Source organism: Holdemanella porci (assembly GCF_019052655.1).
Classification (GTDB): domain Bacteria; phylum Bacillota_I; class Bacilli_A; order Erysipelotrichales; family Erysipelotrichaceae; genus Holdemanella; species Holdemanella hominis.
Map to the genome: position 1 here is coordinate 1 of NZ_JAHQVB010000005.1, position 57,671 is coordinate 57,671.

The 57,671-nt window shown below is 34.0% G+C and carries 52 protein-coding genes and 3 pseudogenes (1 of these 55 running past the window's edge); 45 read left to right on the top strand and 10 right to left on the bottom strand.

What is annotated here, in order from left to right; genetic code table 11:
* The 10 genes and pseudogenes from KTQ83_RS01770 to KTQ83_RS01815 all read left to right on the top strand — a co-directional run.
* Positions 1-525 (top strand): annotated as a pseudogene (locus KTQ83_RS01770) (hypothetical protein); the annotation flags it as partial.
* Between the two features lie 250 nt (positions 526-775).
* Positions 776-1,738 carry a type I phosphomannose isomerase catalytic subunit gene (locus tag KTQ83_RS01775; RefSeq protein ID WP_186999015.1) on the top strand — a complete coding sequence of 321 codons (963 nt, stop codon included), beginning with the start codon at positions 776-778 and terminating at the stop codon, positions 1,736-1,738.
* 21 nt (positions 1,739-1,759) lie between these two features.
* Positions 1,760-2,746 (top strand): A/G-specific adenine glycosylase, encoded by a 987-nt coding sequence (locus KTQ83_RS01780; RefSeq protein ID WP_217255884.1) that lies wholly within the window; start codon positions 1,760-1,762, stop codon positions 2,744-2,746.
* Positions 2,734-3,210 carry an S-ribosylhomocysteine lyase gene (locus tag KTQ83_RS01785; RefSeq protein ID WP_117926241.1) on the top strand — a complete coding sequence of 159 codons (477 nt, stop codon included), beginning with the start codon at positions 2,734-2,736 and terminating at the stop codon, positions 3,208-3,210. The genes KTQ83_RS01780 and KTQ83_RS01785 overlap by 13 nt, the downstream gene beginning before the upstream one ends.
* Positions 3,211-3,308: 98 nt before the next feature.
* A complete protein-coding gene (gene secA, locus KTQ83_RS01790; RefSeq protein ID WP_117926239.1) occupies positions 3,309-5,705 on the top strand; it encodes a preprotein translocase subunit SecA in 2,397 nt (798 codons plus the stop codon).
* Positions 5,705-6,806 (top strand): peptide chain release factor 2 gene (prfB, locus tag KTQ83_RS01795; protein ID WP_186999018.1). Its coding sequence is split into 2 segments (ribosomal slippage): positions 5,705-5,776 and positions 5,778-6,806, totalling 1,101 coding nucleotides; the frame shifts between segments, so codons are not numbered across the junction. The genes secA and prfB overlap by 1 nt, the downstream gene beginning before the upstream one ends.
* 139 nt (positions 6,807-6,945) lie before the next feature.
* Positions 6,946-7,833, top strand: coding sequence for a hypothetical protein (locus KTQ83_RS01800; protein WP_186999019.1), 888 nt, complete (start codon positions 6,946-6,948; stop codon positions 7,831-7,833).
* Positions 7,834-7,842: 9 nt separating this feature from the next.
* A complete protein-coding gene (locus KTQ83_RS01805) occupies positions 7,843-8,493 on the top strand; it encodes a nitroreductase family protein (protein WP_186999032.1) in 651 nt (216 codons plus the stop codon).
* Between the two features lies 1 nt (position 8,494).
* Positions 8,495-8,782: a hypothetical protein gene (locus KTQ83_RS01810; RefSeq protein ID WP_217255885.1), complete on the top strand. Its 288-nt coding sequence runs from the start codon at positions 8,495-8,497 to the stop codon at positions 8,780-8,782.
* Positions 8,783-8,791: 9 nt separating this feature from the next.
* Complete coding sequence (locus KTQ83_RS01815) at positions 8,792-9,157, top strand: MmcQ/YjbR family DNA-binding protein (RefSeq protein WP_217255886.1); 366 nt, start codon at positions 8,792-8,794, stop codon at positions 9,155-9,157.
* 17 nt (positions 9,158-9,174) lie between these two features.
* Here KTQ83_RS01815 and KTQ83_RS01820 read toward each other — a convergent pair whose 3' ends face one another.
* On the bottom strand, positions 9,175-10,056 hold the full coding sequence (locus tag KTQ83_RS01820; protein WP_186999021.1) for a YitT family protein: 882 nt from the start codon (positions 10,054-10,056) through the stop codon (positions 9,175-9,177).
* 150 nt (positions 10,057-10,206) lie between these two features.
* Here KTQ83_RS01820 and KTQ83_RS01825 point away from each other — a divergent pair, with 150 nt between their 5' ends.
* The 7 genes from KTQ83_RS01825 (at position 10,207) to KTQ83_RS01855 (ending at position 18,386) form a co-directional block, all read left to right on the top strand.
* Entirely contained in the window at positions 10,207-12,114 is a 1,908-nt protein-coding gene (locus tag KTQ83_RS01825) for a BglG family transcription antiterminator (protein WP_288028123.1), read from the top strand.
* Positions 12,115-12,129: 15 nt separating this feature from the next.
* Positions 12,130-12,714, top strand: coding sequence for an RDD family protein (locus KTQ83_RS01830; protein ID WP_217255888.1), 585 nt, complete (start codon positions 12,130-12,132; stop codon positions 12,712-12,714).
* An 83-nt stretch (positions 12,715-12,797) separates the two neighbouring features.
* Positions 12,798-14,153, top strand: a complete 1,356-nt coding sequence (locus KTQ83_RS01835) for a PTS sugar transporter subunit IIC (RefSeq protein WP_186999024.1) — start codon at positions 12,798-12,800, stop codon at positions 14,151-14,153.
* A gap of 18 nt (positions 14,154-14,171) precedes the next feature.
* Positions 14,172-14,693 carry a GrdB-related putative oxidoreductase gene (locus KTQ83_RS01840; RefSeq protein WP_186999025.1) on the top strand — a complete coding sequence of 174 codons (522 nt, stop codon included), beginning with the start codon at positions 14,172-14,174 and terminating at the stop codon, positions 14,691-14,693.
* Between the two features lie 114 nt (positions 14,694-14,807).
* On the top strand, positions 14,808-15,830 hold the full coding sequence (locus KTQ83_RS01845; RefSeq protein WP_222620971.1) for a M42 family metallopeptidase: 1,023 nt from the start codon (positions 14,808-14,810) through the stop codon (positions 15,828-15,830).
* An 8-nt stretch (positions 15,831-15,838) separates the two neighbouring features.
* A complete protein-coding gene (locus tag KTQ83_RS01850) occupies positions 15,839-16,921 on the top strand; it encodes a M42 family metallopeptidase (protein ID WP_217255889.1) in 1,083 nt (360 codons plus the stop codon).
* A 4-nt stretch (positions 16,922-16,925) separates the two neighbouring features.
* Positions 16,926-18,386, top strand: coding sequence for a M81 family metallopeptidase (locus tag KTQ83_RS01855; protein ID WP_217255890.1), 1,461 nt, complete (start codon positions 16,926-16,928; stop codon positions 18,384-18,386).
* A 38-nt stretch (positions 18,387-18,424) separates the two neighbouring features.
* On the opposite strand, the gene KTQ83_RS01860 is transcribed toward KTQ83_RS01855, so the two are convergent.
* Both KTQ83_RS01860 and KTQ83_RS01865 read right to left on the bottom strand, forming a co-directional pair.
* The gene (locus KTQ83_RS01860; RefSeq protein WP_222620972.1) at positions 18,425-19,330 is read right to left on the bottom strand and encodes a dipeptidase; all 906 of its coding nucleotides are present in this window, start codon (positions 19,328-19,330) and stop codon (positions 18,425-18,427) included.
* Positions 19,327-21,039, bottom strand: coding sequence for a M3 family oligoendopeptidase (locus KTQ83_RS01865; protein ID WP_186999028.1), 1,713 nt, complete (start codon positions 21,037-21,039; stop codon positions 19,327-19,329). The genes KTQ83_RS01860 and KTQ83_RS01865 overlap by 4 nt, the downstream gene beginning before the upstream one ends.
* Positions 21,040-21,210: 171 nt before the next feature.
* On the opposite strand from KTQ83_RS01865, the gene KTQ83_RS01870 reads away from it, so the two are divergent.
* The 7 genes from KTQ83_RS01870 (at position 21,211) to KTQ83_RS01900 (ending at position 25,827) form a co-directional block, all read left to right on the top strand.
* On the top strand, positions 21,211-21,534 hold the full coding sequence (locus KTQ83_RS01870) for a PTS sugar transporter subunit IIA (protein ID WP_117925071.1): 324 nt from the start codon (positions 21,211-21,213) through the stop codon (positions 21,532-21,534).
* Positions 21,535-21,543: 9 nt separating this feature from the next.
* Entirely contained in the window at positions 21,544-21,867 is a 324-nt protein-coding gene (locus tag KTQ83_RS01875) for a PTS sugar transporter subunit IIB (RefSeq protein WP_117572409.1), read from the top strand.
* A gap of 53 nt (positions 21,868-21,920) precedes the next feature.
* Positions 21,921-22,880, top strand: a complete 960-nt coding sequence (locus KTQ83_RS01880; protein ID WP_117925073.1) for a glycosylasparaginase — start codon at positions 21,921-21,923, stop codon at positions 22,878-22,880.
* Between the two features lies 1 nt (position 22,881).
* Positions 22,882-24,003 carry a Sapep family Mn(2+)-dependent dipeptidase gene (locus KTQ83_RS01885; RefSeq protein ID WP_186999029.1) on the top strand — a complete coding sequence of 374 codons (1,122 nt, stop codon included), beginning with the start codon at positions 22,882-22,884 and terminating at the stop codon, positions 24,001-24,003.
* A complete protein-coding gene (locus tag KTQ83_RS01890) occupies positions 23,987-24,730 on the top strand; it encodes a copper homeostasis protein CutC (protein WP_217255891.1) in 744 nt (247 codons plus the stop codon). The genes KTQ83_RS01885 and KTQ83_RS01890 overlap by 17 nt, the downstream gene beginning before the upstream one ends.
* A 99-nt stretch (positions 24,731-24,829) precedes the next feature.
* The gene (locus KTQ83_RS01895; RefSeq protein ID WP_244975722.1) at positions 24,830-25,018 is read left to right on the top strand and encodes an ATP-binding protein; all 189 of its coding nucleotides are present in this window, start codon (positions 24,830-24,832) and stop codon (positions 25,016-25,018) included.
* A 320-nt stretch (positions 25,019-25,338) separates the two neighbouring features.
* Positions 25,339-25,827: a hypothetical protein gene (locus tag KTQ83_RS01900; RefSeq protein ID WP_186999030.1), complete on the top strand. Its 489-nt coding sequence runs from the start codon at positions 25,339-25,341 to the stop codon at positions 25,825-25,827.
* 173 nt (positions 25,828-26,000) lie between these two features.
* On the opposite strand, the gene KTQ83_RS01905 is transcribed toward KTQ83_RS01900, so the two are convergent.
* Positions 26,001-26,999: a hypothetical protein gene (locus tag KTQ83_RS01905; protein ID WP_217255892.1), complete on the bottom strand. Its 999-nt coding sequence runs from the start codon at positions 26,997-26,999 to the stop codon at positions 26,001-26,003.
* Between the two features lie 352 nt (positions 27,000-27,351).
* On the opposite strand from KTQ83_RS01905, the gene KTQ83_RS01910 reads away from it, so the two are divergent.
* The 4 genes from KTQ83_RS01910 to KTQ83_RS01925 all read left to right on the top strand — a co-directional run bounded on the left by KTQ83_RS01910 (position 27,352) and on the right by KTQ83_RS01925 (position 32,820).
* The gene (locus KTQ83_RS01910; protein WP_244975723.1) at positions 27,352-28,578 is read left to right on the top strand and encodes a DUF234 domain-containing protein; all 1,227 of its coding nucleotides are present in this window, start codon (positions 27,352-27,354) and stop codon (positions 28,576-28,578) included.
* A gap of 39 nt (positions 28,579-28,617) precedes the next feature.
* Complete coding sequence (pepF, locus tag KTQ83_RS01915; RefSeq protein ID WP_217255893.1) at positions 28,618-30,390, top strand: oligoendopeptidase F; 1,773 nt, start codon at positions 28,618-28,620, stop codon at positions 30,388-30,390.
* A gap of 124 nt (positions 30,391-30,514) precedes the next feature.
* Positions 30,515-31,588: a chorismate mutase gene (locus KTQ83_RS01920; RefSeq protein ID WP_117925079.1), complete on the top strand. Its 1,074-nt coding sequence runs from the start codon at positions 30,515-30,517 to the stop codon at positions 31,586-31,588.
* A 2-nt stretch (positions 31,589-31,590) separates the two neighbouring features.
* Positions 31,591-32,820 carry a pyridoxal phosphate-dependent aminotransferase gene (locus KTQ83_RS01925; RefSeq protein WP_117925081.1) on the top strand — a complete coding sequence of 410 codons (1,230 nt, stop codon included), beginning with the start codon at positions 31,591-31,593 and terminating at the stop codon, positions 32,818-32,820.
* On the opposite strand, the gene KTQ83_RS01930 is transcribed toward KTQ83_RS01925, so the two are convergent.
* Positions 32,817-33,233, bottom strand: coding sequence for a GNAT family N-acetyltransferase (locus KTQ83_RS01930; protein WP_117925083.1), 417 nt, complete (start codon positions 33,231-33,233; stop codon positions 32,817-32,819). The two genes, KTQ83_RS01925 and KTQ83_RS01930, sit on opposite strands and share 4 nt — an antisense overlap.
* Positions 33,234-33,326: 93 nt before the next feature.
* On the opposite strand from KTQ83_RS01930, the gene KTQ83_RS01935 reads away from it, so the two are divergent.
* The 6 genes and pseudogenes from KTQ83_RS01935 (at position 33,327) to KTQ83_RS01955 (ending at position 40,857) form a co-directional block, all read left to right on the top strand.
* On the top strand, positions 33,327-36,491 hold the full coding sequence (locus KTQ83_RS01935; protein WP_217255894.1) for a DEAD/DEAH box helicase: 3,165 nt from the start codon (positions 33,327-33,329) through the stop codon (positions 36,489-36,491).
* 90 nt (positions 36,492-36,581) lie between these two features.
* A complete protein-coding gene (gene malQ, locus KTQ83_RS01940; RefSeq protein ID WP_217255895.1) occupies positions 36,582-38,051 on the top strand; it encodes a 4-alpha-glucanotransferase in 1,470 nt (489 codons plus the stop codon).
* A 58-nt stretch (positions 38,052-38,109) separates the two neighbouring features.
* The gene (locus KTQ83_RS01945; RefSeq protein ID WP_217255896.1) at positions 38,110-38,685 is read left to right on the top strand and encodes a peptidylprolyl isomerase; all 576 of its coding nucleotides are present in this window, start codon (positions 38,110-38,112) and stop codon (positions 38,683-38,685) included.
* A gap of 81 nt (positions 38,686-38,766) precedes the next feature.
* Positions 38,767-39,705: pseudogene (locus KTQ83_RS01950) on the top strand (ABC transporter transmembrane domain-containing protein); the annotation flags it as partial.
* Between the two features lie 33 nt (positions 39,706-39,738).
* Positions 39,739-39,918: pseudogene (locus KTQ83_RS12180) on the top strand (nitrous oxide-stimulated promoter family protein); the annotation flags it as partial.
* A gap of 81 nt (positions 39,919-39,999) precedes the next feature.
* Complete coding sequence (locus KTQ83_RS01955; RefSeq protein WP_186998536.1) at positions 40,000-40,857, top strand: YitT family protein; 858 nt, start codon at positions 40,000-40,002, stop codon at positions 40,855-40,857.
* A 77-nt stretch (positions 40,858-40,934) separates the two neighbouring features.
* Here the strand turns inward: KTQ83_RS01955 and KTQ83_RS01960 are convergent, their stop codons facing one another.
* Positions 40,935-41,843 carry an FAD-dependent oxidoreductase gene (locus tag KTQ83_RS01960; RefSeq protein WP_217255897.1) on the bottom strand — a complete coding sequence of 303 codons (909 nt, stop codon included), beginning with the start codon at positions 41,841-41,843 and terminating at the stop codon, positions 40,935-40,937.
* A 44-nt stretch (positions 41,844-41,887) separates the two neighbouring features.
* On the bottom strand, positions 41,888-44,386 hold the full coding sequence (locus KTQ83_RS01965; RefSeq protein WP_217255898.1) for a translation factor GTPase family protein: 2,499 nt from the start codon (positions 44,384-44,386) through the stop codon (positions 41,888-41,890).
* Between the two features lie 64 nt (positions 44,387-44,450).
* On the opposite strand from KTQ83_RS01965, the gene KTQ83_RS01970 reads away from it, so the two are divergent.
* The 11 genes from KTQ83_RS01970 (at position 44,451) to KTQ83_RS02020 (ending at position 55,157) form a co-directional block, all read left to right on the top strand.
* Complete coding sequence (locus KTQ83_RS01970) at positions 44,451-45,068, top strand: flavodoxin family protein (RefSeq protein WP_217255899.1); 618 nt, start codon at positions 44,451-44,453, stop codon at positions 45,066-45,068.
* 11 nt (positions 45,069-45,079) lie between these two features.
* The gene (locus tag KTQ83_RS01975) at positions 45,080-45,670 is read left to right on the top strand and encodes a hypothetical protein (protein ID WP_186998532.1); all 591 of its coding nucleotides are present in this window, start codon (positions 45,080-45,082) and stop codon (positions 45,668-45,670) included.
* Between the two features lie 88 nt (positions 45,671-45,758).
* The gene (locus KTQ83_RS01980) at positions 45,759-46,370 is read left to right on the top strand and encodes a hypothetical protein (protein WP_186998531.1); all 612 of its coding nucleotides are present in this window, start codon (positions 45,759-45,761) and stop codon (positions 46,368-46,370) included.
* 127 nt (positions 46,371-46,497) lie between these two features.
* Positions 46,498-47,031 carry a cupin domain-containing protein gene (locus KTQ83_RS01985; protein ID WP_117925105.1) on the top strand — a complete coding sequence of 178 codons (534 nt, stop codon included), beginning with the start codon at positions 46,498-46,500 and terminating at the stop codon, positions 47,029-47,031.
* A gap of 20 nt (positions 47,032-47,051) precedes the next feature.
* Complete coding sequence (locus KTQ83_RS01990) at positions 47,052-48,635, top strand: ABC transporter ATP-binding protein (RefSeq protein WP_117571399.1); 1,584 nt, start codon at positions 47,052-47,054, stop codon at positions 48,633-48,635.
* Positions 48,636-48,638: 3 nt separating this feature from the next.
* On the top strand, positions 48,639-49,466 hold the full coding sequence (locus KTQ83_RS01995; protein WP_117925107.1) for an ABC transporter permease: 828 nt from the start codon (positions 48,639-48,641) through the stop codon (positions 49,464-49,466).
* Positions 49,467-49,468: 2 nt separating this feature from the next.
* The gene (locus KTQ83_RS02000; protein WP_217255900.1) at positions 49,469-51,355 is read left to right on the top strand and encodes an extracellular solute-binding protein; all 1,887 of its coding nucleotides are present in this window, start codon (positions 49,469-49,471) and stop codon (positions 51,353-51,355) included.
* 50 nt (positions 51,356-51,405) lie between these two features.
* Complete coding sequence (gene eutH / locus KTQ83_RS02005) at positions 51,406-52,431, top strand: ethanolamine utilization protein EutH (RefSeq protein ID WP_117925111.1); 1,026 nt, start codon at positions 51,406-51,408, stop codon at positions 52,429-52,431.
* Between the two features lie 2 nt (positions 52,432-52,433).
* Positions 52,434-53,450 (top strand): alpha-hydroxy-acid oxidizing protein, encoded by a 1,017-nt coding sequence (locus KTQ83_RS02010; RefSeq protein WP_244975724.1) that lies wholly within the window; start codon positions 52,434-52,436, stop codon positions 53,448-53,450.
* Between the two features lie 167 nt (positions 53,451-53,617).
* Positions 53,618-54,910 carry an ATP-binding protein gene (locus KTQ83_RS02015; protein ID WP_217255902.1) on the top strand — a complete coding sequence of 431 codons (1,293 nt, stop codon included), beginning with the start codon at positions 53,618-53,620 and terminating at the stop codon, positions 54,908-54,910.
* A 58-nt stretch (positions 54,911-54,968) separates the two neighbouring features.
* A complete protein-coding gene (locus KTQ83_RS02020) occupies positions 54,969-55,157 on the top strand; it encodes a hypothetical protein (RefSeq protein WP_217255903.1) in 189 nt (62 codons plus the stop codon).
* A gap of 18 nt (positions 55,158-55,175) precedes the next feature.
* On the opposite strand, the gene KTQ83_RS02025 is transcribed toward KTQ83_RS02020, so the two are convergent.
* The 3 genes from KTQ83_RS02025 to KTQ83_RS02035 all read right to left on the bottom strand — a co-directional run.
* Positions 55,176-55,529, bottom strand: a complete 354-nt coding sequence (locus tag KTQ83_RS02025; RefSeq protein ID WP_217255904.1) for a hypothetical protein — start codon at positions 55,527-55,529, stop codon at positions 55,176-55,178.
* 253 nt (positions 55,530-55,782) lie between these two features.
* Entirely contained in the window at positions 55,783-56,430 is a 648-nt protein-coding gene (locus KTQ83_RS02030) for a potassium channel family protein (protein WP_186998526.1), read from the bottom strand.
* Between the two features lie 12 nt (positions 56,431-56,442).
* Positions 56,443-57,671, bottom strand: partial view of a TrkH family potassium uptake protein gene (locus KTQ83_RS02035; protein WP_117924714.1) — the 3' portion only. It continues 109 nt past the right edge of the window; the window shows 1,229 of its 1,338 coding nt (coding positions 110-1,338); its start codon lies off the right edge, out of view — the gene reads right to left on this strand; the stop codon is at positions 56,443-56,445.

Below are 57,671 nucleotides of genomic sequence, written 5' to 3' on the forward strand. Positions count from 1 at the left end.
AAGCTATCAGAACTTGTAGAGGTGGATGAAAGGTTTACAGCTTGTTTCCATGACTACAAAATGAATCTGATTGAAATCACAGGAAATACTTCATATAATTTTAATGAAGAAGACGTGCACAATTTATTCTACATATGTCGAAGCATTTATGATCAGTCTATTTATGAAGGAACGAGTAATCATTTTGGACTTGTGAAAAGCACTGTGTTAAAAGTCGTCAAGACATTGACGGATGTAGAATGGTTGGATTTAGAAGAATTAGAGGAAAAGGAGGAGATTGAAATGTGTGAAGCTGAAAAGAGATGGCTGGAAGTAAAGTCAAAGGAATGGGAAGCTGAAGGAATAAAAAAAGGAATCGAACAAGGCATTGAACGAGGAATTGAACAAGGCATTGAACAAGGCATTGAGAAAAAAGAACTTGAAATGTATCAAACAATGGTAGACAAAGGATTCAGTATTTCAAGTATCGCATCCATCTTCTCAGTAAGTGAAGAGTCGATTGAAAGGCTATTGATGAAAGCTTAAGTGTAGTCGAAACGTGTAAGGAACAATTAATATTGAACAAATCTTTGAGATTATTGAAATGGATTTTAATAGATGGATGTGGATTTCGCATCCATCTTCTTGATAAGTTGAAAAATATAGATATATGCAGGATTGATACCATTTAGATAATGATATTTAGTCTTGATGTAGACGTTGTTTTAAGAAGTGTGGAGAAGTAGACATTATATGAATAACTAACTATAATAGAACTAGAAGTGAGGTACATAAAATGTCAATTATTAAACTAACTCCTGCATTTAAAGACTACCTGTGGGGTGGTACTAAACTAAAAGAAAACTATGGTAAAAAAACAGATATGGATCCAGTTGCGGAGAGCTGGGAATTATCTGTGCATCCAGATGGTCCAAGTATTGTTGCGAGTGGTGAATATCAAGGCTTATCTTTTCCTAAATATTTAGAGAAAAAAGGGAAGGGTGTTTTAGGAACAAAGGGAAACACATTTGAGTTTTTTCCAATCTTAATTAAATTTATTGATGCTAAACAACCATTATCAATTCAGGTTCATCCTGATAATGAATATGCGCTTCGTGTTGAGCATGAATATGGAAAAACAGAAATGTGGTATATCTTAGATTGTGAACCAGATTCGTTTTTATATTTTGGTGTAAATAAAGAAATTACTAAAGAAGAATTTGAACGTCGAATTCATGATAATACTTTATTAGATGTGTTAAAAGCGGTTCCAGTACATAAGGGAGATGTTTTCTTTATAAAATCGGGTACAATTCATGCGATTGGTGCAGGAATTCAGATTTGTGAGATCCAACAAAACTCAAATACAACATATCGTGTTTATGATTTTGGTCGTGTTGGAAAAGATGGTAAACCTCGTGAATTACATATTCAAAAGGCGATTGATGTTTCAAATCTAAGTCCGATTGAATCTGATTTTAAACCATGTGGTCCTGAAGAAAAGAATGGTGATTGTGATACTGCTCGTTTGGCAACTTGCGAATACTTTACTACATATGAGTCTACATTGAATGGTACAACAACGCTTTATGTTGATGATGAAAGTTTTGGTTCTATCTTGTTGATTGAGGGTAATGCGACAATTGAAAATGATGGTACAACTTTAGAAGTAAATAAAGGAGATTCTGTATTTATTGATGCGAATAGTGGTGATGTAAAAATCACAGGGAACTGCCAATGGATATATAGCAGGGTTTAATCCCCTGCCTATTTTTTAGTTATGAAAGAATTTCAAAAAGATTTAATAGACTGGTATATTAAAAATCATCGTCCTTTAGAATTTCGTTTAAAGAAAGAGCCTTATGAAATATGGATCAGTGAAATCATGGCCCAACAAACTCGTATTGAGGCTATGCTTCCATATTTTAAAAGGTGGATGCAGTTGTTACCGAATATTGAGAGTGTCGCAAAGTGTGATGATGAGAAGCTAAATAAGTTATGGCAAGGATTAGGTTATTATTCGCGGTGTAAAAATATAAAGAAATGTGCCATAGAATGTGTTGAAAAACACAATGGAAAATTACCTTGCACAAAAGAAGAATTATTAAAATTACCTGGAATTGGCCCATACACGGCAGGTGCCATAGCTTCCATTGCGTATGGACAAAGAGTAAGTGCAGTCGATGGGAATGTGATTCGTGTATTTTCTAGGTTGTATGATATTTATGAGGATGTTACCAAGACAAGTGTGAAGAAACAGATTGAAATGTTAGTAGATGAAAGTCTTCCTTCAAAAGAAGAGATTTCTTACTATAATCAAGCGTTGATGGAACTGGGAGCACTTATTTGTATTCCCAAAAGTCCAAGGTGTGATATTTGTCCAATCAAAAAATATTGCGAAGCTTCAGATCCTGCTTCTTTGCCTTATAAGCCAAAGAAAAGTGCACGTAAAATCGAGTATAAACATGTGTATGTTTGGATACATCAAAATAAGGTTCATGTTGTAAAAAGAGCGGATACCGGTTTGTTGGCAGGACTTTATGGCTTTGATGAAACGAAACCAGAACATATTATAGAAAGTATTGAATTAAAACCTTATATACATATTTTTTCACATGTGGAGTGGCATATGGATGCGACGTTGTGTATAGTAGATGGGGAAGATTCAAATTATAAAACAATTGAAGAAATAGAAGAGTATATCGCATTACCAAGTGCATTTATGCCGTTTATGAAACAAGTAGAGGAGTATTTATGGAAAAAGTAGAAATTGAAAGTTTTACTTTAGATCATACTAAAGTAAAAGCGCCTTATGTGCGTTTGATAAGTGAAGAAAAAGGACCTAACGGAGATATTGTATCAAATTTTGATGTTCGCTTATGTCAACCGAATCGACAAGAGATACCAACCGGAGTTATGCATACTTTAGAACATTTGTTCGCATTATATCTTCGCCCTAGAATTACTGGGTATTTAGATTGTTCACCATTTGGATGTCGTACAGGATTTCACCTTTTAGCATGGGGAAAACATTCAAGTAAAGATGTTGCGATTGCCGTAAAAGAAGCTTTAGAGCTAATCACAACTACAGAATGGGAAGATGTTCCGGGTACAGAAGAAAAAGAGTGTGGTAACTACAAAGATCATTCTTTATTTGGCGCTAAGGAATGGGCAAAAGAAATTTTAGAGAAGGGAATGAGTTGCGACCCGTTCGAAAGAAAAATTGTGTAAGAGAATGTGAAATTCTCTTTTTTTATTTGAGTTGCCCTATTTATCGTGTCGTTTCTATGTTAAAATATAGTATAGTCTTTAAAAGGAGAACTTATATTATGGCAGGAATTTTTGGAAAATTATTTTCAGAAGAACAACGTGAATTATCTGCATTAGAAAAGATTGCAGATCAAGTATTAAAATATGAACCAGAAATGCAGGCATTATCAGATGATGAGTTGCGTGCAAAAACGGATGAATATAGAAAAAGAATTGCGGATGGAGAAACGGTAGATGATCTTCTTCCTGAAGCGTTCGCAACAGCTAGAGAAGCTGCTTATCGTGTAATCAACGAAAAACCTTATAAAGTTCAGATTATGGGTTCGATTGCGATGCACAAAGGTGATATCTCAGAAATGAAGACTGGTGAAGGTAAAACTTTAACAGCTACAATGTGTGTATATTTGAATGCACTTGCAGGTCAAGGTGTTCATGTAATCACAGTCAATGAATATTTGGCTGGTCGTGATGCTGCCTGGATGGGTGAAATTTATCGTTTCTTAGGTTTAACTGTTGGTGTAAATACACGTGATTTAAAACCAAGAGAAAAACGTGATGCGTATGCATGTGATATTACATATACAACAAACTCAGAACTTGGATTTGATTACTTGCGTGACAACATGGTTACAGAAGTTGAAGACCGTGTAATGCGTGGACTTCACATGGCTGTAATCGATGAAGTTGACTCTGTATTAATTGATGAGAGTCGTACACCATTGATTATTTCAGGTGGTAAAAAACAAACCGCAAACTTATACATTCAGTCGGATCGTTTTGTGAAGACTTTAATAGCTCCAGAATATGAAACAGATAAGTTTACTCATGAAAAAACTTTGATTTCTGGAGATTATGATATAGATGAAAAGACACGTCAGATCATGTTGAGTGAAGATGGTGTTCATAAGGCGGAAAAATTCTTTAAGATCAAAAACCTTTACGATATTGAACACACTCAACTTGTTCACCACATTAACCAGGCTTTAAAGGCAAACTACATCATGATGCGTGAAGTTGAATATGTAGTTAGTGATGAAAAAGAAATTGTTATCGTTGATCAATTTACAGGTCGTATGATGCCAGGACGTGCATATTCAGATGGTTTACACCAAGCTATTGAAGCTAAAGAAGGGGTTCCAATCAAAGAAGAAACTTCGACTTTGGCGACAATCACATACCAGAACTTCTTCCGTCTATATGAAAAATTGGCTGGTATGACGGGTACCGCAAAAACTGAAGAAGAAGAATTCTTATCAACTTACAATATGAAAGTTGTTGTTATTCCTACAAACCGTCCAGTAGCTCGTAAGGATCTTCCTGATGAAATCTATGCACATAAAAAAGATAAATATGCTGCATTGGTACGTGAAGTAAAACGTTTGTATGAAACAGGACAACCAGTTCTAGTTGGTACGATTGCGGTAGAAACAAGTGAGGTTATTTCACAATTATTAAATAAGGAACATATTCCTCATGAAGTATTAAATGCGAAAAACCATGCTCGTGAAGCAGAAATCATCGCAAAGGCGGGTCGTCCAAAATCAGTTACAATTGCGACAAACATGGCTGGTCGTGGTACCGACATTAAATTAACAGAAGAATCACGTAAATTAGGTGGTTTAGCTGTATTGGGTAGTGAAAGACATGAATCTCGTCGTATTGATAACCAGTTGCGTGGACGTTCTGGTCGTCAAGGAGATCCTGGTTTCTCACGTTTCTATGTATCTTTAGAAGATTCATTGATGGTTCGTTTTGGTGGCGACAAGCTACAAAAGCTATTTGAAAAAATGGGTGATGAACAAATTGAATCAAAGGCAGTTACAAAATCAATCACAATGGCTCAAAAACGTGTTGAAGGATATAACTTCGATATGCGTAAACAATTGTTAGATTATGATGATGTATTACGTCGTCAACGTGAAATTATTTATGCACAGCGCAATCGTATTTTAGAAGCAGATGAAGTGCATGATATGGTTCGTGTTGTATTTGAAAAAACAATTGAACAAACTTTACAAGCTAATTTATCGGATCAAAAGAAACAAACAATCGATGTTGCAGGCGTTGTTAAATCCATTGAAATGATGGGTATGGCTGAAGATAAGGCGATTCGTGCAAATGAACTTGAAGGAAAGTCTTATGATGAAGTTAAAGAATATTGTGTAAATAAGATTTGGAATGAATATGAAGCTGAAATCAAAGATGTTAAGCGTCAATTCTTGCCTTTTGAAAAGACAGTTGTGTTACGTAATATTGACCGTAACTGGATCAACCATATTGATATGATGGATAAATTGCGTAGTGGTATCTATTTGCGTTCTTATGCACAAAATAACCCTCTACAACAATATGTACAAGAAGGATTCGATATGTTTGAAGAAATGAATCAAAGAATTGATCGTGAAATCACATTCTTTTTATTAAAGGTTCGTATTCGTAAGGAGCATGCAGCTTAATGGAACTATATGAATTGAAACAAGGAGTGAGTACTCACCTAGAGAAATTACATTCTTTAGGTGAGTCACTTTGACTTATCTAGTAAAAATAAACAAATTGAAGAATATGATAAACAAACTTTAGAACCAGATTTCTGGCAAGATCAAAAAAAAGCTCAACAAGTGATTCGTGCAAAAAACGCATTAAAAGATATTGTGGATTGTTATGAAGAATTAGATTTACAATTAACTTCACTAAATGATACGGCTGATGAATTAAAGTCTGAATTTGATGAAGAACTGATGATGATTGCCGAAGAAGAATATGCGGATATGGATAAGAAATTCGAGAATTTTGAAATCCAAGTCTTATTAAGTCATGAATATGATCAAAACAATGCCATTTTAGAAATTCACCCTGGAGCTGGTGGAACCGAGTCTTGTGACTGGGCAAGCATGTTGTATCGTATGTATACAAGATATGCAGAAAAACATGGCTTTAAAGTGAGTGTTCTAGATTATTTACCAGGGGATGAAGCTGGTATTAAAAGTGTAACTTTCCTTGTCGAAGGAGATAAGGCTTATGGCTATCTGAAATCCGAAAAGGGAGTACATCGTTTAGTTCGTATTTCGCCATTTGATTCAGGTGCTAGAAGACACACTTCTTTTGCGAGTTTAGATGTTATGCCTCAATTTAATGATGAAATTGAAATTGACATCAAACCAGAAGATTTGATTGTAGAAACAAAACGTGCTTCAGGTGCTGGAGGACAGCATATCAATAAAACGGATAGCGCGGTTCGTATGGTGCATAAGCCAACGGGTATTGTGGCTACATGTCAAAATGGACGTAGTCAGCATGAAAATAGAGAAGAATGTTTGCGTGTCTTAAAGTCTCGTTTATATCAATTAGAAATTGAAGAACAAGAAAAGAAGATTGCTCAAATTAAAGGTGTGCAGTCAGCCAATGAATGGGGAAGCCAGATTCGAAGCTATGTCATGCATCCATATAGCTTAGTTAAAGATGTTCGTACAGGTTATGAAACAAGCCAAGTTCAATCTGTATTAGATGGAGATCTTGATGAATTCATCTTTGCGTATTTAAAATCACAAATTCAATAAAATCCAATCGAAAGGTTGGATTTTTCTATATTCGCTCATAAAAGTGTAATTATTTTAAATTATTCGCTCATAAAAGTGTAATTATTTTAAATTATTCGCTCATAAAAGTGTAAAATACTCTTATCAAGAGGTTAAGAATATGAATGTATATTATCATTTACCGGGCTTATTTGAATTCTATGAATTTTATAAAAAGTTTTTGCCCCTATTTAAAAATAAATCAGAATATTTCTATGACTGGTGTAAGATTGGCTCTATTTATGGCTCACCATCTGATTGTATATGGTCTGGTGGACGCATCAGTTATGCAGATTGTGATCCAAAAAAAGTATTTGCTTTGATGAAAGAATACAATATATCTTCACGTCTTACATTTAGTAATTCTTTGATTGAAGAAAAACATTTATCCGATATAAAATGCAATGAATTATGTCGATTGTTGAATTTAGATTTAAACAATGGGATTATTATTCATTCAGATTTATTGATGAAATATTTGAAATCAAAATATCCAAATCTATATTTTGTATCTTCAACCACAAAAGTATTAACGGATTTTAATGATTTTGAAAAGGAAGTAGAAAATTCAGACTTTACGTATGTAGTCCCTGATTTTCGATTGAATAAACAATTAGAAAAGTTGAATTCACTATCTGAAGTATATAAACCAAAGGTAGAATTTTTATGTAACGAATGTTGCTGGTATGGATGTAAAGATCGTAAGGAATGTTATAAATCGGTTTCTAGACAAAATCTAGGTATTGATTGTATGGATCATGTATGTAAGGCCCCTTTTTCAAAGGAAGGGTATCGTTTTTCTAGAGTGATGGAAAATCCTGCATTTATTAGTTTAGAGGATATTTTAAATATCTATGTTCCTATGGGCTATTCAAATTTTAAAATCGAAGGAAGAGATTTAGGAAGTGCCCTATTATTAGAATTTATTCTTTACTATATGGTAAAACCACAATACCAAATTCATGTTCGTGAAGCAATGTATTTAGATGCAATGTTAGACTTATTTTAGGAGAAAATGATGATTGAAAAAAGACACACAGTACGGAAATATTTAGATAAACCATTAGATGTTGATTTAATAAGTTTATTAAATGCACGTATTGAACAAAACAATGAATTGTATGATTTGACATTGAAACTCGTGATGAACAACTCCGATGGTATTTCTAGTTTGGCTAGACTCATGTCGAATAATACGGTACAAAACTATATCATTCTTGCAGGTAAAGAATGTTCAAGTTTGGATGAGAAGATAGGCTATTGTGGCGCTGACTTAATTTTGTATGCCCAAAGCCTTGGGCTAAATACATGGTGGTGTGGAGGTATGTTTAATGGCAAGAATGCTCTTAAACATTTATATGATAAAGATGTTAGAGTCAATGGTGTCATTGCGATTGGATATGGAAAAACACAGGGTGTACCGCACAAATCAAAGACAGCTGATCAAATTAGCCATTACCAAGGAGTAGTTCCAGATTGGTTTAACGCGGGTATCAAAGCTTTATTATTGGCACCAAGTGCTTTAAATAGACAGCCGTATATAGTAAATGGTGTGGGAAATAAAGTGAGTTTTAAAGTGAAAAATGGACCTCTATCACAAATCGATTTAGGCATAGGAAAATATTTCTTTGAGCTTGGTGCAGGTAAATCAAATTTTGAATGGAGTTAATATGATACATATTGAGGATGAAATCTTTTTAAAGAAGAAATTTGATTTTGATAAGCTAAAAAGTTTTGACTTTTCAATAGTGGATAATAAATATATCTATACAGAAGACTTTATGGATTCAAATTTTAAAGCTATAATTGAAATATCGGATGTTTTAAAAGGTAAAGTCATTGATAATTTCAGTAATGAAGAATATATGCCGCTACGCATCGAATCCTATGATGGAGAGTATATCTGTAAAGTTCGTGAAGCATACAAATCCATATTAAAAAGAATTGCGGATGCATGATGTACAGATGTGTTTTTTGCGAGTGATCAAGCCAATCGCATTGCGAATTTGATTTATGAAAGGTATGGTGTAAAACCGGATTTTCCATGGAAGGATGACAATGGTGTTTTTCGTCATTTAGACAATAATAAGTGGTTTTCCCTTATTATGTATGTGAAGTGGAACGCTCTTTTAAAAGATGGAAATACCCGTATGGTAAACATTATGAATCTAAAAAGCGAAGAACACTATGATATTGATGGAATTTATCCGGCTTATCACATGAATCACAAGAGTTGGATATCTTTGGCTTTAGATGATACATTATCTGATTCATTAATTATGGAATTGGTTTCAAAAAGTTACAATTTAACAAGAAAGAAAAGGCGCAAATAATGCGTCTTTCATACTTTTTAGCCAATTGGCTGATGATAAAACTTGCCATAAAAATGATTCGTCTTATATGAGTTAATGATGACATTTGGCGCTACATTTAATACACAATCAATCACATCAGCTTCTTCATAGCTCGAAATAACTGTTTTACAAATATAGAATTTCTTATTACTGTAAGCCCCATACGCATCAATAACACTCATACCATGTTTGAAGTTTTCTGTATAAGCCTTTGTGATAATGTCTGGATTTTCGGTTGTGATTTCAACAGTAATCTGGGCATATCTGTGATAGAAACGAGAAATAGTTTGGGTTGAAATAAATTGGAAGATAATTGAATATCCCGCATGTACCCATCCAAAGAAAAGACCGAAAATAATTAAAATAATCGTATTAAAAATAAAGACATAATCCCACAAGCTTTTATGAATCTTATTAGAAATGTACAGGGCTATAAAGTCTGTACCGCCAGTAGATCCATCTGCCTTTAAAGCGAGTGTAATACCAATTCCATATAAGAATCCACCAAATAATACGTTTAGGACTAGATCATCAAAGAAGGGAGTAAAAGAGAAAATATTTAAAAAGAATGATACAAGTCCAAACTGTAGGCAACTCAAGAATACAAATCGTTTTGAAACAGATTTATAACATATTAATGCTGCCGGAATATTTAACATAAGAATTCCTAATGAAATAGAAAAATGGATGTTAAATAAATTACAGATTTTATGAATTAATATCGCAACTCCGGTAAATCCACTAGACAATAAATTGCACGGATTCATAAAGACTTGAATTACATATACTTGAATAAAAGCACTTAATATGGTCATGATAACTGAAAGTATTAAGTGTAGATTTTTGTTTTTTGAAAAATGTCGAATTTCTTTTGTCATGCGAATCACCATGGATAATTATATTGGAAAAGATTTTTAATTCTTTGAAGCTTCCTTCCTTGTACTAGGAAATTTCCTAATATTAGGAAAAAACGCATGTTAATAAAGAGGGAAAATCATATAAAATATAAATATGGGGGTGTACTAAAAGTGAATAAAAGACAAGAGAAAATTGTTCTATTGTTGAATGATACAAAGGCGTGGATGACAGGAAAAGAAATCTCTAAGCTTATGCAGGTATCGGATCGAACAATTCGTAGTGATATCGATGCGATCAATCGCTATTATGAACAGCCAATTATTGAATCCAACTTACGAAGTGGATATCATATTCGAGATGAAATTAATGTTACATTGCCTACAGCACAAAAATTTATAATACCTCAAACACCTCAAGAAAGATGTGTGTATATTATACGTGTGTTATTGTTTGAGAAAAAAGAATTAAACTTGATGGATCTACAAGATCAAGTGTTTATTAGTGGTTATTCAATTGATAATGACATCAAAAGAATTAAGAAAATATTAGAGAATTATAACGATTTAAAATTGATTCGCTCTAAAAATCACATTCATTTAGAGGGTAGCGAAGATGAAATGCGCAAACTCTATAAAGATTTACTTACGGAAGAGACGCAAGGAAATTTCTTGAACCTAAATAAGCTTTCGAGTATGTTTAAAGGTTTTGATTTATTAAAAGTCAAAGATATCATGGAAAATATTTTAAAAGAATATAATTATCGTATTCGTGAAATGGCAATTCCTATGTTGATGATACATATTGGTGTGGCGATTGAAAGGATGTTGCACCACAATTACATCAAAACAAGTCGTGGAACAGATCTTGAAAACACAAAAGAATATCAGATTGCCAAAGAATTCTTTAATCGTGTATCTAAAATTGTGCGTATTGATATCAATGAAAACGAAGTTGAATTATTAGCCTTATTATTGATGGGCAAAAATTCAATGAACCTTCAAAATGATTTGGTTTCTGCTTATAGTAAACATGGCTACAATGTGAATGAATTGGTTTCGCAAATTATCGAATCTATTAAATCAGACTATGATATAGACTTTTCAAAAGATGTAGATTTACGTTCTGGTATCGCACTACATTTGCAAGGGTTGGTTGAAAGAAAGAATAAAAATATTCATATCGATAATATGTATCTTCAAGAATTGAAGAAAAAGTACCCATTAGTTTTTGAATTGTCTATTCGTGTTGGTGAGATTTTAAATGAAGAATTAGAAATCGATATTTCTGAAAATGAGCTAGGCTTTTTGGCTCTTCATTTAGGTGCTGCCTATGAAAGAACGCATAATCATCAACATTATAAAGCCATTATGATTTATCCTGTGGATCAGGCTTTTGGTGATATTTTACTTAAGAAAGTGGATTTCTTATTTAACGAACGCATGGATGTGATTCAAAGTGTGAGTTATTTTGAAGAAAAGACAATAAAAGAATTAGATCCAGATTTGATTCTAACAACGTCACCACTACAACATAATTTAGATATTCCAACGGTTCAAATTTCTGTGTTTATCACAACAGAAGATGAGAGTCGTATTTTCCAAACGTTAAATGCGTTGGATAAAAAGAGATTTCAAAATGAGTTTAAAGCTCAAATCATTGATTTGATTGAACCTGAAACTTTCCATTTGAATTTAAAAACAGAAACACCAGAAGAAACAATTGAATATATGTGTGACCACTTGAAAAAACTTGGTTACAGTGATGATGCGTTTAAAAAATCAGTTCTTCAAAGAGAAAAAATGGCATCCACAAGTTTTGTGTATTCATTTGCGGTACCACACTCATTGAATATGGCAAGTTTTCGATCTTCGATTTCTGTTGCGTTTTTAGAAAAACCAATCAAATGGGGAGAATTTGAAGTGAAGATGGTTATGTTGCTGGCAATTAATGAAGTATACAAAGATACTTTGGTTATGTTCTTTGATTGGTTAAGCAGTATGATCAATAACGCAAATCATTTTGTGGCTTTATTAGAAAGTCAAAGCTATGAAGAATTTATATCAAAAATAATCGAATAGAAAGGTTGTGCAAATATGGATAAAACACATCGTTATGGAGTAAAACTGAAGAAAAGTTCAGTAAATAGTTTTTATAGAGGCGTTGCCTATCTGATTGATTGGTATGCGGCAACAATGTTTGCTGGAATCCCTATTGTCTTAATTGGAAGCATTGTAAATCATACAACTTCCGTATCGCAAGACTTATCTAAAATTCCGGCCCCATACAATATTTTGGTAGCTTTGTTGGCGATTGTATTCTATTTAGGATATTTTGTGATTCTTGAATTGTATGTATATAAAGGACAAACCTTTGGTAAACGCATTATGAAATTAAAGGTTGTGAAAAACGATGAATCGGATGTAGATTTTAAAACAATTTTAATGCGCGAAGGACTAGGAATCATGATCGTTGAAGGCTATATTGCGAATAGTTCAAGTTATTTGCGTCAATTGATTCAAATCGTTACAGGCATTCCAATTATGGATATGGCGGTATATGTATTTGGAATTATTAGTGCTGTTTCTATTCTAATGGGTATGGCAAGTCCATCAAGAAAAATGCTTCATGACCATATTGCGAATACACATATTATTAGTGTGGCAGATACGGAAAAGTAATTTCCTAGATGTAGGAAAACATTTAGTGAATTCATTATCAATAGCTGTGATAAAGTAAAGACAGCTAATAAAGGAGAGTGTTTATGGACAAGCTAGAAAAAATTTTAATGCCTATGGCAGATGTTCTAACTAAAAATCGAGTGTTAATCGCAATTCGTGATGGTTTCTTGATTTCTACACCATTATTAATTGTTGGTTCAGTCTTCTTGTTGATTGCAAACTTCCCAATTCCAGGATGGGATGCTGCAGTATCATCAGTACTTGGTGCAGGTTGGACAGACTGGTTCAAGGCGGTATCTCGTGCATCATTTAACTGTACAGGTTTATTAACTGCATTAGGTACAGGATATGCGATGGCAAGAGAATTTAAAGCAGACAAGATTCAAGGTGCTGCCGTTGCATTGGTTTCTTATTTTATTTTAATGCCAACAATTCACACAGCTGTTAGAGATTCAGGTGAAGTTGTTGAAGATGCTATTTTCGCAGGTTTAGATTTTGATTATATCGGACCAAACGGAATTTTCATGGCCTTGATTTGTGCGACTCTTGGAGTATGGTTATTTGCCTTCGCTTATAAAAAGGGATGGACAATTAAGATGCCTAAAGGTGTACCTCCTGCAGTTGCAGATTCATTCGCTGCATTAGTGCCAAGTGCTCTAGTTATGGGAGTTGCATTCTTAGTACGTATTGTTTTCTCATTCACAGAATTTGGATACTTCCAAGACTTCGTAGTAGCCATTCTACAAACACCATTGGAAGGTTTAGGAGATACATTAGGAGCTAACGCATTATATTCATTCATGTGTACTTTCTTCTGGTTCTTTGGTATCAACGGACCAGCTGTATGTAACTCAGTATTCTTCATTGGTAACGTATTAACTGCAAAACAATTAATCGCATTCGAAGCTGGTGAAGCATTACCATATATCTTCACAAACCCATTCAGTAACTTCTTCTGTAACTTCGGTGGTGGAGGATCTACTCTATCATTAGTAATCTTGATGGTTACAGTATGTAAATCTGAACGTATTAAACAATTAGGAAAATTATCTATTGTCCCAGGATTCTTTGGAATCAACGAACCAATTATCTTCGGTTTACCAGTTGTATTAAACCCAGTTATTGCGATTCCATTTATTTTAGTTCCAATGATGAACTTGATCCTATCATATTTCGCAACTTTATGGGGTATTATTCCACGAACAACAGGTGTAAACTTACCTTGGACAACTCCAATTGGATTCTCAGGATGGTTGGCTACAGGATCTTGGAGAGCAAGTGTATGGCAAATCTTCTTGTTGGTATTAGGATTGATGATTTATTATCCATTCATTAGAACATTAGATAAAAAATATTTAGCAGAAGAAGCTGCTGCTGCAAATGAGTCAAGCGAAGAAGACGATATCTCATTTGACGATTTAGATTTAGATAATCTATAAGATTAGGAGGATAACACAATGAAAGTTATGATGATTTTTGACCAGACACAAGCTGGTTTAGGAGGAAAAGAAAGTCCTGATTTACCTATGGGCGGAAAAGCAATGGGAATTGGTTCTTGTGAAATGTTTACTCGATTCTTGGATCAACAAGGAGGGAAAGTCATCGCTACTTTATATTGTGGAGACGGTACTTTTTTAGCCGAGCCAGAACTTAACGCAAAGAAGTTTGCGGCTATGGCAAAAAAATTTAATCCAGATGTAGTTATCTGTGGACCATGTTTCAACTATGCAAATTATGGTATCATGGCTGCTAAATCAGCTGAAGCAATTTCAGAACTAACAAATATTCCTGCTTTTGCGATCATGTCACAAGAGTGTGAAAAGGCTATTGAAACATACAAAGATAAAGTTACAATTTTAAAAATGCCTAAAAAAGGTGGAATCGGATTGAATGAATCATTAAGCGCTATGTGTGAATACGCTAAAATGTTAGTCGACAAAAAAGATACTGCTGAATTCTTAGAAAAACATGCTTATTAATAATGACCAGCTCGATTGAGTTGGTTTTCTTTATGTTCCTAACAATAGGAAACACATTTGGAATCTAGTGAAACAAAATAGGTCTATACTGCTTTATATAAGGAGGACATAATCATGTCAGAAACATTAAAAATACTTAATACTTTAACACAAACAATTTCAATTTCAGGAGATGAAAAAAATGTTGGCAAATGTATGGCACAATACTTAGAGCCATATTGTGATGAAATTGTATATGATAATTTAGGCTCTGTATTTGGCGTAAAGAAAAGTAAAAAGGAAAACGCAAAGCGCGTATTAGTAATTACACACATGGATGAATCAGGATTAATGATCACAAAAATTAATGATAATGGAAGTGCTGAATTTATTGAAATAGGTAAAATCAATAAACAATACTTACCAGGAAGTCGTTTGCGTGTAAAAACAAAAACAGGTGAAGTCAATGCCTTTGTGGTAGGTACAGAAAAAATGGTTATCGATTTTGGAACGTATTCAAAAGAAGAAACATTAGCACTTGGTGTATTTGTAGGAGATAGTGTCGTTGTAGACGGTCCATTTGTCAAAGTACAAAAACAATGTATTTCAAAAGCATTAGAATCAAGAGTTGGATGTTTAATGGCTGTTGAATTATTAAAAGCTGTTAGAGATAAAGAATTTGATTTTGATTTATATGTTGGAGCTTGCGTTATGGAAGAAGTAGGACAGCGAGGCGCTACAACAGCTACAGGACTAGTAAAACCTGATCTAGGTGTTGTACTTGGTTGTAAGATAGCTAAAACATTAGATGAAAAAGACCAAAGCGTAGGAGAGCTAGGAAAAGGCTTATTAGTATCTTTCTACGATAAAGGAATGATGCCAAACCGCGGTTTATTAGATGCATTAGTACAAATCTGTAAAGAGGAAGATATCGCATATCAGCACTACTATAGTATGGATCTAAATGAAGGGGCATGGGTACACAAATTGTTTGCTGGATGTCCAACACTCAATGTATCGATTGCGATTCAAAATGCATATAGCGCAATTGAAAGTATGGATCTAAATGATTATGACTGCGCAAAAAAAGCTTTAACTGTATTTGTTGAACATTTAAATGAAGAAAAGATTCAAGAATTTAAGGAATCAAATCGATAGGTGATACTATGGAACAAGCAATTGGTGATATTAATTTAGAAATGCTGAAAGAATTAAGTGAGGCTCATGGTATTAGTGGAAACGAAAAAGAAGTGAGTCGCATGATGAAAAAGTGGATGAGTCCCTATGCGGATGAAATCACATATGATAATTTAGGATCCATCATTGGACTTCAAAAAGGAGAAGAAGACCAGCCTACTTTTATGATTTGTGGACACATGGATGAAGTTGGTTTTCTAGTGCGCGAAATTGATGAACAAGGCTACATTCGTATGCTCCCAGTTGGAGGATGGTGGGGACATGTACTACCTAGTCAGACGCTTGTAGTGACAACACATGAAGGGAAAAGATATCAAGGTGTTGTAGGATCGAGTGCGCCTCATGGATTGAGTAAGGAAGTCAAAGAAAAAGTTATTCATCCCTTAGATTTATTTTTAGATTTGGGTGTCGCAAACCGTGCTGAAGTTGAAGAATTAGGAATTCAAATTGGCGATATGATTACGCCAGATACAGAATTTACAGTTATGAACAACCCAAACTATTTAATGGGAAAAGCCTGGGATGATCGTTTATGTGCAGCTATGGTTGTAGATGTAATGCGTCTTTTAAGTCAAGATAAGCATAAATGTAATTTATATGGTGTTGGTACGGTACAAGAAGAAGTTGGTTTAAGAGGAGCAAGAACAGCCGCAAATATGTTACATCCAGATGTTGCGATTGCCTTAGACGTAACAACAAGTATGGATACACCAATGGATAAAGGAATCAATGGCTTAGGAAAAGGTGTTGTATTAAGTTTAATGGATGCGGGAATTATTGCAAATAAAAATTTTATCGCAAAGATGGAAGAAATCTGTAAAGATTTAGATTTAGACATCAATTATGACATGATGACATGTGGTGGAACAGATGCCGATAATATTCATAAAGCACATGATGGTGTTGTCACAATGACATTATCTATTCCTACACGTTATATGCATTCTCATCGATTGATCATTCATCGTAAGGATTATTGGCAAACTGTATTATTAATGGCTGAATTTGCTCGTAGATTAGATAATGAATTGTTGCAGATTTTGAAAGGATAAAACAATGAAAGTATTAGTTGGAAGATTTAGTTCAGAATCCAATGAACACTCTAGATCTTTAATGAGTCTAGATAAATTTATTTTGAAATATGGAGAAGACTGTATCGACTCTATGTATTGTCGAGATATTTTTGAAAAAAATGGCATTGAATTGATTCCAAGTATTGGTGCGATTGGACATCCCCATGGACCTGTAACTTTACAGGCTTATGAATTTATTGTGGATAAGTTCAAACAAAGTGTGAAAGAACATCTACACGAAATTGATGGAATCTTCTTGTTTCTTCATGGTGCTAGTAAGGTGATTGGTTTACAAGGAGGTTCAGCAGAACATGCGATTCTACGCGAAATTCGTGCTATTGTTGGACCATATATGCCTATTGCCCTAGTTATGGATCCACACGGAAATTTATCGGAAGAATTAGTTTCAAATGTAAATCTATTAAGATGTTATAGACACTCACCACACATTGATACAAAGGAAACGTATCAATTTATGGCTAAAGATTTTATTGATCTATTAAATCATAGAGAAGATATTCATCCAATTTATTATCGTGTTCCCATTATTATTGGTGGAGAAAAAAGTGTATCTTTTGATGAACCCATGGTGTCTATCAACAATATGTTAGAAGAAGCTGAAAAGACAGGTCGCATTCGTTCAGCCTCTTTCCACATTGGTTATTTAAGACATGATGGACCAAACTTAGGATGTTCTGTTGTCGTATGTCCAAAGACAAAAAAAGACACAGAATTTGCGGATATGTGGGCAAGAAAAATTCGCGAATTTGCCTATTCAAAACGTCATGAATTCCACTATCATGGAAATGTAGCTTCTTTAGAAGATGCGATTAAACAAGTTGTTTATCGTGATCAAGGAACATGCTTTATTACCGATTCTGGAGATAATGTAGGATCTGGTGCGGATGGCTTTAATAATTATGTTTTAAGACAAATTATGAATTTAGATGATTTTAATCATAAGAAATACTTAGTTTCGGGAATCGTTGATTTTAATGCACATGCTTTCTTAATGAACAAAAAGGTTGGCGACAATGTCGAATTTGATTTGGGTATGGACTATGATGAACTATGTCAGAAAATCCATATTAAAGGTAGTGTTGTAGCCAAAGGCTTAGCTGAAGAAATGTATGTTGGTAAAGAAGATATTGGTACAGTAATTACTGTAAAGGTAGAAAACATGCCTGTGTATGTTGTGGTTGAAAATGATGCCATTCAATATTATGAGCCAGCCCAATATGTAACAAGCGGCCTAAATCTAGATGATTATGATGTCGTTGTTGTTAAACAAGGTTATATCTCAGCTGAATTTGATGCATATGCATCGTATTGTGTTATGGCACTAACGGATGGGCCTACAAATCAAGCGAGTGAAAAGCTTGTATTTAGACAAATTCATAGACCAATGTATCCATATGATGATCGTGAATTAGACGAAATTTAATGAAAAAAATAAATCCACCGCTCGGTGGATTTTATCTTTTATAAATAGTTTTGCATAAATGAATATGCATTGTTGAAACAAATCGCATTGATTTCTTCATCTGTGAATTCATTTTTCTTGAGTTTTAGTGCAATATTTTGGATTTCTGTGATGTCCTTCATACCAACCACATTACTATCTTCCATGCCAGGAATATAGTCCATAAAATCAAAACCTAATGCGATATGTTCAATACCAATCTTTTCTTTTAAGTATTCAAGGATTTCAATAAAGTCATCTAGTGTCGCATTTTCTTTCTTGTTCTTCACAAACCAACGAACCGGAATACCTCCAACTAGTCCTTGTTTATTTCTAATAATGTCTAGTTGTAAATCGCTCAAGTTACGGTAATGATTGTATAAAGCCTTCACATTACTGTGAGATGCGATGATGGGCTTTGTACTTGTTTTTGCGATATCATAGAAGTTCCATTCGCAACAATGACTTGTATCAATGGCTATGCCAATATGATTCATAGCTTGAATCGCTTCAACACCTAGATCTGTTAATGGTTTATTATTTGTTCTTGCACCACAAGCTAAGGCATTATCATCGTTCCAGCATAATGAACCAAGACGTACATTATGATTATATAACCATTGAATTTTATTTGTGACATCTTCTTTAATTCCACACATACCTTCAACAGCGATAAAGACTTGAATATCTTTATCGTTGTTAAATGAGAAATGTTTACTTGAATGAATACAATCATTGGCATATACGATACATTCTTGCATATCTTGCCATGATTCAGTGCCGCTAAAGCAGCAGACAATGGCAGAAAATTTCATGGTGCCTTCTTTAAAGCGAGGATAGTGAAATTCATCCAAACGATTCAACTGTTCTTTATGATCGAACAAATCATTTCCTATATCATCATGTAAATTCGCAAATGAGATCATGCGCTTAACTCCTTTAAGAAGTCTTGAATTTGATCGGCAATCGATTGTAGACTTTCTTGCCAGAACGATTCTTCTTCAATGTTGATATCTGCCATACTTGCGACATTTTCACAAGTATTTGTGGTTGTTGCAGCTAGTAGTTTTTCATATTTAGGAATAAATGATGTCCCTTCCTTTTTGAATTTTGCGTATAAACCACGAGAAAATAAAGCACCAAATGTATATGGGAAGTTATAGTACGCGATATCTGGAATGTAGTAATGTACCTTTGTAATCCAACGATAAGGATGTATCCAGTTCTTGTCTAAACCATCACCGAATGATTTATTTAGGGCTTCCTTCATTAGTTCACATAGTTGTTTGGCATTTAAGAAACCTTCTTCAATATGCTCAAATACAGATTTTTCAAATAAGAATCGCGCATAGATGTCCAATACGTTTTGACATAATGCCGATAATTGTGTATCAATGACTAATAATTTTTCTTTTTTAGGTAAAATGCTTGCCATATAGTTATACATTACATTTTCATTAAATGTACTTGCCGTTTCTGCCAGTGGCATACAATAATCACGGTTTAAAATAGCTTGTTCTTCAATCATTTCTCCATGGAAAGCATGACCTAACTCATGGGCAACTGTAATAATATCACTTAATGTATTGTTGTAGTTTGTGATAATACGACTTTCATGGATCCAACCCAGGTTTTCACAGAATGCGCCAGGTTGTTTACCTTCATAAGTTGGATAATCAATCCAATGTTCATTAAATGCAGTTTTTGTCATTTCATGTAAGTTTTCACCTACTTTTTCAAAAGCATCCAAAATATAGGATTCGCAATCTTCAATAGAGAAATTAAAGTCACATTCTTGTAAAGTGGCATAGATTTCATACCAAGGAAGACCATGATCATAACCTAGCATCTTGGCCTTTGTACGAAGGTATTTTCTAAATACAGGTAAATATTTTTGAATACTACTCATCATCGCATCTAATGTTTTGGATGACATTCTTGATTCAATCAACATTTTTTCTAAAGGATCTTTATAGCCAAGTAAGCGTGCTTCTATAAGTTGTTGTTTCTTAATGGCACTTACCGCAAAGGCAAGTGGTGTTTCAATTGGTTTATAGGCTTCAAGCTCGGCTAGGAAGGCATCTTTACGAACGTTGGAATCATTATCATGACACATATTCTTTACTTGTGTTAAGGGTAAGCTGTTCCCACGATAGTTGGCCTTGGCATTTCCAGTTAGTGCATAGTACATGTCTGAGAAAGCTTTTTTACTTGTTGGATATACTAAGTTTAATATTTCCTGCTGTTCTAAAGGCAATGTGTGTTTAGCATTGTTTAATTTTTCTTCAATGATAAATTTATAGGTTGAATAATAACTTGATTGCTTGATTTCTTTATCTTCTAAGATTTTTGTCCATAATTCATTCATTTGATTTGCGGCTACAGCACAAGCACTTAATACTTTGCTTGACCATAAAATAGCATCTTCATTGTTGGCTTCTACACTTAGTCTTAATGTTACATATAAACGAAGTCGATATTCTAAGTCTTTGATTTCTTCGAGTTGTTTAAAGGAAGTGTTTGTGGTCACGTTTTCTATTTTGTAGTTTACTAACTGGTCATAGTCCTTTAAAAAGATTGGATCATCATAACCAGTATATAATTTAGATAAATCCCATTTATAATTGTTTGTCATTTGTACACCTGTCTTTCTATATTAATTATAGGAAGTATAGGAATGGAATACTCAGAAAGGAATTTCCTAGATGTTAGGAATAATCGAATATTTCCTAATCGCTAGGAAGTTCGATTCATAGAAAAGAAAATTTGTATGATGTACAATACAATCAGAACAAGGAGGGTATCTATGGAAAACTTGGAAATGATAAGCTTTCAAATTATTTCTTGTGTAGGTACTGCAAAATCAAGCTATATTGAAGCAGCACGTAAGGCGCAGGAATACGAATTTGATAAGGCAGAAGAATTAATTAAAGAAGGAGATGCTATTTATATTAAAGGTCATGAAGCACATGCTTCTTTGATTCAACAAGAGGCAAGAGGAGAGTCTGTTGCGGTAAATATGTTGTTGATGCATGCAGAGGATCAATTGATGGCAGCTGAAAATTTTAAGGCTTTTGCCCAACAACAAATCGTGATTTTCAAGAAATTTCAAGATATTGAGAATAGGTAGGAGACGAATATGAAAAGAGTATACTTATTTTGTGATAATGGGATGTCAACAAGTATGATGGCACAACGTATGCAGGACGTGGCTGACAGTCACAACTTGCCAATTGAATGTAAGGCATTTTCATATAAAATCATTCAAGACATCATTGAAAAAAATACTTTAGATTGTATCTTGATTGGTCCACAAACTAAATTCTTATTTGATGAAATCAATAAAAAATACGGTGATAAAACACCAGTTATGGTTATTGATCCAACAGATTATGGTATGATGGATGCAGAAAAAGTATTAAAAAAAGCTATCGTGCAAATGAAAAAATTTAAAAACAAATAAGGTCGCTTTTTTAAAGCGATTTTATTTTTGAATCATATGTAGGAGGAAAATGTATGTACGGAATTATCGCAACATGGAGAATGGCTTTAGAAGGAATTTCAAAAGCAGATTCTATGTTAAAAAATAACGAAAGTGCAGCGGATTCGATTGAAGAAGCAATCAAAGCTGTAGAGGATTTTGAATACTATAAAAGTGTAGGATATGGAGGACTTCCAAATGAAGAAATGGAAGTGGAATTAGATGCTGCTTTTATGGATGGGGATACACTAGAATTTGGATGTGTTGGAGGCGTTAAAGATTTTGCCAACCCTGTTAGTATTGCACGTAGTCTAATGCACTATGATGCCAACAACTTCCTAATTGGTCAAGGTGCTGAAAAATATGCTTCAAGACATGGCTTTGAAAGAAAAACAATGCTTACAGATCGTGCCAAGATTCATTATCACAATCGTACAAAAGAAATCACAAATACGGAATTAAAACCATATTCAGGACATGACACAGTAGGTATGGTTTGTTTAGATACTGCAGGACATATGACAAGTGCTACAAGTACTTCTGGATTGTTCATGAAACATCCAGGACGTCTAGGCGATTCGCCTGTATGTGGTTCTGGATTCTATGTAGATTCTTTTGTTGGAGGAGCGAGTGCTACAGGGTTAGGGGAAGATGTTATGAAGGGCTGTGTTTCTTATGAAATTGTTCGCCTAATGAAAGAAGGCATGCATCCTCAACAAGCGTGTGAAAAGGCTGTACACGATTTTGATTTAGAATTAAAACGAAGAAGAGGGAAAGCTGGAGACATGTCTTTGATTGCGATGAATAATAAGGGGGAATGGGGTTGTGCTACAAATATTGAAGGTTTTAGTTTTGTAGTGGCAACTGAAAAACAAGTCCCAACAGTATATTTAGTAAATCATGATGAGGATGGAAAATGCACATTTGAAGTCGCAAGTAAAGAATGGATGGACAACTATATGGCTACGCGCACAGCTCCATTAGTAAGGAAATAAAATGGAAGAGGCATTATTAAAGAAAATCGATGAAATCAGCGAAGAGATGATTTCAGGAATCAAAAGAATTGTTCAAATCGATAGTGTACAAAGTGAAGCTAAGCCAGGTATGCCTTTTGGAGAAGGCGTAAATAAAGCTTTAGAAGAAGCATTGAAATTAGCTCGTGAATTAGGTTTTGAAACAGAAAACGTCGATCATATGGTGGGTATTGCCAAATATGGTCAAGGAGAAGACTATATTGGCATTATGGGACATTTAGATGTTGTACCTGTAGGAGAAGGATGGAATCATCCTCCGTTCTCAGCTTATGAAGATGAAAATGGCAGAATCTTTGCCCGCGGCATTTTAGATAATAAAGGGCCGACTTTATCTTGTTTATACGCATTATATGCCATAAAGGAATTGAAAATTCAGTTAAAGCGTCCTGTTTATATTTTGTTTGGAACCAATGAAGAAACGGGATTTGAAGATTTAACACATTTCCTTGAAGTCAGAAAACCACCTATTATGGGCTGGACACCCGATTGTAAATATCCGGTTGTATATGCGGAAAGAGGAAGAAGTACCTATCGTGTGAGTACGGCTGTTAAAAATAAAACTGTATTCAACCAATTTATTAATGAATATATTTTATCAGATAATGGATTTGGAAATAAATTGGGACTAAACATGGAGGATCCTGAATTTGGTAAAATGCAGATGAGCAATAAAAAGCTGGTGGATTTAGAAGGAAAACTTGGCTTTGACTTCTCTTTTAGCTATCCTGCAAGTATTAGTAATGATACAATAGAAGTGACAATCAAATCTAAATTAAGCAAAGGACTACAAGTAGAATGTATACATAATTATGATCCTGTTTATTTTGATAAAAATGGATTCTTATGTCAAACATTAAAGGCGACTTATGAAAAGGTAACAGGCATGGATGGGACGCCAGTTACAACTACGGGTGGAACTTATGCGAAGATCATGCCAAATATAGTTCCTTTTGGACCTAGTTTTCCTGGACAAAAGGGCATTGGGCACAATCCGAATGAATGGATGGATCGTAGTGATTTGATTTTAAATGCGAAAATATACGCATTAAGTATAGTGAGGTTGGCTAATGGAGAGAATGATTGAAGTATGTGCAGGTAGTTATCAAGATTGTATAGCTGCATATCAGGGTAGTGCAAAAAGGGTTGAATTAAATAGTGCGTTAAGTGTTGGTGGCTTAACGCCAAGTGTCGCGAGTCTAGTTCGTGTAAAAAAAGAAACAGACTTAACTGTAATTTGTATGGTACGTGTGCGTGCTGCTGGTTTCTGTTATGAAAAAGAAGATGTAGAAATTATGTTTGAAGATGCCAAGATTCTTTTGGATCATGGTGCTGATGGAATTGCGTTTGGTTTCTTAAATGAGGATGGCACAATTTGTGAAGAGGACACAAAAAGAATGATCGACTTAATTCATTCGTACAATAAGGAAGCTGTATTCCACAGAGCTTTTGATGTTACGCCAGATGCATTTGAAGCCATTGAAACATTGATTGATTTAGGGGCGGATCGCGTACTTACAAGTGGACAAAAAGCAAAAGCTATGGAAGGTATTGATTTAATTAAAGTATTGAATAATCAATATGGTGATAAGATTCAGATTCTTCCTGGCAGTGGAATGAATGCAGAAAACGCAAAAATGATGATGAATTATACAGGTGTATATCAGGTGCATTCGTCTTGTAAGAGCTATAAGGCAGATGCGACAACAACAAAAAATGGCGTTTCTTATAGTTACTTGGCTAGTCCACATGAAAATGACTATGATGTAGTGGATGTAGAGTTGGTAAAAAAATTAGTTGATAGTATAAAGTAAGGCGGTTTTCCCGTCTTTTCTTGTACAAAGTTGTAAGGAATGATATAACTTACTAAGTTATAACTAAGTAAGTCATAACTTAGTAAACGGAGATCTTATATGTTTGTTGGTAGAGAAAGTGAATTAATAAAATTAGAAAAAATGTATTCAACGAATGAATTTCAGTTTGCGGTAATCTATGGTCGTCGAAGAGTTGGAAAAACAACTTTGATTCGTGAATTTTTGAAAAATAAAGGGATTATTTCGGAATTGATGGATGACAATACATCCCATAGCAAAAGCCTCTAATTAAGTTCAGAACTATTGATTTTACCTAAGATGAATTGTTTTTGCATTTGTGATAATTATTTTTTATATCACAATTAAATAATGCTATAATCTAAAAAGGAAAGCACTACAACAATAGAGATAAGAGTAAAAATTCTTGCAATTATCACAATTTGTGGTATATTATAGGTGTATCGATAGATATGGAAACAAATGACCTTTACGGTGTGGTCCAAGTATCACCGTTTGAGACAAATGACCTTTACGGTGTGGTCCAAGTATCACCGTTTGGGAGGCTTCATAGCCTCCCTTTATTTATTCGGGGTGAGGTATTGTATTAAATGATTAAAAATGCAATGTATTTTGGAAAAAGAGATTTATATAATTTAATAAAACGAGTCGGTGGAGAATGGAACGATACAAAAGATAGACCAATTTTTTGTTGTATAGAATCCTTGGAACATAAAGGATTGTATTGGGCTATTCCAGTAGGTAATTATAACCATAGGGACGCTTCTGCTAAAAGAAGAATTAATAATTTTATTAATTTGCCACCAGAGAATATAGCTTCTTGCTATTATCATATAGGACAAACCACAATTAAAAGTATATTCTTTATATCTGATGTTATTCCAGTTATTGATAAGTATATAGAAAGAGGATATATAAATAACTATACTGCTTCCATTCATATTGTAAAAAATAAAACACTAATAAGCGAGTTAGAGAATAAATTAAAAAGGATTCTTGCATACGAAAACAGCAATCCTAATTTTTTTAGGCAACATATAACCGATGTTAAAAATGAATTATTAAAAGAGTTAATTTAACATGTTTATGTAGACTAAATATAATAATCCAAGAAATTTACAAAAACAAATAACAGATTTCACCCTAAAAGTGTTTAAAGGCTATCACTTTCTAAAAGTAAAAATCCCTATGACTTTTAAAGGTTGATTTATCCTTGGTATCTAGTTTTATATATTCAATTAATTAGGCAGGACTAATAATCCTGCTTTTTCTTGTTCTTAGAACCTTTAGGTCTTCCTTGTTTCCTTTTGGTTGTGGTAATCCCTTTAATGACATTGGTAAATTCTACTATAGAACCATAATTTTGAATATATACTTCTCTGAAGATGATATCTTGAACATTTGGTAGCGAACATATAGCTTTTACTTTTTGTCTTTTATGAGCACCTTTAACATATAAACTGTTTTCTTTAATAAGCTCGTTTAATCTTTTGGCGCCGAGATTGTTGAAAAAATGATATTTATTGAAGATATACATCGATGTTTCATCATTTCCCTCAAATTCAGATTTATCTTTATCATCTTTTGATAAATTAATAACTTTTCTTGCTTCTCTAATCATGTCTTGCGATTTCTTAATAGTTTTCTTAGATGGACGTCTTAAATTAAGCTCTTTATTTAAAATATCTTTTTCTTTGGGATTGTCTTTATATTTAAGGGTATGTCTAATCATTTCACATAAAATCTTGGTTGCATCTAAACGAGCAAAATTTTTAATTTTATGATTAGTTTTATAATTTTGAAGATACACAAAAGTGCCTATATAGTCTTGTAAATAATCACTGCTTACACCAGTAGTATTCTTAACTAAATATTTATCTAACATTGAATGAAAAGCATTAACTCCATTAATACCAAGTTTAAATTTATATCTAATAACATTAAATTCATCGAATGAAATAGGTTTCTTACTATTTTCAATATGTGGATAACGTTTTTCTTTATACATTTGGCGATTTATAGCTTCATCTTTCGCATATTCTTGCTTTGTAAGTTTATGGTATAAATTATCAGTATCAATATAACCACGAGCCTTTCTTTCAGCTCGATAAGTTGATGGTTCAACATAATGCGTGTATCCATTTTTATCACACCAATCCGAATAGACGCTAAACATATCCGTACAATCCGTACAAATATAAGAAACATCGCCAATGTAATTATTTATGCTTTCTAATTCATTAATATTCATTGGGCCTAAACATATGCATTTTGCCCATTACTAACATATTTGGACGAACTACAATGAGGACAGTTTAAAGTAATGTTATGTTCTTTAAAATTATTTTCTATGGATGCGGATATAACAGTATTCAATTGCTTAGGTAGTGACTTTCTTTTTCTTAGACCATCAATTATTTCTTGGTCTGTATATTTGCTGAAATCTGGCATTTACAGCGCCTCCTGTAATAAAAAATAAGCAACGAAATGAACTAAAACAATTCATCTTTGCTTATATTTTACTACATTATTGATTTTTGTCCTATAAACAAAGGATTATTTCATCACTCATATTCCGAAATAATCCAAATAAAGAGAGTTTATTGTACGTTTCGTTGGAAGGGACACAAAAAGAAAATTTAATTGGATTGTCACGAGTGGTTTCGAAGAATGATTCAATCGTATACGATTCATTTGAAAGCTTATTTAATGCGATTGATAAAATGTTAGAAACAAATCAAAAAATAGTTCTTGCGATTGATGAATATCCATATTTAGCCGAAAGCTATCCGCCTATTTCTTCTATTATTCAAAAGCATATTGATTTATGCTGGAAAGATAAAAATATGTTTTTAATTCTGTGTGGTTCAAGTATGAGTTTCATGGAAAATCAAGTGTTGGGATATAAAAGCCCACTATATGGTCGAAGAAGTGCACAATTTAAAATTACACCTTTCACATATTTAGAAACGCAAAAAATGCTTGTGAATTATGATAAAGAAAGTCAGGCAATCGCATATGGCATAACAGGAGGAATTCCTGAATATCTTTCAAAAATAGATACAAACAAATCTTTAGATGAGAATATATTAGATTTGTTTTTTGATGAAAATGGAACTTTTTTTGAAGAAGCAACTAATCTTTTAAAACAAGAAATGCGAAATCCCGCAAGCTATAATAGTATACTTGGCGCCATTGCTTCGGGGGCTAGTCGTTTAAATGAAATCGCAAATAAAGTGGGTCTAGATACGTCTGCTTGCAGTAGTTTATTGAAGTCTTTGATTGAATTAAACATAGTCGAAAAAATATATCCTGTTACTGAAAAAGAATCAAGTCGAAAAACAATATATGAAATAAAAGATACAATGTTTTTGTTTTGGTACAAATTTGTAAGACCAAATTATTCAAATATACAAATGGGTTTGGGCCATATTATATATGGTCAATACGTTAAACCAAAAATATCGGATTATATGGGGTATGTTTTTGAAAAAATGTGTACAGAATATATATATCAAGAACAAGTTTTCCTGACATTACCGTTTATTCCGGAAAAGATTGGCAAGTGGTGGGGGAATGACCCATTAAAAAAAGAAGAAGCAGAAATTGATATAGTAGCCATAAATTCAGATTCGTGCTTAATGTGTGAATGTAAGTGGAGAAATAAAGAATTAGATAGTCGAGTTTTAACTGTTTTAAATAGCCGAAAAGATATTTTTAAATATAAAAATAAGAGTTTAATGGCATTTTCTAATTCTGGCTTTACAGAAGATGCGATAGAATACGCAAAAAATAATGATATTCGATTAGTTTCGTTTGAAATGATGTAGATGTGCTACAATAGACGTATTAATGGAGGTTGTTTACTCATGAAGCGTAATGAACAAAAAATAGAAAACACTTGGAGAACAGAAGATATATTTAAAGATGAAGCAGCATTTCTAGCTTGTTTAGATACTTGTAAAGAATTAGGAAATGAGCTTTGTGCATGCGATGGAAAATTGGATGATGCATCCAACTTATTATCATTTTTAAAGGGATATGAAAAATTAACATGTCTATTAGATGATTGTTTAGGCTATTCTTCTTTGTTGTCAGATCAAGATACGGCAGATGCCCATCATCAAGAATTAAAAGGAAAAGCCAATGCATTAGCGGTTGAAGTTTTTACTAAGCTATCTTTTAGTGATGTACAAATCATGCAGATTGAAAATTTAGAGTCTTTTTATGCATCTGAACCCATCTTAGAAAGATATCGTGTATATCTAGAAGAAGTATGTCGTTTAAAAGAACACGTATTATCTCAAACAGAAGAAAAATTAATGGCATCCAGTTCATTGATGCAAGACACACCTTATTCGATTTTTGGAATGTTGAACAATGCGGATTTAAAATTTGAAGATGCGATCGATTCAAAAGGAAATAAACACACTTTAACTACAGGTACATTTATCCATATGTTAGAGCAGGAAGATGAAGTGCTAAGAGAGAGTGCATATCGTAATTTTTATGCAGGCTATGGTTCTATGATCCATACTTTAGCTGCTTGTTTAAATGGACAGACAAATCAGTTGAAATTTAATAGTACAGCACGTAAATATGCATCGAGTTTAGAATGCGCAGTCGATGCGAATAATGTTTCACCAAAAGTGTATGAACAATTGATTGAAACGATACATAAAAATATCCATGTTTTACATAAATATATGCGAGTTCGTAAAGAAGTTATGAAGAAAGATAAACTTCATATGTATGATCTATATGTACCTATGGTCAATGAATGTAACGTTCCTGTATCTTTTGAACAGGCCAAAGAAGATATCTTACATTCCGTTCAATTGTATGGAACAGAATATGCCAATGTTTATGAAAGAGGATTAAATTCGCGTTGGATCGATGTATATGAAAATGAAGGAAAGCGTTCAGGTGCCTATTCAAGTGGACAAAGAGTACATCCTTTTGTCTTGATGAACTTTGCAAATTCTTTAGATACAGAATTTACTTTAGCTCATGAAATGGGGCATGCGATGCATTCTTATATGTCTACAAAATATCAAGCTCCATTAGATCGTCATTATAAAATATTTGTAGCCGAAGTTGCCAGTACTTGTAATGAAGCTTTATTGATGGATTATTTGCGCAAACAAAACTCAGATCCTAAATTCCAGGCTTATTTGATTAATCACTTTATGGAACAATTTAGAACTACATTATTTAGACAGTGTATGTTTGCGGAATTTGAAAAGATCATCAATGAAAAAACAGCAAACAACGAAGTTTTGACAAGTGATACATTGAATCAAATCTATGCGGATTTAAATAAATTCTATTATGGAGAAGATGTGATTGTGGATGATGAAATTAGTATGGAATGGGCTCGTATTCCACATTTCTATATGAATTTCTATGTATACCAATATGCGACAGGATTTAGTGCAGCTATGGCTCTATCACAAAAATTGCTTCATGGAACACAAGCTGATATTGAAGCATACTTATCTTTCTTAAAGGGAGGATGTACAAAGTCTCCAGTCGAATTATTGCGTATGGCTGGGGTTGATATGGCAAGTCCAAAACCAATTGAAGATGCGATTGAATTATTTGATTCTTTAATTGATGAATTTGAGAGTATTATGAAGTAGAAAGTCGTTTGATTTTCTACTTTTAGTCATTTTAAAATTAGTAATAAATAAATGATAAAAAATGATACATTCATTTTCAGAAAATAGATGAAAATTATGGTATGATATTCATTGAGGTGAACCTATGAATAAGTTGGAACAAGCACGTACGCAAATAGATGCGATTGATCGTGAAATGGCTAAGCTATATGAAGCCAGGTTGGATGCCGTTAAAGATGTGATTGCGTATAAAATAGAAAATGATTTACCAATTCTAGATTCAGGTAGAGAGCAGGTTGTAATTGAAAAGAATCTGCAGTTTATTCAGAATCCGGGTTATAAAGAATATTATGAGTCTTTTATAAAGTTCATTATGAAAGAATCGAAGGCCTATCAAAGAACGTTGCAGTCGCATGATAAAGTTGGATATTGTGGAGTTGAAGGTGCCTTTGGGCATATGGTGAGCGAGAAGTTGTTTCCTTCCAATCCAAAAGTGGGCGTTTCTAGTTTTGAGGAAGTTTTTCAAATGGTTGTCCATTCAGACGTACAATATGGTGTGATTCCTTTTGAGAATACGAATTCTGGATTGGTTGGAGAAGTCTTAGATTTATTAATGGAATATCCAGTGTATATTCAGTCAATTTATGATCAAAAGATTGAACAATGTTTACTTGGAATTCCGGGCAGTACATTAAAAGATGTGGAGTGGGTCTATTCAAAGGATCAAGCACTTTCACAGTCTAAAGAATTTTTAAAGGAATTAAACGTACAAACGGTGGCCTATCCAAATACGGCGATGGCAGCTCAATATATTTCAGCACAACAGGATGTGCATAAAGCAGCTATTGGTGCTAAGGAAAATGCAGAGCTGTATGGCTTAAAGGTGTTGGCTACAAACATTCAAGAAAATGCGACTAACACAACGCGATTCTTAGTAATTGGATTAAAGCCACAAATGCAGGGCAATCGCTTTAGTATGGTTCTATCGGTTAAACATGAGAGTGGCGCTTTGGCAAAGATCATTGATTGTATTGCCAAGAATGGATTGAACATGGAAAGTATTCAGTCTAGACCGATGAAAAATAAACCTTTTGAGTATTTCTTCTTTGTCGAAATTGAAGGGGATATGTCAAAGGCAAATGATTGTATTCGAGAGGTACAGTCTGTATGTGAAAGTGTAAAAGTATTGGGAGCATATACTTTAAAGGAGGAAAAATAAGTATGAATTTTGTGAAGGAAAGTGTCAATCAAACACCAATCGTAGATACTGTATTCTCAATTGTTGCCAAGGCAAAAGAGGCTAAGGCTAAGGTGGGAAGTGAAAACGTTGTAGATGCGACAATTGGTTCTTTATATGATGAAGAGGGAACTTTGGTTGCCTTAGACAGTGTATTTAGTTCATTAAAAAACTTGGATAATAAAGTATTGGCAGCCTATGCAGCTAGTTTTACAGGAAATCCAGACTTTAGACAAAAAGTATATGACTGGGTATTAAATGGGAATTCACACTTAGAACATGAAGTTATCGCAACACCTGGAGGAACCGGTGCTGTTGGTATGACTTTACAAGAGTGTCTAGATGAGGGACAAACAGTTGTCTTGCCAGAAATCGCATGGGGATCTTATGCACTAATGGCGCAGATGCACAATTTGAATGTGGAAAAATATAGTTTATTTGAAGAAGATCACTTTAATTTAAACTCTTTTAAATCGGCATGTAAAAATGTGATGGAAAAACAAAATCGTTTAGTCATTGTGATCAACGATCCTTGTCACAATCCAACTGGTTATTCTTTAAGTGAAGACGAATGGAAAAAAGTCATTTCTTTCTTGAATGAATGTTCAAAAACACATGCCGTAGTATTGTTGAATGATATTGCGTATATTGATTTTTCTTCTAGACAAGAAAAGGCGAAAGAATATTTTGCACAGTTTGATCAAATTGAGAAAAACTTTGTCGTAATTGTCGCATTTAGTTTATCAAAATCAATGACGAGCTATGGACTTCGTTGTGGTGCTGCCATTGTGTTAGGACAAGAAAAAGAAGCAGTGCAACAAGTGAAGATCGTATTTGAAAAGGATGCGCGTGCGACTTGGTCAAATATCAACAATGGGGCTATGGCTACATTTGTAGATGTATTAGACAATCATAAAGATGCGTATGATAAAGAAAGATTGCACTATGTAAATTTATTAAAAGAACGTGGAGATATCTTTGTCAAAGAAGCGAAGGAAGTGGGATTAAAACATTATCCTTACAAAGAAGGATTCTTCGTAACTTTATCTATGGATAATGAAACACGTGACAAATTCCATGAGGCATTAATGGAAAACAACATTTTTACCGTCAAAGTAAATTTGGGTATTCGTGTTGCGATTTGTTCTTTATCGGTTGAAAAGACAAAGGGACTCGCAAAAAAGATGAAGGATATTTTGGATACAGTAGCTTAATACTGTATCTTTTTTTTCATCCACATATGTGGGACTCCTTCATCATCGTCAATTTGACCAAACTGAATATAGCCTTGTTTTTCGTAAAATGGGTGGATACGAACTTGTGCGTGTACCACAATTAAGTCTCCGTTTAATTTTTTGATTTCATTTTCGGCACTTTCAAGTAGTAAATTACCCATATGTTGATTTCGATATTCCTTTAATACAGCCACCCTTCCAATGGTATAGTGATCGTTTTCTTTGAAGAAACGACATGTTCCGATGGGTTTTCTTTCATCAAAGGCAACAATATGATGACTAATAGTGTCGATTTCATCAAATTCGTTTTCAAAGCCTTGTTCTTTCACGAATACTTCAATACGAATGTCTTTGGCTTCTTGTGGTAAGGTTGTATACGTTTTTGTGTTCATAATCATTCTTCTTTCTTTTCTCATACATTAACAACTCAAAAATAGAAAGTCAAATTTGTGGTATAATAAGGAGTAAGTTAGGTGGGAAGAAATATGCGCATTTATGAAGAATCTTTAAATCGTTTTATTAAAAATTCATGGATATATTATGAGGCAAATGATCCTTATTATGCAGGTAAGATTGAGCGTATCTCAATTGAAAGAGTGCATGATCGGATTTTATATTATGAAGTAAAGGCTATTATTCAAACGCGTTGGAATGAGGAAATTATTAATTTTAGAGTGAATGAATATGGTACGATATTAACTACAAATTGTACATGCTCACAAGAGACACATAAAGGGTGTGTGCATTTAGTAAGTGTAGTGCGTGCCATTAATGCGATCAATCCCCAGATTTTTCCGTTTTGTGTGGAGTATCAACAATATATTGAAGAAAAAAATCGGCAGGAAGAATTGGAAAGAAAGCGTCGAAGAATTCATAGCTTGAATCAGACGGCATTTGATTTTCTAAAAGAAAAACAAGAAGATAAAGTTAACAATTTCTTTAAGGAAAACGAGAATCGAATTCGTTTGACGTTGCATCCTACAAATTCATATTATTATGATCAGGCAGCGTTTAAATTAAAGATTCAAGTGAATCGTGCATATATAGTAAAGAATATTCAAACTTTAATGCTAGGCTTTTTTGAAAAGAAATTGGAATCTTTTGGGAAAAACACACAGATTTATTTAAATCCAGAAGATTTGGATGAGCCAAGTCAAAAGATTTATGCATTTTTGATGAAATATAGTTTTTCAAAAGATTGGCAAAAAGACGGGGAAATCTATTCGGAATGTCTGGATGATTTCTTTGATTTAAATGTATCTTTGCCTAATGACTATACCGAATTTAAAACGGATGAAAAAGATATAAAATTAGTTATAAAATTGGTTGAATATGATGATTGTTTCGAACTCAATGTAGATTTGGATGATAATTTTCTAATTGGTAATAAACATTTGTATGTAGTGGATTATAAAAATATTACGCGATACACATTGGATGCGGATGGCTTTTTAGCTTCACTTGCGTATAATGTTTCGCAAGAAGATGGTTGGTTGATTAAAAAAAGTGATTTTAGAGCTTTTTACTTACAATGCTTGCAGCCATATATGGATTATATTCAATTAGAAACGAATGTAGATGTAGAAAAATATGCGACTGTAATTGAGAATATTCGTGTGTATTCAGATCTTGAAAATGCGAATATGATTGTATGGGGAAACTATCTAGAAAATAATCAAAAAAAGAGTTTTTTCACAAATACAGATTCCAACCAAATTGCCAGTATAGAAGCAATTATTTCGCATTATGCGGTAAAGATTGAAGATAATAAGGCTGTATTTAAAGGTCGAAGCGATGCGTTATATAATTTTTTGGATCATGGAATTCCTTTGATTCAAAAACAAGCGAATGTGTATGTGTCTGAGGAATTGAAACGTTTAAAGAATCGTCACAGTATGAATTTAAGTGTAAAGGTCTATGTTCAAAATGATTTATTGAAGATGGAACTAGATAGTGATGTGAACGCAGATGAATTGTCACATATTTTAAATGCGTATCGAAAGAAGAAAAAGTTTTATCAGTTAAAGAATGGCGAAATGATTGATTTGGAAGATACAGGTTTAGAACAGTTGAATGAATTGGCTTTTACAATGAATTTAACGACTAAGGATTTCAAGAAAGAAATAATTGAAAAACCAGCATATCAGGCTTTCCATTTAATGGATGTGGATTCAGAATTGGATGTTCGTAATGATGATTCGGTTACAGAATATACAGATCGATTAATGAAAGTGAAAGAACAAACAATTCAATTGAAGGATGAGTATAAATCTTTATTGCGCACGTATCAGCAGCAGGGCATTCAATGGTTGTATGATTTGAAAAATATGAATTTAAATGGAATTCTTGCCGATGATATGGGACTTGGAAAAACTATTCAAGTATTGGTATTTTATGAACAGTTTGTTTCAAAGGATAAACCGAGTTTGATTGTATGTCCAAGTAGTCTAATGTATAACTGGATGTCAGAAATTGAAAAGTTTAAGATTGGTGTGGACGCTGTTTGTGTTACGGGAACGCAAGAAGTTCGTAAAGAGATTATTCAGGAAAATCACGAACTCTATATTACGACATATGATTATTTGCGTAGGGACGTTGAATTGTATATGCCTATGGAATTTGAATATATTGTTCTAGATGAGGCACAGTTTATTAAGAATCCTAAGACAAAGAATGCGCAAAGTGTAAAGGCTTTAAAAAGTAAACATCGTTTGGCATTAACAGGAACGCCAATTGAGAATAGTTTAAGTGAATTGTGGAGTATCTTTGATTTCTTGTTGCCAGGATATCTATATAGTTTGAATTATTTCACAAAGAATTTTGAGAAACCCATTCAGATGGGGGATGATGACAGACAGTCCAAACTTCAAAAGTTGGTGTCGCCATTTATTTTGCGCAGAACGAAAAAACAAGTGTTGAAGGATTTGCCGGATAAGGTTGAGAAAGATATGTGGTTAAACTTTAGTCCGGAGGAAAAGCAGTTGTATCTTGCAAATCTTGCCCAAGTCAATGAGCAGCTTCAGCAACAATTAGAATTGGAACAAGTGGATTCGATTTTGATCATCGCGATGATGACGCGTCTTCGTCAGATTTGTTGCGAACCAAGAATGTTATATGAAAACTGTAAGGGTGAGAGTACAAAGTTTACAATGTGTCTTGAATTGATTGAGACATTAAAAGAGAATGGTAAGAAAGTCTTGTTGTTTTCAAGTTTCACAAGTATTTTTGATTCCTTTATCGAAGAGTTTAAGCAGCGAGGCATCAAATACCATATGATTACAGGTGCAGTTGATAAGAAGAAGCGTAAAGAAGAAGTAGATGCTTTTCAGAGTGATGATTCGGATGTATTCTTAATTTCATTAAAGGCCGGTGGAACTGGGCTAAATCTGACTAAGGCACAAGCTGTGATTCATTATGATCCTTGGTGGAATGTGAGTGCGCAAAATCAAGCAACGGATCGTGCGTATCGTATTGGTCAGACAAAAAATGTGTTAGTGTATCAGTTGTTGATGAAGAACACAATAGAAGCGAAAATCTACGAGATGCAGAAGCGCAAAAAAGAGATGAGTGATATATTTGTCGAAAATTCAAATGGTGGCATTTCGACTTTATCCAAGGAAGAATTGAGAGATTTATTCTCTATGGAATAGGAACTATATAATTTTTTGAAATATATAGTTCTTTTTTATAAAAGTGTGTTAAAATAGAAGTAATGAAAGGGATTACAAAACGGTGATAAAATGAATAGAAGTGCAGGAATCTTATGTCCTGTTTTCTCTATCCCTGCAAATCAAGGGATTGGTGATTTAGGGCAAAAAACAATTCGAATGATAGATATTATTGCGGATGCAGGGTATACCATATGGCAAATCTTGCCTTTGCAGATGACAGGCCCCACTCATTCTCCATATCAGACATATTCTAGTTTTGCGGGAGATCCTATCTATATTAACTTGGATCGTTTGTGTGAAATGGGGTTGTTGACGCAAAGCTCAATTGTGAATTGTAATAAGTTTAAAGACTTTGTTGAATATGACAAGATTCGTGAATTCAAGGAATCTTATTTTCAAAAGGCCTTTAAAGTTTTTAAAAAGGAATTTGATTCATTTAAAGAAGATTTTGAAGCATTTAAGCGTGATGCATTTTGGCTAGAGGATTGGTCTGCCTACTCTTTATTTAAGAGTTTTTATAATGGGGCTCCATGGTTTGAGTGGGAAGATGAATATAAGAACTGGCCAGAAAATCGTGATATTGATTTGGATGATTATAAAGATGAGATTTTTTATATTGAGTTTTTACAGTTTGTTTTTTATAAACAATTGGATGAAATTCAAATGTATGCGCACGCAAGAAATCTTAAAATCATGGGAGATATGCCATTCTATGTAGATTTAGATAGTGCGGATGTATGGTGCAACCGTAAAGCTTTCTTATTGGATGAAGAAGGAAAACCAGAATATATTGCGGGTTGTCCACCAGATTATTTTAGTGAAACTGGACAACGTTGGGGAATGCCAATTTATGATTTTGATGCGCAGGAAAAAAATGGATATCTTTTCTGGTGTAATCGTATGAGTTGGATGAATCGTTGTTATGACATGGTGAGAATCGATCATTTTAGAGCGTTTGATACATATTGGAAGATACCAGCGTCTTGTCCAACAGCTATTGAAGGAAAATGGATCTTAGGTCCAGCTCATAAATTGATGGATGCGATTTTAAAGGCATGTCCAGATATTGTTTTAGTGGCTGAAGATTTAGGTTTGATTCGTCCTGAGGTTATTGAACTTGAGGAAGATTATGGAATTCCAGGAATGGATGTTTTATTGTTTAGAATGGAAGCTAAACAATTAAAGAAAAAGGCAAAGAAAAACTCTGTATTATATACAGGAACACATGATAATGCGACATGTAATGAAGATTATTATACGTATGATTCAAATAAGCGTATTAGTTTGCGTCGTTTCTTTAAAAATCAGGGATATTCAAGTCGTTCTTTTAATGAAATGCTTTGTCAATATGCTTTAGATACTGATGCAGATACAGTTATATTGCCGATTTGGGATATTTGTGGATTTAAAGAAGAGGCACGAATCAATACACCAGGAACAGTATCAAACAAAAACTGGACTTGGAAGTTAAAAGATTTTAAGACATTTCCAGATAAGGTAATGAAGACAAAAGAATGGATTGAAAAATCGAATCGCTAAGGGGCATGAACTTGCTCCTTTTCTTGTGTATTGTTAAAATAAGATGGAGGTGGAAACAATGAAAAAGTTAATAACGATTTTATGTTTGTTTGTTCTATGTATATCTTTGTTTGGATGTCAAAAAGAGACAAAGGATTATACCGCAAAGATTGAAGTGAAGGATTATGGAACAATTACGGTTAAGCTAGATGGGAAAACAGCGCCTATTACAGTGCAAAACTTTGTAGATCTTGCCAAATCTGGCTTTTATGATGGATTGACATTCCATCGAATTATTGAAGGATTCATGATTCAGGGTGGTGATCCAAACGGAAATGGTACAGGAGGATCCGACAAAACAATCAAGGGCGAATTCAAAGAGAATGGTGTAAAAAACAATATTAAACACAAGCGTGGTGTTATTTCTATGGCAAGAAGCTCAGATTATGATTCGGCGAGTTCACAATTCTTTATTATGCAAGAAGACAATGATTCATTAGATGGACAATATGCAGCTTTTGGACATGTTACTAAAGGAATGAAGATCGTAGATCAAATTTGTGAGGATGCAGATCCCATGGATGATAATGGTACAATTGCCGAAAGTAAGCAGCCTGTCATAAAAACAATTAAGGTATCTGAAATTAACGACTAGAGAAATCTAGTTGTTTTTTTTGTTTGATATTTATTGTTAGTCATTATAAACTCAATTTATTTAGACTAACTGAGGTGAATTATGATCAATAAAAAATTATTGTTTTCGGTAAAAGAAAGTATTCCGTATATTCAAAAGAATGTGTTATATCAATGGATAAGATTAATTTGTAACGTATGTTCTACGGCATGTTTATGCTTGATTATCGCAAAACATAGAAATATATTATGTATTGGAATCATTTTTATATGTTTAATACTTCGCTATATTGTAAATCAAAAGGCAATTGAGATGTCGTATTTATCGAGTCATATTGTCAAGGAAACGCTTCGCTCTCGTTTATATAAGAAGCTGTCTAAAATTGGAATTGAGTATACAAATAAGTGGAGTACAGCAGAAATTGTACAATTATCAAGTGAAGGTATTGAACAATTAGAAACCTATTTTGCGAATTATATTCCGCAATTCTTTTATTCTTTAATTGCACCAATAACTTTATTTATCATTATTTCATTTATGAATTTTAAAGCCGCTTTGGTTCTACTGGTTTGTGTTCCACTGATTCCTATGCATCAGTTAGGGTCATATTTTCATATTGCGATGAATGGTATGGCGGCAAGTGATAAGTTGTTTGCGATATTAGAAAAGGAAATAGAGGAGAAACAAAATGTAAAATTAGATTCATATTCAATTTCTGCTCACAATCTACACTTTGGATATACCGATAAGGAAGTTTTACAGGGTATACACTTTAAAGCATTTAAAGAAATGATTGGTTTTGTAGGTGAGAGTGGTAAGAGTACAATTGTCTCTTTATTGATGGGACAATATTCGAATTATAGGGGTGAACTGAAGCTATCAAATTATGAAATCAAGGATATTAATATCTATCCATATATGGCTTTGGTTTCTTTAGAAAGCTATTTGTTTAGTGGAACGCTTAAAGACAATTTGTCGGTGGCTAAAGATGCCTCTGAAAAAGAAATGAATAGCGTATTAGAAAAGGTGGGTATCCTTGATTTTGTACATGAACAAGGCGGACTTAATATGCACATTGAAAAGCGTCCTTTTATGGAAACAAAGACATTTTGTTCGCAATGTAAGGTACATTGTTACAAGAAGGATAAAAGAGAACAGATTCGTAAGGTCATGCGTTTTTCTGGTCCTAGAATGTTGGTGTATCATCCTATCATGGCGATTCGTCATTTGTACTACCAAATTACAGACAAATAGAAAAAATATGCATAAAAGTAAAAAATATTCTTTAAAAATATGCAAAAATGATATAATGCCTAGTGTTTAGAGGGTTTTAGAATGAGAGAAAATATTGAAAAGTATATTGAGTTAATTATAGGAAGTATTTTACTTTCGTTAGGAATTTATTTATTTGTGACACCTAATGGAATCAATTTTGGTGGTGCCATTGGTATTGCACAGATTATTGAGTATTTTATTGTGAAGATGATTCCAAGTCTTGGGCATATGAATTTGGTGGGAATCATTAACTTTATGATTAATATTCCTTTGTTTGTGATGGGATTTAAGATTATGAACAAAGAGTTTTGTATCAAGACGGTCATTAGTTTGGTGGTGCAAACCATTACTCTATCTATTTTGCCAAAGCAATCTTTTGTGATTATGCCAGATATGCTTTCAAATTGTATTTTTGGAGCCTTAATGTGTGGTATTGGAGTTGGACTTGCTTTACAGAGTAGTGGATGTTGCGGTGGTATGGATATTGCCGGTGTATGTTTATCTAAGACAAAACCAGGCTTTTCGGTAGGTAAGCTTTCAATTATTATCAACTCAATTTTATTTACAATTTGTGCCTTTATTTTTGATTTGCAGACATCACTTTACTCCATTATCTTTGTGGCAATTCTTTACTTTATTAGTGATCGCATCCATTATCAGAATATCAACATGACTGTATTGATTTTCACAAAGAAAGAGAATATGAAAAATGTGATCATGGAAAGAACCGGCCGTGGAGTAACGTATTGGATGGGGAAAGGTGCGTATACAGATACAGACCAATATATTTTATTTTGTGCTGTCAATAAGTATGAGATTCGTAACTTCAAAAAAATTATCAATGAAATTGATCCAAAGGCTTTTGTGACAATTAGCGAGGATCAAGAAATTGATGGTGGATTTGAAAAGAGATTATGATGTAGTAAAAACTACCTACAAACTTTGCAAGAGTTGGTGTGGGTAGTTTTTTTGTTTTCCAAAGAAAAAAGGAACGATTATTTCGTTCCTATGATTTCTTTGGCAATCTTTTTACCTTCCATTACAGCACTACCAATTGTTTTTGGCCCAGTGAAGGCATCTCCAATAATGTATACATTCTTTAATGTAGAGGCGTGTGTATTGGTTGTTTTTAAATCGTCATTTAATGGAGTGAAGTCTACTTTTTGACCAATAGCCATCGCAACTAGATCGCAATCCATTGTGAATAATGAATCTTTTACTTCGTGGCAGCTTGCTCTTCCAGATTCATCCATTTCTCCAAGTTCCATTTTCGCAACTTGAACACCACAAACATTTCCGTTTTCATCTTTTAAAATGTCTTTAATGTTGTTTAAGAAGGCAATCTTAACACCTTCTTTTTCACAGGCTTTGATTTCTGCAGGACTTGCAGGCATTTCCTGTAAAGATCTACGATATACGATTGTGACATCATCAATGATACGAACTAATGATCTTGCGCAATCCATCGCAACATTTCCACCACCCCAAACAATGGCCTTTTTATATTTTTTGAAGTCTTCTTGTTTGTGATTGATATTTAAATCGTAAAGTAATGTTAAGCCGGCAACGACGCCATTACCTGTTTCAAAACCAAAAGTATTTTCAATTTGGGCACCAATTGCTACAACTACATAATCATAGTTTGTTTGTAATTCCTTAAACATAGTTTGATCCACAAAAGTATTAAAATGGAATTTAACACCGGCTTCAATCAATCCGTTATAGGCTTTTTCTAAGAATGTTTTGGGCATACGATATTCAGGAATACCTGTGTAAATGGCTCCACCAATTTCAGCTTCCTTATCAAAAATATCAATTTGGTATTCATTTTCTGTTTTAACTAATTCTTGAGCTAATGTATAGCCAGCAGGACCGGCTCCAATAATGGCAATCTTTCTTGTCATAATTAAATTCCTCCATCTTTTTCGCCACTTAATTATATCATAAACTATTTCCTTAGGTATGAAAGAGCTCGTTTGTTTACGTTTTTTACGGCGATCTCAAGTTCACGAGCTGAAATTCTTTTTGCGCCATTGGCCAAAATCGCATTTTGAATCAAGCCATCACTTGTCGCAACTGATAATTCATATTTCTTTTTTAAGTCGTGTACAGCCTTTTCAATATAGCTGTCTGCTGTTTGATTGTATCTAGTATAAATAATGTCTAGATTTCCTTGATTAAAATGTGAACCTGTATTGTTTTTAACGCGATATCCATCAAATACTAAGATGACTTTGATCCGCTTATATCCTTGATAATTCGAGATTCGATTGATCAATTCATCACGAGCAGATTCAATGTTTACTTTGGCAATATCTTTTAAATCTTGCCAGTCATAAATCATATTGTAACCGTCAATCATTAAACATTCTGGCTTTTTATCTTCGACATGAATCTGATTTAAATTCATATCAACCTTCGCTTTTTTCTTGATTGGCTTTTCAGCTTTCTTGTTGTTTCCACCAAGTGAATTAAATACTTTCTTTAATTCTTCTTCACGAACAGTATGTTTTACATAAGAAGCATAGGAAGTTGTGTTGGCTTCTTTAATTTGGATGTGCATATGCTCCTTGACTTCATCCCAAGGCACAAAATAACCTGCTCCATGTTCGCAGAATACAGATCCGGTTGGATTGTTTAAATCGGCTTCACTATCATAATTTGTTTCTTCAATGATCTTTTCTTGATTAAAACACTCATGATAGTCTTCTAATTCACAAATAAATTGGCCTTTTCCTTTTGTGTATGCGATGACATCTTTTTGATAGTCCATCAACTCACGAACGGGTCCCGTTCCTTTTATGTGAACAAGATTGTTCATGTCTTCTTCAATTTTAAATGAGCAATGCTTGTTTTCTAAATCAAACAAGGCTTTTGAAACATATTGATTTTCAACGACTAATTCAAAACTATAATAAGGTTCTAATAATACAGATTCTGCTTCTTTTAAACCTTGTCTTATAGCACGATAGGTTGCTTGTCGAAAATCCCCACCTTCTGTATGTTTTAAATGCGCTTTACCGGCCACTAAAGTGATTTTTATGTCGGTAATTGGCGATCCAGTTAATACGCCTTTGTGTTGTTTCTCTTTTAAATGCGTTAAAATCAGATTTTGCCAGTTTAAAGCTAAATCGTCATTGGAACAGTTTGATTCAAACACAAGTCCTTTACCTCTAGGTAATGGTTCAAGTTTTAAGTGTACTTCGGCATAGTGTCTTAAAGGTTCAAAGTGCCCTACACCAATCACACTATTTTGAATGGTTTCTTTAAATAAAACTTTACCCGTTGTAAAACCAACTTTAACTTTAGATCTTTTCTCAATTTCTTTTTGAAGAATTTCCATTTGAATTGATCCCATTAGCTTTAAGAAAATTTGTTTCGTCTGCTCATCATATTCAATTTGTAGCTGCGGATCTTCTTGAGCAAGTACACTGCAGTAGCGCATCATAGTGAGTGCATCTACACCTTCGGGAAGTAGGAGTTGGTAATTCATATAGGCATTTAAGAGTGGTTTTGTCGTGTCAGATTCAAAGCCTAGCCCTTGACCTACTTCATACTTGTTCAATCCTTTTAGTGCACAAATCATTCCTGGATAAGCGGTTTGTACCATTTCAAATTGTTTTCCGTTATACAAACGAATTTGATCTACCTTTTCATCTGTACCAACTTTATCTTTGGCATTTAAAACACCACCCGTAATCTTTACGTGGGTTAAACGATTGCCTTGGTCATCATTTGAAATCTTGTATACACGAGCACCAAAATCTTCAGGGTAATCTTGGATAAAAGATAAATCGATGATCGCATCCATTAAATCTTCGACGCCTTGGATTTTTAAGGCAGAACCAAAGAATACGGGGAAGCATTCTCTTTTAAAAATGGCTTGTTGAAGAAGTGATGAATCGATTTCTTCGGTTTCTAGATAGTGATTCATGATATCTTCATTCAACATGGACAGTTCATCTTCAGCATCTTTTGATTTAAAATTGATACAGTTGGATGAAAAATGCACTTTAAGATCATTCATAAGCTCTTCTTGTGTCTTATAGCTAATATCCATTTTATTAATAAAGATCAGCGTGGGAATCTTATAGTGTTTTAAGCATTTCCAAATGGTAGAAGTGTGAGATTGAATACCGTCTTGTCCGTTGATTAAAAGAATGGCTAAATCTAATACTTGAAGACTTCTTTCCATTTCACTTGAAAAATCGACGTGGCCGGGTGTGTCAATCAAATAGATTTCACCATCTTTCCAATGAAAGTGAGCTTCTTTTGAATAAATGGTAATGCCTCTTTCTCTTTCTTGATTATCATAATCCAAATAGGCATCTTGATGGTCGACACGTCCTAATTTTCGGATTGTTTTTGATGTATAAAGCATACTTTCGATACAAGTAGTTTTACCTGCATCGACATGCGCTAATATTCCAGTTACTATTCGTTTCATAAATATCATTTTATCATGTTGACGCAAATGATAAAATAGAGATAGGTTTTTTCGGAGGAAAAATATGAAAGTCTTAATGTTGAATGGTAGTCCACATGCGAGTGGAGTGAATGATTTGGCTTTGCGTGAAATGGAAGTTGTATTTAAAGAAAATGGGGTTGAAACCGAAATTATACAAGTTGGAAACTTAGCTGTTCGTGGTTGCTTAGCTTGTGGTGTTTGTACGAAACTTGGCAAGTGTGTATATGATGATATTGTCAATGAATTGTTACCTAAATTTGAAGAAGCGGATGGATTGGTCGTTTCAAGTCCTGTATATTATGCCAGCGCGAATGCAACATTGATTGCAGTATTAGATCGTTTGTTCTATATTTCGCGTTTTGATAAGACAATGAAGGTGGGGGCTAGTGTTGTTTCTTGTCGTCGTGGCGGAGCGAGTGCTACTTTTGATGAATTAAATAAGTATTTTACAATCAGTGGTATGCCTGTTGTTTCGAGTCAATATTGGAATTCAATTCATGGAAATACTGCGCAAGAAGCCAATCAGGATGAAGAGGGTAAACAAACAATGCGTGCTTTAGCTCGTAATATGACGTTCTTGATGAAAAGTATTGCCTTAGGTAAAGAAGCGTATGGTTTGCCTGAAAAGGAAATTAGAAAGGGTACGAATTTTATTCGTTAAAAGGTGATCACATGGTGAATTTAAGACATCCAGATAATATATTTTATGATCGCGAAGGCGATTTATTCATAATCACAACGGATTTAGATGGTCGTCAGGAAGTGGTTTGTAAGACCAATCTTGAATGTGTGAGTGATGTTTTGGCAAGATTATTAGATATCAATTTTAAAAAGGTTCTAGACAGTGATGATCATTTACGTATGTTTGGTGATTTAGAACAATTTGCGTGTGTATATGCACTGAAACTAATGACATATAAGACGGTAAAGGGACTTTATTTAGAGTTTCCTACTTTAGCCAAGTATCAAGGTGCAGCTCTAATCAGTGCCAATACAATCATTGATAATCGTAATGATGGCTACAACAATAAGTATCACTTAATGTTGGTGAATGTTATCTATACATCTATGATTCATGCGACTGTTAAGTATGCAGGTTCAAGTCAAGAGGCTGCACACATGAAAGAAGTGTTTGAAACGGTTTTACCAGATGATAAGGGTCTGATTGAAACGTTGAATGATTTCTATGATGGTGCTATCAATGAAGCGGATTTAACGGATATTATTAAGAATATTCAAAACGAAAATACGACAAAAGCTTAAAAAAATCGTTTTCATCGACCGATTTTCGATTTTCGGTCGAGTACAAATGTAAAAAACATCTCTATGTTTAACGTGGAGGTGTTTTTTTATGAAACAAATTGTGCAATTTATTGAAGATAATAATATTTCAGAGGAAGTAGTTGCCAAAGCAGCCCATATGTCTTTGCGTAATTTTAGAAGGCAAATTCATTCTGAGGATCGCACGCAAACGCGTATTGTACTTATTCTTGCAGATTATAATCATCAATCTATTGATTCGATTTTCTTTGATCAAATGTATAATCAGCCCGTTAATTTAGAAGGCTTAACATGGAATCAGGTTCAAGATATTATGAAATTGATTCATCCTGAACTATTTACAGATATTAAAAGAAGTTCGAAATTTAAGGATTTTGAATACAATTTAAAAAATGATATGGGTGATCGTATGCGTTTTATACGAGAAGTTGTTTTTTCGCTTTCACAAACTCAATTTGGCAAATATATGGAAGTAACGAGAAATACTGCTAAGTATTGGGATGAGGGACAGATCAATGTGGATAAGATCTTAAAAATATCGCAAAGAACAAACATCAGTATGGACTTTATGATTCGTGATAATTATCCGTTGACTTTACAGACACAAGGTATGAGTGAGGCTTTATATTTGGCAGTTATGACAAATTGTGTATTGTATCGTTTGAGAAATATGAAGCAGTAAAATAACTTTAACTTTAGAGCAAAAAAATGCTCTTTTTTTCTTGCATAATTGATGGTTTCCTATATAATAGACTTGTTCTTTTAATAAAACAAAAAGTTTATTATAAAAAACAAGCAGGGGTGATTGAATGAAAATAGGCAAAAAACTAAAAGAGCTTCGAACCCAGAATGGGTTGACTTTGGAAGAACTTGCGAATCGTAGTGAATTAACGAAAGGCTTTTTATCGCAGTTAGAGCGCGACTTAACAAGTCCAAACATTTCTGCATTGGAGAATATATTGGAAGCTTTAGGTACCAATTTGGCAGATTTCTTTCAATCAAGCAAGGAAGAGCAGATTGTTTTCCATACGCAAGATTTTTTTGTGAATGAGCAAGATGATTTGGTTACGGAATATATTATTCCTAATGCCCAGAAGAATCAGATGGAACCTCTTTTATTGACTTTAAAACCGGGCGCAAAGTCACAGGAAGTCAAGGCTCATGAGGGAGAAGAATTTGGCTATATTTTAAAGGGCAGTGTTGTTTTAGTTGTTGGTAATAAAAGGTTAAAAGTTAAATCAAAAGAAACCTTCTATATTACAGGTAAGGAAGGGCATTATTTAGAAAACGTATCGAGTGCGGATGCCAAAGTATTATGGGTATCTACACCGCCTGTATTTTAATTGACAAGGAGAGAACATACATGGAACAGGAAAAGAATAAATTAATTCAATTTCGCCACATCGTAAAAGAATTTGATGGTCAAGTTGTGTTAAAGGGTATTGATTTAGATATATATGAAAATGAGTTTGTCACACTATTAGGTCCTAGTGGTTGTGGAAAAACAACTTTATTACGTATTTTAGGTGGTTTTTTAGAACCTAGCGAAGGACAAGTCATCTTAAATGGAGAAGATATTTGTGAAGTGCCAGCCTATAAGCGTGAGTTGAATACGGTTTTCCAAAAATATGCACTATTCCCTCATATGAATGTGTATGACAATATTGCGTTTGGATTGAAAATTAAAAAGATGAGTAAGGACGTTATTGATCAAAAGGTCATGAAAATGTTGAAGTTGATTGGTCTTGAAGGATTTGAAAATAAAGATGTTACTTTACTATCTGGTGGTCAGCAGCAGCGTGTTGCGATTGCGCGTGCCTTAGTTAATGAGCCAAGCGTATTATTGTTGGATGAACCTTTGAGTGCGTTGGATTTAAAGCTTCGTAAAGAAATGCAGTATGAATTAAAGAAGATTCAACAAGAAGTAGGAATCACATTTATCTTCGTTACGCATGATCAGGAAGAAGCACTAACAATGTCAGACAAGATTGTTATCATGAAGGATGGCGAGATTCAGCAGGTTGGTAGTCCAGAAGACATTTATAATGAACCAGTCAATCAATATGTTGCGAAATTCATTGGGGAAAGTAATATTATTCCAGCACGTATGGTTTGCGATAAGAAAGTGCGTTTTGATGATATTACATTTGATTGTGTCGATGTTGGATATAAAGAAAATGAACCGGTGGATGTCGTAATTCGCCCAGAAGATATTGATATTGTGGATGTGAAAGATGGCAAGATGACTGGTGAAGTTGAGAGTGTATTATTTAAGGGTGTTCACTATGAAATTATGGTGGAAACAGTTCCTGGTACGCATGTTACGGTAAATATGCACGTAAACAAGAACTATGCGATCACAAGTGAAGATGGAAAAGAAAAGATTTCTGCCAACGACTTCTATCTAGACTTAGAAGATATGAAGGATATTGATGATAAAGAAATCATTGCGCGTGCCGATGCACAGGCTTGGAATCCTGAAACAGATGAGTTTATTTCAATTCATGATATTGATACAGATTTAAAACAGGAAGTAGGAGAATATACTGTTACTTTCTCAACAAACAATAAAACTTCAATTACGCGTAAGATTTGGGTTGTGGACCAAAGGGTTGTTGAAAACAAGAAGGCTAATGAAGCCGTTTCTGCGTTTAACTTCTTTAAAACAGTGGATGAAATCAAGGAATCCATGGCTATTGATACAGACTTGAAGACTTGGGCAAATGCACAGGGTTGGAAGTTGGATGACGAAAACGAAACAGTAGATCTAGATGTAGATTATGATTTTGATCCTGAAACAATCAAGGAAGGAATTTATAAGGTTACTTTCTGGACAACAGGACGTGAATTTAAGATTCATACAACGGATTATGTAGAGGAAGGAAAAGAAGTCGGACTTACTTTCTTTGCGGAAGATATTCATGTTATGGAGAAAATGGGATTCTAGAAAATGAAAAAATTTCAACAATTAGCAATCCCTTATATTGTGTGGGCTTGCATCATGTTGTTGCTTCCGATGTTGCTGATTGCGTTTTATTCAATCATTCAGCAAGGCAACAGTATTGTGCACTTTAAGCTTACATTAGATAACTATGTTCGTTTCTTTACAGACAAAGATTTCTTGTTGATTTTATGGCGTTCTTTATGGATTGCCATTAAGACAACCATTATTTGTTTGTTGATTGGATATCCAATCGCATACTTTATTTCTAAGAATAGTCCTAAAGTTCAACAAATCTTAGTTCTTGCGATTACTCTTCCTACATGGATCAATATGCTTGTAAGAACATACGCATGGATTGGTATTTTATCAAGTGATGGAATTATTAGTAGCTTTTTAGGCTTGTTTGGAATTCATACAGAACTTTTATATACAGAGGCTGCTGTATTGATTGGCATGGTGTATAACTTCTTGCCATTTATGATTCTGCAGATCAACACGGCTTTAACGAAGATGGATAAATCTTTATTAGAGGCGGCTCAGGATTTGGGGGCCAATAAATTCCAAACGTTTTGGAAGGTTATTTTCCCACTTTCATTACCGGGCGTAGTTTCAGGTATCACATTAGTGTTCTTGCCAGCTGTAAGTTCATTCTTCATTCCTAAATTATTGGGTGGAGGACAATTCTTCTTGATTGGTAACGTCATTGAAAACCAATTCATTACTGTGGGAGAATGGAACTTTGGTTCAGCTATCTCAATGATCATGGCTATGATCATGATGCTTCTAATGATGCTTGTAAGGAAATTGGAAGAGCGTAATAAGGAGGAAAAATAGGCATGTCGAAAGATAAGAGAGTATTAGGTAAAGTAGGCATGGCTTTATTATTGGTGTTCTTTTATGCACCAATATTATTCATGATTATTTTTTCCTTTAATAGTTCAAAATCATTAACACACTTTACAGGGTTCTCGTTACGTTGGTATGAGGCTATGCTTAAAAATCACAGTATGATGGAATCTTTGTATATCACCATTATTATTGCCTTATTGGCAACAATTATTTCTACGATCATCGGTACGATTACGGCGATTGGTTTATCAAAGTCAAAGAAAGTATTGCGTGCTTTTGTCAGTCAGGTCAATGATTTTCCAATCATGAACCCTGAAATTGTTACTGCCATTGGATTGATGCTTCTATTTATTACTTTCCAAATTGAAAAGGGATTTGTGACATTATTATTAGCACATATTGCTTTTTGTATTCCATATGTGATTTTGAGTATTATGCCAAAGATCAAATCACTAGATCCAAACTTGGCAGATGCTGCAATGGATTTAGGGGCTACGCCTTGGCAGGCTTTGGTGAAAGTTATTGTGCCACAAATTATGCCGGGTATTGTTTCAGGTGCTTTGATTGCGTTCACAATGTCTTTTGATGATTTCGTTATTTCATATTTTGTAACGGGTCAAGGTGTGAAAAACTTGAGTATTATGGTGTATACAATGTCTAAGCGTATTAATCCAAGTGTAAATGCGATTAGTACATTGGTTGTCTTGTTGATCACAATCACATTAACAATTGTGAATATCTTACCTATCATTCGTAAAAAGACAAGTCCTTCAAAACAAAATAAACCTTGGAAATGGGCTGTTGCAGGTGTTGTAGTCGTTGGCTTAGTGGCTTCTTTATTTGGCTTAAATAAATCAGCTGGTAGTCAGCCTTATGCAGGACAAACTTTACATGTATATAACTGGGGTGAATATACAGGTGAAAATATCATTTCAGGTTTTGAAGAGTTAACGGGAGCTAAGGTTATCATGGATAACTTTGATTCAAACGAGCAGATGTATATTAAGGTTGCCAATGGCGATGCGTATGATGTATTAGTTCCAAGTGATTATATGATTCAAAGAATGATGCAGGAAAAAATGCTTCAAAAATTAGAGCCAGAAACTCGCAAAGAATGTTTAGGTGAATTGGTGGATGCGATCAAAGGTCTTCCGTATGATCCAAAGAATGAATATTCAATTCCTTATTTCTGGGGTACTGTTGGTATCGTATACGATAAGAGAAAAGTATCTGAAGAAGATTTGGAAAAAGATGGATGGGATATTTTCTTAGATCAGAAATTTAAGGGAGATATCTATCTATATGATTCTGAAAGAGATTCATTCATGATGGCATTAAAAGCTCTTGGATCTTCAATGAATACGACAAGTCAAGATGAATTGAATGCAGCATATAACTGGTTGATTCAATGTGTTCAGACAATGGATCCAGAAATTGTAACAGATGAAATTATTGATAATATGGCACAGGCAAGAAAGGCTTTAGGAGTTATTTATTCTGGAGATGCGGCTTATGTCATGTCTGAAAATGAAAATATGGGATTCTATATGCCAAAGAGTGGAACAAACTTATGGTCAGATGCGATGGTTATTCCTAAGAATGCGAAGAATCCTAAGCTTGCGAATGAGTTTATTCGTTATATTACTAGCTATGATGCAGCTATGGATAATTCGAGTTATGTTGGATATACTTCACCAAATAAAGAAGTTATGGAAGAACTTGGTGGTAAAGGCGGAGATTATGATGGTATCAACGCATATACACCTCGTGCTGGTTACGATAAGGATGAAGTATTCCAATATGATGAAACTACACGTAAGATCATTGCGGATTTGTGGTCTAGAGTAAAAGTTTCGGCAAGTAACGCACATTAGTCGAAGAAAATTTCTTCGACTTTTTTTCATTATTATTATAGAATGAATGCATGAATCCGATTATTTTTATTTTATTATGCTTTGCTGCTTTAGGCTTATTTGACAAGATGTTTAAGAATCGACTTGGACTAGCCACTTCTTTTGATCGAGGCATTATAACGATGGGCGATTTTATGATGAGCGTAGGAGGCTTTTATTGTATTGCGATTGCGTTCTTAAATGGTCATGCCACTTTATTTGAAAATAAAGAAATGATTATTTCAAGTTTGTTGGCGCCAGATCTTGGTGGATATTCCATTATAGAGTCTATGACACATGCAGATAATATCTTGATTTTCTGTGGTGTATTATTAACGTCCACTTTAGGATGCTTAATTAGTTTTCAATTGCCAATCTTTTTAAATGAACTGGATACAGATGATTTGAATCACTATTTAAAAGGAGTTGTGTATGGTATTTTAGGTTTATTACCTATTCTTATTGGTTGTGGCTTTTTATTGCATATTGATCATTTTTTGATTGTGTTTTTACCCGTAATTCTTATTTGTGCTATTTTGATTGGTTTATTTTTTATTTCATTTCAAACATTAATTGTAGTATTAACCGTTTTTTCTAAATTAGTACAAATGCTTGGGTATATTTTCTTTTTTCTAGTTTGTCTAACCTTCTTTTTCAATTTGAACTTCACAAATGCGACATTAATCAATGAAGCACTACGCATTGTATTTCAAATGAGTATTATTGTATGTGGTTCTTTAGTGTTTTGTGAAATTGTATTAAGAAAGTTTTCAAATCAGATTGAAAGAGTAGGTCAAATACTAAATATTGATAAATACTCAGTGATGGGAATTATCTTATCTTTTGGAACAAGTATTGCGATGCTTCCTTTATTTAGTAAGATGAATAAGAAGGGCAAGATTATAAATGCTGCCTTTTCTTTGAGTGGAGCTTTTGTGTTTGGCGGACAACTCGGTTTTATTGCCTCAGTCAATCCTGCAAGTGTGACTTGGTTTGTGGTTGTGAAACTGGTAGCCGGAATATTAGGTTTAGTTATAGCGAATGTAATGGAGGAATGATTATGAATTATATGGAATTGATGGAAAAAAGTCGTGAAGTGATGGGGACAAAATTATGTAAGTCTTGTCCTGTATGTGATGGAAGGGCATGTCGAAATACGATTCCAGGACCTGGTGCTAAAGGGATTGGGGATGTTGCGATGCGTAACTATGATGCTTGGAAAAACATTCGTGTGAATATGGATACAATTACTGATAATGAGCCAGTAAGTACAGAATTAGAACTATTTGGTCATACATTTAAATATCCGATTTTTGCAGGTCCTGTAGGAGCTGTAGCCATGCACTATTCAGATGCATATGATGATAATGGATACAATGATATCTTAGTAAAAGGTTGTATAGAAGCAGGCATTTGTGCGTTTACAGGAGATGGAAAAGATCCTAGTATAATGGAAAATGCGACACGAATTATTAAAGAGAATAATGGGTATGGTATTCCAACGGTTAAACCTTGGAGCTTAGAGACTTATTTGGAAAAGCTAAATTTAGCTTTAAACAGTAATGCCTTTGCGGTAGCTATGGATGTAGATGCAGCTGGACTTCCTTTCTTGAAGGGGTGTCAGCCTCCTGCAGGAAGAATGAATACAGAACAATTAAAGGCAATCATTTCAAATACACCTGTACCATTTATTGTGAAGGGTGTTATGAGTGTGAAGGGGGCTTTAAAGGCAAAAGAAGCGGGAGCTAGTGCAATTGTGGTTTCGAATCATGGTGGTCGAGTTCAAGATCAGACGCCTGCAACTGCTGAAGTACTCGAAGAGATTGTAAAAGCTGTAGATGGCAGTATGAAAATCTTTGTGGATGGTGGACTTCGTAGTGGTGTCGATATCTTTAAGGCTTTGGCATTAGGTGCGGATGCTGTCATTGTAGCTCGTCCATTTGTGAATGCGATCTATGGAGCAAAAGAAGAAGGTGTTCAAGTCTTAGTGGATAAACTTGGCAGTGAACTTCAAGATACTATGGAGATGTGTGGGGCTAAAAGCTTAAAAGACATCACTCGTGATATGGTAAGATAGGCAGCTTAAATGCTGTCCTTTTTAATGTAGATAAAAAATGTGCAAAATAGATACTGAAAATCTCGGAAAAATGTGTAAAAACAATACCAAAAAGTCCGAAAAAATGTGTTGAATAGATGTAGAAAAGTCCGGAAAAATGTGTTAATTTATAATTAAGAGGTGGTATCATGAAGCGAAATGCGATTTTAGAACTAGTTCAATGGAAAAATAGTCCTGAGAGAAAACCAATGGTATTAAGAGGGGCAAGACAGGTTGGTAAGACTTGGTTGATGAAGGAATTCGGTCAGAATTATTATGATAATTATGTTTATTTTAACTTTGATGAAGAAGATGAATTAAAATCTATTTTTGAAACCAATAAAAATCCACATCGTATTATTGAACTTCTTTCTATGATCAGTGATGAAAAAATTGAGCCTGAAAAAACTTTGATTATCTTTGATGAAATTCAGGAGTGTCCTGAAGCATTAAATACACTGAAGTATTTCAAAGAAAAGGCGAATGAATATCATGTGATAGCGGCAGGAAGTCTTTTAGGTACATTATTGGCAAAGCCAAAGTCATATCCTGTAGGTATGGTTAATCTTTTAGATATTTATCCATTAACGTTTGATGAATTTTTAGATGCGATTGATTCTGGGCTATATGCATATTATGAAAGTGTTCAAAAAGGACAAGTGATTGAAGAGATTTTTCATCAACGCCTATTGGATGTATTTAATTATTATCTTATTATAGGGGGTATGCCTGAATGTGTATCTTCATGGATCAAGTACAAGGATCCTACTATGATATCTAAAATTCAAAGAGAATTGATTGAGGTTTATGAAAATGATTTTTCTAAACACAATGGAAAAGTGAATAGTGGACGTATTTTGATGGTGTTTAGAAGTATTGTTGCTCAACTTGCGAAACCAAATGAGAAGTTTATGTATAGTGCCGTTCGTGAAGGTGCTAGAGCTAGAGATTTTGAAGAAGCTATTGAATGGCTTGTATCAGCAGGTATGCTTAATCGTGTATATAATGTGTCTAAGATGGAACATCCGTTGTCTGCTTTTGATAAATTGGATCAGTTTAAATTGTTTGTGTTTGATACTGGGCTTCTTAAACAAATGGCGGGTGTGGATAATGGCGCCATATTATTGAAAACGGATTACCAATTTAAAGGGCCGTTGACAGAAAACTATGTGTTACAACAATTAAAAGGTCAATTTGAAGTTGAACCTCGATATTATTCGGATAGAAATGGTGAAATTGATTTTGTGGTTCAAAATAAAATGGAAATTATTCCAATTGAAGTAAAGGGTGGTGAGGATAGATCTGCCACTTCTTTTAAGACATATGTCGCAAATTATGCACCAGAACATGCATATCGTTTTTCTAAGCGTGGATATCGTAAAGATGGTGATTTCACGAATCTTCCATTATACTTGGTTCGAAAAACAAAGAATTTATTGTAGTTAATTGTTTAATTGCCAAAATGTTTGAAAGGTTGATTTGAAATCAAGGGGTGGTTAGATGAAGGTAAGATATATTGCACATCTAGATGATATAGATTTAACAGAAGGAGCAATTTATAAAGTTTTATCAATTGAGAAAAATTGGTATCGCATAGTTGACGATTCTGATGATGATTATTTGTATCCGCCTGATTTATTCAAAGTTGTAGAAGACTATCTATGTCAAAAAATCGTTGTTAGTTATTAATTTAAAAAGGTATCAGTTTTAATTTCTGATACCTTTTATTAATGAGATGAAGGCAAGTACTGCGTTGATTAAACACCATGCTGACCAAATATATAGGTCGGAGTAGTTTCCTGCAAGTACAAAGCCTGTGAATGTAGCTAAACCAAACAGAATAATAAGTGCAATGTTGGTTCCTTTTGAATTGTTCTTTCTAGATACAATCGATACAATTCCTCCACAAAGCATGCATATACTAACAACAAGTCCTGCACTTCCACTTACTTGTCCACTTTCTTCTAGTGCGTTGGCAAGGCCTGCCATCATACTTTGGAATACGACAAATACACTTAATACAATGGAAATGATTCCACTGACTAGTTTCCATGTTTTCATAATAATAAAATCCCCTTTCTTAAGTATATTTATAACTTAAAAATGGGGATAATTGACATGTTCGCGGTATACATTAATGGTGAGTGATATTTAAGATGTGATTTAAAAGTCGTGGGACTAAGAAAGAAATGTAGATTACGGATCCTATTGATAAAATTCCTAACATAAATAATCGCCTCTTTCTTACACCTTTATTGTAGAATTTTAAATGTTTAAATGGTGTAAAAGAATGAGGAATCATGTTAAGATTTCATTAAAAACGAAGGAATTTTTGTACGTCCGAATTTTGCGCAAGAATAAGAATGTTTTCGGATTCTTGGAAAGTATGTTCAGCACTAGGAAGTGGGTCTAGAATTCCATTGAATTTTGTAGCTAGAATGTTGATATGGTATTTTCTACGAATATCGAGTTCTAACATGGTTTTTCCAATCCAAGCGGTTGGTACGGCAATTTCATAAATGGAATATTCTGGAGTAAGTTGTACGTAGTCAAAGATGTTTTCGCTTGAAAAACGTACGGCGGCCCAGTTACCAATTTGTTTTTCAGGATATACAACTTCATCGGCTCCATTGCGCAATAAGAATTTAGCGTGTACATCGCGCACGGCTCTTGCGACAACAAGTTTTGATCCATAATCTTTTAATAGGGCTGTTGTCTCGAGTGAGCTTTGAAAGTCATCTCCAATGGCTACAACGCAAAGATCAAAGTTCGATACGCCTAGTGAGTCAATAAAGCTTTCGTCGGTAGAATCTCCGATTTGAGCGTTTGTGACATAAGAAAGGACTTTGTTGATTTTTTCTTCATTTTTATCAATGGCCAGAACGTCATGTCCTAAATCATATAGTTTTTGTGCCATGTGACGTCCAAAACGTCCCATACCAATAATTAATACTGATTTCATATGTTCCTCCTGTTATCCAATTGTGATATTTTCTTGTGGTAAATTTGTGTTTGCGACAACTTGATGTTTCGAAATGGCTAAAAGTAAAGTTAAGCCTCCAATTCTTCCAAAGAACATCAAGAAAATTAAAATACAATGTGATGCACTTGATAATGTAGGTGTGATTCCTAATGTCAATCCGACGGTACCAATGGCAGAGGCCGCTTCAAATAGGGCGTCAAGAATGGGTAATTGATCGAAGGCTGAAATAAGGAATGTTCCTGTAAAGAATAATACCATAAACAACATAAATAGGGCGGTCGCATTGTTTAATGTGTCCATGGAAATGCGTCTTCCAAAACATTGTGGGTTTTGTTTATGATTGAATACAGCACGAATACTTAGAATTAATACGGCTAGTGTTGTTGTTTTAAATCCTCCGGCCGTACCTTGTGGACTTCCTCCTATCAACATTAATAGTGTCATAAAGAAAATGCTGCTTTGATTCATTTTGTTTAAATCAATCGTATTAAATCCGGCTGTTCTTGGGGATACGGCTTGGAAAATGGAAACGTTGATTTGATCGGCTAGACGCATATTCCAATGGCTAAAGTCATTGATAAAGAAATAGAGTGTACTGATGATCAACAATGTTGCAGTAGTAAATAATACAACTTTGGATTGTAGTGAATATTTATGTAAATGATGTTTGTATTCAACAACATCTTTCCAGACAAAGAAGCCTAAACCACCAAGTACGATTAGTGCTGCAATGACGTTGGATACTAAAATATCGCCGGCATATCCTGTTAAAGATGAGTAAGCTTGGTTTGTGCCCATTAGATCAAAACCTGCGTTACAAAAGGCTGAGATGGAATGGAATATGGAATACCATAGGCCTTTGACAAGTCCAAAACGCGGTAAGAAGCGTATGCCTAATAAGATGGCACCTAGTGCTTCGACACATATTGTAGCTTTTATAATCCATTTTGTGTTTCGGATAATACCTCCTAGTTTTGGAGCAGAAATAGATTGTTGCATAAAATATCTTTGTTTAAAACCAATTTTCTTGCCTCCAAGAACAAAGAGTAGAATGGCCATCGTAATGACGCCCATACCTCCAATTTGAATCAGAATCAAGATAATGAGTTGTCCAAAGGGGGACCAATATTGTGCTGTGTCATGCATAATCAGTCCGGTTACGCAGGAGGCACTGGTTGAAGTGAATAATGCATCTAAAAAGGGTGCGCCCTTACCATCGT

Excerpts from the sequence above, each read along its gene's own strand:
- KTQ83_RS01775 (WP_186999015.1), top strand. The coding sequence starts at position 776 with ATGTCAATTATTAAACTAACTCCTGCATTTAAAGACTACCTGTGGGGT.
- KTQ83_RS01780 (WP_217255884.1), top strand. The coding sequence starts at position 1,760 with ATGAAAGAATTTCAAAAAGATTTAATAGACTGGTATATTAAAAATCAT.
- KTQ83_RS01785 (WP_117926241.1), top strand. The coding sequence starts at position 2,734 with ATGGAAAAAGTAGAAATTGAAAGTTTTACTTTAGATCATACTAAAGTA.
- secA (WP_117926239.1), top strand. The coding sequence starts at position 3,309 with ATGGCAGGAATTTTTGGAAAATTATTTTCAGAAGAACAACGTGAATTA.
- KTQ83_RS01800 (WP_186999019.1), top strand. The coding sequence starts at position 6,946 with ATGAATGTATATTATCATTTACCGGGCTTATTTGAATTCTATGAATTT.
- KTQ83_RS01805 (WP_186999032.1), top strand. The coding sequence starts at position 7,843 with ATGATTGAAAAAAGACACACAGTACGGAAATATTTAGATAAACCATTA.
- KTQ83_RS01810 (WP_217255885.1), top strand. The coding sequence starts at position 8,495 with ATGATACATATTGAGGATGAAATCTTTTTAAAGAAGAAATTTGATTTT.
- KTQ83_RS01820 (WP_186999021.1), bottom strand. The coding sequence starts at position 10,056 with ATGACAAAAGAAATTCGACATTTTTCAAAAAACAAAAATCTACACTTA.
- KTQ83_RS01830 (WP_217255888.1), top strand. The coding sequence starts at position 12,130 with ATGGATAAAACACATCGTTATGGAGTAAAACTGAAGAAAAGTTCAGTA.
- KTQ83_RS01835 (WP_186999024.1), top strand. The coding sequence starts at position 12,798 with ATGGACAAGCTAGAAAAAATTTTAATGCCTATGGCAGATGTTCTAACT.
- KTQ83_RS01840 (WP_186999025.1), top strand. The coding sequence starts at position 14,172 with ATGAAAGTTATGATGATTTTTGACCAGACACAAGCTGGTTTAGGAGGA.
- KTQ83_RS01845 (WP_222620971.1), top strand. The coding sequence starts at position 14,808 with ATGTCAGAAACATTAAAAATACTTAATACTTTAACACAAACAATTTCA.
- KTQ83_RS01850 (WP_217255889.1), top strand. The coding sequence starts at position 15,839 with ATGGAACAAGCAATTGGTGATATTAATTTAGAAATGCTGAAAGAATTA.
- KTQ83_RS01855 (WP_217255890.1), top strand. The coding sequence starts at position 16,926 with ATGAAAGTATTAGTTGGAAGATTTAGTTCAGAATCCAATGAACACTCT.
- KTQ83_RS01860 (WP_222620972.1), bottom strand. The coding sequence starts at position 19,330 with ATGATCTCATTTGCGAATTTACATGATGATATAGGAAATGATTTGTTC.
- KTQ83_RS01865 (WP_186999028.1), bottom strand. The coding sequence starts at position 21,039 with ATGACAAACAATTATAAATGGGATTTATCTAAATTATATACTGGTTAT.
- KTQ83_RS01870 (WP_117925071.1), top strand. The coding sequence starts at position 21,211 with ATGGAAAACTTGGAAATGATAAGCTTTCAAATTATTTCTTGTGTAGGT.
- KTQ83_RS01875 (WP_117572409.1), top strand. The coding sequence starts at position 21,544 with ATGAAAAGAGTATACTTATTTTGTGATAATGGGATGTCAACAAGTATG.
- KTQ83_RS01880 (WP_117925073.1), top strand. The coding sequence starts at position 21,921 with ATGTACGGAATTATCGCAACATGGAGAATGGCTTTAGAAGGAATTTCA.
- KTQ83_RS01885 (WP_186999029.1), top strand. The coding sequence starts at position 22,882 with ATGGAAGAGGCATTATTAAAGAAAATCGATGAAATCAGCGAAGAGATG.
- KTQ83_RS01890 (WP_217255891.1), top strand. The coding sequence starts at position 23,987 with ATGGAGAGAATGATTGAAGTATGTGCAGGTAGTTATCAAGATTGTATA.
- KTQ83_RS01895 (WP_244975722.1), top strand. The coding sequence starts at position 24,830 with ATGTTTGTTGGTAGAGAAAGTGAATTAATAAAATTAGAAAAAATGTAT.
- KTQ83_RS01900 (WP_186999030.1), top strand. The coding sequence starts at position 25,339 with ATGATTAAAAATGCAATGTATTTTGGAAAAAGAGATTTATATAATTTA.
- KTQ83_RS01905 (WP_217255892.1), bottom strand. The coding sequence starts at position 26,999 with ATGAATATTAATGAATTAGAAAGCATAAATAATTACATTGGCGATGTT.
- pepF (WP_217255893.1), top strand. The coding sequence starts at position 28,618 with ATGAAGCGTAATGAACAAAAAATAGAAAACACTTGGAGAACAGAAGAT.
- KTQ83_RS01920 (WP_117925079.1), top strand. The coding sequence starts at position 30,515 with ATGAATAAGTTGGAACAAGCACGTACGCAAATAGATGCGATTGATCGT.
- KTQ83_RS01925 (WP_117925081.1), top strand. The coding sequence starts at position 31,591 with ATGAATTTTGTGAAGGAAAGTGTCAATCAAACACCAATCGTAGATACT.
- KTQ83_RS01930 (WP_117925083.1), bottom strand. The coding sequence starts at position 33,233 with ATGAACACAAAAACGTATACAACCTTACCACAAGAAGCCAAAGACATT.
- KTQ83_RS01935 (WP_217255894.1), top strand. The coding sequence starts at position 33,327 with ATGCGCATTTATGAAGAATCTTTAAATCGTTTTATTAAAAATTCATGG.
- malQ (WP_217255895.1), top strand. The coding sequence starts at position 36,582 with ATGAATAGAAGTGCAGGAATCTTATGTCCTGTTTTCTCTATCCCTGCA.
- KTQ83_RS01945 (WP_217255896.1), top strand. The coding sequence starts at position 38,110 with ATGAAAAAGTTAATAACGATTTTATGTTTGTTTGTTCTATGTATATCT.
- KTQ83_RS01955 (WP_186998536.1), top strand. The coding sequence starts at position 40,000 with ATGAGAGAAAATATTGAAAAGTATATTGAGTTAATTATAGGAAGTATT.
- KTQ83_RS01960 (WP_217255897.1), bottom strand. The coding sequence starts at position 41,843 with ATGACAAGAAAGATTGCCATTATTGGAGCCGGTCCTGCTGGCTATACA.
- KTQ83_RS01965 (WP_217255898.1), bottom strand. The coding sequence starts at position 44,386 with ATGAAACGAATAGTAACTGGAATATTAGCGCATGTCGATGCAGGTAAA.
- KTQ83_RS01970 (WP_217255899.1), top strand. The coding sequence starts at position 44,451 with ATGAAAGTCTTAATGTTGAATGGTAGTCCACATGCGAGTGGAGTGAAT.
- KTQ83_RS01975 (WP_186998532.1), top strand. The coding sequence starts at position 45,080 with ATGGTGAATTTAAGACATCCAGATAATATATTTTATGATCGCGAAGGC.
- KTQ83_RS01980 (WP_186998531.1), top strand. The coding sequence starts at position 45,759 with ATGAAACAAATTGTGCAATTTATTGAAGATAATAATATTTCAGAGGAA.
- KTQ83_RS01985 (WP_117925105.1), top strand. The coding sequence starts at position 46,498 with ATGAAAATAGGCAAAAAACTAAAAGAGCTTCGAACCCAGAATGGGTTG.
- KTQ83_RS01990 (WP_117571399.1), top strand. The coding sequence starts at position 47,052 with ATGGAACAGGAAAAGAATAAATTAATTCAATTTCGCCACATCGTAAAA.
- KTQ83_RS01995 (WP_117925107.1), top strand. The coding sequence starts at position 48,639 with ATGAAAAAATTTCAACAATTAGCAATCCCTTATATTGTGTGGGCTTGC.
- KTQ83_RS02000 (WP_217255900.1), top strand. The coding sequence starts at position 49,469 with ATGTCGAAAGATAAGAGAGTATTAGGTAAAGTAGGCATGGCTTTATTA.
- eutH (WP_117925111.1), top strand. The coding sequence starts at position 51,406 with ATGAATCCGATTATTTTTATTTTATTATGCTTTGCTGCTTTAGGCTTA.
- KTQ83_RS02010 (WP_244975724.1), top strand. The coding sequence starts at position 52,434 with ATGAATTATATGGAATTGATGGAAAAAAGTCGTGAAGTGATGGGGACA.
- KTQ83_RS02015 (WP_217255902.1), top strand. The coding sequence starts at position 53,618 with ATGAAGCGAAATGCGATTTTAGAACTAGTTCAATGGAAAAATAGTCCT.
- KTQ83_RS02020 (WP_217255903.1), top strand. The coding sequence starts at position 54,969 with ATGAAGGTAAGATATATTGCACATCTAGATGATATAGATTTAACAGAA.
- KTQ83_RS02025 (WP_217255904.1), bottom strand. The coding sequence starts at position 55,529 with ATGAAAACATGGAAACTAGTCAGTGGAATCATTTCCATTGTATTAAGT.
- KTQ83_RS02030 (WP_186998526.1), bottom strand. The coding sequence starts at position 56,430 with ATGAAATCAGTATTAATTATTGGTATGGGACGTTTTGGACGTCACATG.